50 protein-coding genes and 1 tRNA gene are annotated in these 56,215 nt (G+C 69.3%); 38 read left to right on the top strand and 13 right to left on the bottom strand.

What is annotated here, in order from left to right; genetic code table 11:
• The 9 genes from QWY76_RS09230 to QWY76_RS09190 all read left to right on the top strand — a co-directional run.
• On the top strand, positions 1 to 462 hold a 462-nt coding region (locus tag QWY76_RS09230), incomplete at its 5' end, for an AIR synthase-related protein (protein WP_290310862.1).
• Complete coding sequence (locus QWY76_RS09225; RefSeq protein WP_290310861.1) at positions 459 to 932, top strand: phosphatidylglycerophosphatase A family protein; 474 nt, start codon at positions 459 to 461, stop codon at positions 930 to 932. The genes QWY76_RS09230 and QWY76_RS09225, both read left to right, overlap by 4 nt.
• A gap of 70 nt (positions 933 to 1,002) precedes the next feature.
• Positions 1,003 to 2,247 carry a DUF945 family protein gene (locus QWY76_RS09220; protein WP_290310860.1) on the top strand — a complete coding sequence of 415 codons (1,245 nt, stop codon included), beginning with the start codon at positions 1,003 to 1,005 and terminating at the stop codon, positions 2,245 to 2,247.
• 79 nt (positions 2,248 to 2,326) lie between these two features.
• The gene (gene lon, locus QWY76_RS09215; protein WP_290310859.1) at positions 2,327 to 4,762 is read left to right on the top strand and encodes an endopeptidase La; all 2,436 of its coding nucleotides are present in this window, start codon (positions 2,327 to 2,329) and stop codon (positions 4,760 to 4,762) included.
• A 109-nt stretch (positions 4,763 to 4,871) separates the two neighbouring features.
• A complete protein-coding gene (thiB, locus tag QWY76_RS09210) occupies positions 4,872 to 5,879 on the top strand; it encodes a thiamine ABC transporter substrate binding subunit (protein WP_290310858.1) in 1,008 nt (335 codons plus the stop codon).
• Positions 5,855 to 7,552, top strand: a complete 1,698-nt coding sequence (gene thiP, locus QWY76_RS09205; protein ID WP_290310857.1) for a thiamine/thiamine pyrophosphate ABC transporter permease — start codon at positions 5,855 to 5,857, stop codon at positions 7,550 to 7,552. The genes thiB and thiP overlap by 25 nt, the downstream gene beginning before the upstream one ends.
• Entirely contained in the window at positions 7,536 to 8,192 is a 657-nt protein-coding gene (locus QWY76_RS09200) for an ATP-binding cassette domain-containing protein (protein ID WP_290310856.1), read from the top strand. The genes thiP and QWY76_RS09200 overlap by 17 nt, the downstream gene beginning before the upstream one ends.
• Before the next feature lie 143 nt (positions 8,193 to 8,335).
• Positions 8,336 to 10,180 carry a dihydroxy-acid dehydratase gene (gene ilvD / locus QWY76_RS09195; RefSeq protein WP_290310855.1) on the top strand — a complete coding sequence of 615 codons (1,845 nt, stop codon included), beginning with the start codon at positions 8,336 to 8,338 and terminating at the stop codon, positions 10,178 to 10,180.
• Between the two features lie 66 nt (positions 10,181 to 10,246).
• Positions 10,247 to 11,344: an oxidoreductase gene (locus tag QWY76_RS09190; RefSeq protein WP_290310854.1), complete on the top strand. Its 1,098-nt coding sequence runs from the start codon at positions 10,247 to 10,249 to the stop codon at positions 11,342 to 11,344.
• Positions 11,345 to 11,405: 61 nt separating this feature from the next.
• Here the strand turns inward: QWY76_RS09190 and nudE are convergent, their stop codons facing one another.
• The gene (gene nudE, locus QWY76_RS09185; RefSeq protein WP_290310853.1) at positions 11,406 to 11,990 is read right to left on the bottom strand and encodes an ADP compounds hydrolase NudE; all 585 of its coding nucleotides are present in this window, start codon (positions 11,988 to 11,990) and stop codon (positions 11,406 to 11,408) included.
• Positions 11,991 to 12,100: 110 nt separating this feature from the next.
• Here nudE and yrfG point away from each other — a divergent pair, with 110 nt between their 5' ends.
• From yrfG to QWY76_RS09135, 10 genes are all read left to right on the top strand, one after another.
• Positions 12,101 to 12,781 carry a GMP/IMP nucleotidase gene (gene yrfG / locus QWY76_RS09180; RefSeq protein WP_290310852.1) on the top strand — a complete coding sequence of 227 codons (681 nt, stop codon included), beginning with the start codon at positions 12,101 to 12,103 and terminating at the stop codon, positions 12,779 to 12,781.
• On the top strand, positions 12,774 to 13,160 hold the full coding sequence (locus QWY76_RS09175) for an RNA-binding S4 domain-containing protein (protein ID WP_290310851.1): 387 nt from the start codon (positions 12,774 to 12,776) through the stop codon (positions 13,158 to 13,160). The genes yrfG and QWY76_RS09175 overlap by 8 nt, the downstream gene beginning before the upstream one ends.
• Before the next feature lie 120 nt (positions 13,161 to 13,280).
• Positions 13,281 to 14,156: an Hsp33 family molecular chaperone HslO gene (hslO, locus tag QWY76_RS09170; protein ID WP_290310850.1), complete on the top strand. Its 876-nt coding sequence runs from the start codon at positions 13,281 to 13,283 to the stop codon at positions 14,154 to 14,156.
• 253 nt (positions 14,157 to 14,409) lie between these two features.
• A complete protein-coding gene (locus QWY76_RS09165; protein ID WP_290310849.1) occupies positions 14,410 to 15,990 on the top strand; it encodes a phosphoenolpyruvate carboxykinase in 1,581 nt (526 codons plus the stop codon).
• Positions 15,991 to 16,147: 157 nt separating this feature from the next.
• On the top strand, positions 16,148 to 16,645 hold the full coding sequence (gene msrB, locus QWY76_RS09160) for a peptide-methionine (R)-S-oxide reductase MsrB (protein WP_290310848.1): 498 nt from the start codon (positions 16,148 to 16,150) through the stop codon (positions 16,643 to 16,645).
• Positions 16,646 to 16,734: 89 nt separating this feature from the next.
• A complete protein-coding gene (locus tag QWY76_RS09155; RefSeq protein WP_290310847.1) occupies positions 16,735 to 19,089 on the top strand; it encodes a Tex family protein in 2,355 nt (784 codons plus the stop codon).
• A gap of 180 nt (positions 19,090 to 19,269) precedes the next feature.
• Complete coding sequence (gshA, locus tag QWY76_RS09150; RefSeq protein ID WP_435388972.1) at positions 19,270 to 20,901, top strand: glutamate--cysteine ligase; 1,632 nt, start codon at positions 19,270 to 19,272, stop codon at positions 20,899 to 20,901.
• Positions 20,898 to 21,449 carry a disulfide bond formation protein B gene (locus tag QWY76_RS09145; protein WP_290310845.1) on the top strand — a complete coding sequence of 184 codons (552 nt, stop codon included), beginning with the start codon at positions 20,898 to 20,900 and terminating at the stop codon, positions 21,447 to 21,449. The genes gshA and QWY76_RS09145 overlap by 4 nt, the downstream gene beginning before the upstream one ends.
• An 86-nt stretch (positions 21,450 to 21,535) precedes the next feature.
• Positions 21,536 to 22,027: a sigma D regulator gene (gene rsd, locus QWY76_RS09140; protein ID WP_290310844.1), complete on the top strand. Its 492-nt coding sequence runs from the start codon at positions 21,536 to 21,538 to the stop codon at positions 22,025 to 22,027.
• Positions 22,028 to 22,180: 153 nt separating this feature from the next.
• Entirely contained in the window at positions 22,181 to 23,155 is a 975-nt protein-coding gene (locus QWY76_RS09135) for a malate dehydrogenase (RefSeq protein ID WP_290310843.1), read from the top strand.
• Between the two features lie 233 nt (positions 23,156 to 23,388).
• On the opposite strand, the gene QWY76_RS09130 is transcribed toward QWY76_RS09135, so the two are convergent.
• Positions 23,389 to 24,045 (bottom strand): histidinol-phosphatase, encoded by a 657-nt coding sequence (locus QWY76_RS09130; protein ID WP_290310841.1) that lies wholly within the window; start codon positions 24,043 to 24,045, stop codon positions 23,389 to 23,391.
• A gap of 150 nt (positions 24,046 to 24,195) precedes the next feature.
• Between QWY76_RS09130 and QWY76_RS09125 the strand changes: the two genes are divergently transcribed.
• On the top strand, positions 24,196 to 24,690 hold the full coding sequence (locus QWY76_RS09125) for an RNA pyrophosphohydrolase (protein ID WP_290310865.1): 495 nt from the start codon (positions 24,196 to 24,198) through the stop codon (positions 24,688 to 24,690).
• Between the two features lie 78 nt (positions 24,691 to 24,768).
• Positions 24,769 to 27,033 carry a phosphoenolpyruvate--protein phosphotransferase gene (gene ptsP / locus QWY76_RS09120; RefSeq protein WP_290310864.1) on the top strand — a complete coding sequence of 755 codons (2,265 nt, stop codon included), beginning with the start codon at positions 24,769 to 24,771 and terminating at the stop codon, positions 27,031 to 27,033.
• A 12-nt stretch (positions 27,034 to 27,045) separates the two neighbouring features.
• On the opposite strand, the gene QWY76_RS09115 is transcribed toward ptsP, so the two are convergent.
• Positions 27,046 to 27,825, bottom strand: coding sequence for an NRDE family protein (locus QWY76_RS09115; protein ID WP_290310840.1), 780 nt, complete (start codon positions 27,823 to 27,825; stop codon positions 27,046 to 27,048).
• Positions 27,826 to 27,935: 110 nt separating this feature from the next.
• Here QWY76_RS09115 and QWY76_RS09110 point away from each other — a divergent pair, with 110 nt between their 5' ends.
• The 8 genes from QWY76_RS09110 (at position 27,936) to QWY76_RS09075 (ending at position 36,106) form a co-directional block, all read left to right on the top strand.
• The gene (locus QWY76_RS09110; RefSeq protein WP_290310839.1) at positions 27,936 to 29,075 is read left to right on the top strand and encodes a response regulator; all 1,140 of its coding nucleotides are present in this window, start codon (positions 27,936 to 27,938) and stop codon (positions 29,073 to 29,075) included.
• Positions 29,072 to 29,866, top strand: a complete 795-nt coding sequence (locus QWY76_RS09105) for a sulfite exporter TauE/SafE family protein (protein ID WP_290310838.1) — start codon at positions 29,072 to 29,074, stop codon at positions 29,864 to 29,866. The genes QWY76_RS09110 and QWY76_RS09105 overlap by 4 nt, the downstream gene beginning before the upstream one ends.
• Positions 29,867 to 29,931: 65 nt before the next feature.
• Positions 29,932 to 30,729: a prolipoprotein diacylglyceryl transferase gene (gene lgt / locus QWY76_RS09100; RefSeq protein ID WP_290310837.1), complete on the top strand. Its 798-nt coding sequence runs from the start codon at positions 29,932 to 29,934 to the stop codon at positions 30,727 to 30,729.
• Positions 30,730 to 30,788: 59 nt separating this feature from the next.
• The gene (locus tag QWY76_RS09095; RefSeq protein ID WP_290310836.1) at positions 30,789 to 31,613 is read left to right on the top strand and encodes a thymidylate synthase; all 825 of its coding nucleotides are present in this window, start codon (positions 30,789 to 30,791) and stop codon (positions 31,611 to 31,613) included.
• A complete protein-coding gene (locus tag QWY76_RS09090; RefSeq protein WP_290310835.1) occupies positions 31,610 to 32,149 on the top strand; it encodes a dihydrofolate reductase in 540 nt (179 codons plus the stop codon). The genes QWY76_RS09095 and QWY76_RS09090 overlap by 4 nt, the downstream gene beginning before the upstream one ends.
• Positions 32,150 to 32,239: 90 nt before the next feature.
• A complete protein-coding gene (locus QWY76_RS09085) occupies positions 32,240 to 33,307 on the top strand; it encodes a ProQ/FINO family protein (RefSeq protein ID WP_290310834.1) in 1,068 nt (355 codons plus the stop codon).
• A 483-nt stretch (positions 33,308 to 33,790) separates the two neighbouring features.
• Positions 33,791 to 34,903, top strand: a complete 1,113-nt coding sequence (locus QWY76_RS09080; RefSeq protein ID WP_290310833.1) for a porin — start codon at positions 33,791 to 33,793, stop codon at positions 34,901 to 34,903.
• Between the two features lie 102 nt (positions 34,904 to 35,005).
• Positions 35,006 to 36,106, top strand: a complete 1,101-nt coding sequence (locus QWY76_RS09075; RefSeq protein WP_290310832.1) for a hypothetical protein — start codon at positions 35,006 to 35,008, stop codon at positions 36,104 to 36,106.
• 75 nt (positions 36,107 to 36,181) lie between these two features.
• Here the strand turns inward: QWY76_RS09075 and QWY76_RS09070 are convergent, their stop codons facing one another.
• Positions 36,182 to 36,400, bottom strand: coding sequence for a hypothetical protein (locus QWY76_RS09070; RefSeq protein WP_290310831.1), 219 nt, complete (start codon positions 36,398 to 36,400; stop codon positions 36,182 to 36,184).
• A gap of 401 nt (positions 36,401 to 36,801) precedes the next feature.
• Between QWY76_RS09070 and QWY76_RS09065 the strand changes: the two genes are divergently transcribed.
• A complete protein-coding gene (locus QWY76_RS09065) occupies positions 36,802 to 38,793 on the top strand; it encodes a sensor domain-containing diguanylate cyclase (protein ID WP_353960399.1) in 1,992 nt (663 codons plus the stop codon).
• A gap of 378 nt (positions 38,794 to 39,171) precedes the next feature.
• Here the strand turns inward: QWY76_RS09065 and QWY76_RS09060 are convergent, their stop codons facing one another.
• The 3 genes from QWY76_RS09060 to QWY76_RS09050 all read right to left on the bottom strand — a co-directional run bounded on the left by QWY76_RS09060 (position 39,172) and on the right by QWY76_RS09050 (position 41,616).
• A complete protein-coding gene (locus QWY76_RS09060; RefSeq protein WP_290310830.1) occupies positions 39,172 to 40,827 on the bottom strand; it encodes a putative bifunctional diguanylate cyclase/phosphodiesterase in 1,656 nt (551 codons plus the stop codon).
• Between the two features lie 192 nt (positions 40,828 to 41,019).
• On the bottom strand, positions 41,020 to 41,253 hold the full coding sequence (locus QWY76_RS09055; RefSeq protein WP_290310829.1) for an IclR family transcriptional regulator: 234 nt from the start codon (positions 41,251 to 41,253) through the stop codon (positions 41,020 to 41,022).
• 286 nt (positions 41,254 to 41,539) lie between these two features.
• A tRNA-Arg gene (locus QWY76_RS09050) sits at positions 41,540 to 41,616 on the bottom strand.
• Positions 41,617 to 41,733: 117 nt separating this feature from the next.
• Between QWY76_RS09050 and QWY76_RS09045 the strand changes: the two genes are divergently transcribed.
• Entirely contained in the window at positions 41,734 to 42,531 is a 798-nt protein-coding gene (locus QWY76_RS09045; RefSeq protein ID WP_290310828.1) for a methyltransferase domain-containing protein, read from the top strand.
• Positions 42,528 to 43,514, top strand: coding sequence for a methyltransferase (locus tag QWY76_RS09040; RefSeq protein ID WP_290310827.1), 987 nt, complete (start codon positions 42,528 to 42,530; stop codon positions 43,512 to 43,514). Before QWY76_RS09045 ends, QWY76_RS09040 begins: the two co-directional genes overlap by 4 nt.
• 94 nt (positions 43,515 to 43,608) lie before the next feature.
• On the opposite strand, the gene QWY76_RS09035 is transcribed toward QWY76_RS09040, so the two are convergent.
• Positions 43,609 to 43,935, bottom strand: a complete 327-nt coding sequence (locus QWY76_RS09035) for an EF-hand domain-containing protein (protein WP_290310826.1) — start codon at positions 43,933 to 43,935, stop codon at positions 43,609 to 43,611.
• A gap of 399 nt (positions 43,936 to 44,334) precedes the next feature.
• Between QWY76_RS09035 and QWY76_RS09030 the strand changes: the two genes are divergently transcribed.
• Positions 44,335 to 44,676, top strand: a complete 342-nt coding sequence (locus QWY76_RS09030) for a zinc ribbon domain-containing protein YjdM (protein WP_290310825.1) — start codon at positions 44,335 to 44,337, stop codon at positions 44,674 to 44,676.
• Between the two features lie 3 nt (positions 44,677 to 44,679).
• Here QWY76_RS09030 and QWY76_RS09025 read toward each other — a convergent pair whose 3' ends face one another.
• On the bottom strand, positions 44,680 to 45,582 hold the full coding sequence (locus QWY76_RS09025; protein ID WP_290310824.1) for a complex I NDUFA9 subunit family protein: 903 nt from the start codon (positions 45,580 to 45,582) through the stop codon (positions 44,680 to 44,682).
• A 188-nt stretch (positions 45,583 to 45,770) separates the two neighbouring features.
• Between QWY76_RS09025 and QWY76_RS09020 the strand changes: the two genes are divergently transcribed.
• Positions 45,771 to 46,385 carry a ubiquinone biosynthesis protein COQ9 gene (locus QWY76_RS09020; protein WP_290310823.1) on the top strand — a complete coding sequence of 205 codons (615 nt, stop codon included), beginning with the start codon at positions 45,771 to 45,773 and terminating at the stop codon, positions 46,383 to 46,385.
• Here the strand turns inward: QWY76_RS09020 and QWY76_RS09015 are convergent, their stop codons facing one another.
• From QWY76_RS09015 to QWY76_RS09005, 3 genes are all read right to left on the bottom strand, one after another.
• Positions 46,386 to 47,090, bottom strand: a complete 705-nt coding sequence (locus tag QWY76_RS09015) for a hypothetical protein (protein WP_290310822.1) — start codon at positions 47,088 to 47,090, stop codon at positions 46,386 to 46,388.
• Positions 47,091 to 47,156: 66 nt separating this feature from the next.
• The gene (locus QWY76_RS09010) at positions 47,157 to 47,399 is read right to left on the bottom strand and encodes a hypothetical protein (RefSeq protein WP_290310821.1); all 243 of its coding nucleotides are present in this window, start codon (positions 47,397 to 47,399) and stop codon (positions 47,157 to 47,159) included.
• Between the two features lie 60 nt (positions 47,400 to 47,459).
• On the bottom strand, positions 47,460 to 48,125 hold the full coding sequence (locus tag QWY76_RS09005; protein ID WP_290310820.1) for a hypothetical protein: 666 nt from the start codon (positions 48,123 to 48,125) through the stop codon (positions 47,460 to 47,462).
• Between the two features lie 330 nt (positions 48,126 to 48,455).
• On the opposite strand from QWY76_RS09005, the gene QWY76_RS09000 reads away from it, so the two are divergent.
• Complete coding sequence (locus QWY76_RS09000; RefSeq protein ID WP_290310819.1) at positions 48,456 to 50,111, top strand: FAD-dependent oxidoreductase; 1,656 nt, start codon at positions 48,456 to 48,458, stop codon at positions 50,109 to 50,111.
• A gap of 10 nt (positions 50,112 to 50,121) precedes the next feature.
• Here the strand turns inward: QWY76_RS09000 and QWY76_RS08995 are convergent, their stop codons facing one another.
• Positions 50,122 to 53,370, bottom strand: coding sequence for an ATP-binding protein (locus tag QWY76_RS08995; protein WP_290310818.1), 3,249 nt, complete (start codon positions 53,368 to 53,370; stop codon positions 50,122 to 50,124).
• Between the two features lie 283 nt (positions 53,371 to 53,653).
• Here QWY76_RS08995 and QWY76_RS08990 point away from each other — a divergent pair, with 283 nt between their 5' ends.
• From QWY76_RS08990 to QWY76_RS08980, 3 genes are all read left to right on the top strand, one after another.
• Positions 53,654 to 54,439 (top strand): FadR/GntR family transcriptional regulator, encoded by a 786-nt coding sequence (locus tag QWY76_RS08990; protein ID WP_290310817.1) that lies wholly within the window; start codon positions 53,654 to 53,656, stop codon positions 54,437 to 54,439.
• Entirely contained in the window at positions 54,436 to 55,455 is a 1,020-nt protein-coding gene (locus QWY76_RS08985; protein ID WP_290310816.1) for a TRAP transporter substrate-binding protein, read from the top strand. The genes QWY76_RS08990 and QWY76_RS08985 overlap by 4 nt, the downstream gene beginning before the upstream one ends.
• A gap of 88 nt (positions 55,456 to 55,543) precedes the next feature.
• A complete protein-coding gene (locus QWY76_RS08980) occupies positions 55,544 to 56,140 on the top strand; it encodes a TRAP transporter small permease subunit (protein ID WP_290310815.1) in 597 nt (198 codons plus the stop codon).
• Positions 56,141 to 56,215: the final 75 nt, after the last annotated feature.

Raw genomic sequence — 56,215 nt, 5'->3', positions numbered from 1 at the left:
GCCGGCGGCCTGCAGCGCTGGCAGGCCGGCGAGCGTGACCTCGACCACCCGCTGATCCGTCGCTACCTGCGGCCCCTGCCGCGCCTGGCGGCGGGCCTGGCCCTGCGCGGCCTGGCCGGCGCGGCCATCGACATCTCCGACGGCCTGCTGGCCGATCTCGGCCACCTGCGCGAGGCCTCCGGGGTCGGCGCCGAACTGTGGCCGGCCCGCCTGCCGCTTGCCGAGGGGCTGGTCGCCGCCCTCGGCGAGACCGGCGCGCGACGGGCCGCCCTGGGCGGCGGCGACGACTACGAGCTGCTGCTCAGCCTGCCTCCCGAGCACCTCGACGAGGCCCGGGCGAGGCTGGCGACCCTCGAACTGCCCCTGACGGTCATCGGCCGCGTCACCGCGGCCCTCGGGGTCACCGGCGTCGAGGCCGCGGGCGTGTCCGGCTGGCAGCACTTTCCAGGAGACACGCCATGAACCGTGCCCCCCAGAGCGTGTGGCACCGCCCCGTGCACTTCCTCGCCTTCGGCTTGGGCAGCGGGGCCGTGCCCTTCGCGCCCGGCACCGTCGGCACCCTGGCGGCGATTCCCTTCTACTGGCTGATGTCCGAGCTGCCCCTGGGCTGGTACCTGATGGTGGTGGCGATCACCTTCGTGTGGGGCGTGTGGCTGTGCGAGAAGAGTTCCCGGGACCTGGGGGTCCACGACCACTCGGGGATCGTCTGGGACGAGTTCGTCGGCTACTGGCTGACCATGACCGCCGTGCCCTTCTCCTGGGAGGCCGCCCTGTGGGGGTTCGTGGTCTTCCGGGTGTTCGATGTCTTCAAGCCCTGGCCGATCCGCTGGGCGGATCGGCGTGTCGCCGGCGGCTTCGGGATCATGATCGATGACGTGCTGGCCGCCGCCTACGGCTGGAGTACCATGCACCTGTGGTTCTGGCTGCACTGAGGCCGCGCCGGCGGGCCGGGAGCGCGACAGGCGCGACAGGACGTCGCGTCCTCGGGACTAGGAGAGAACGATGCGCAAGGAGCGCCTGATCGCGCCGGTGCTGGCGGTGCTGGCCCTGGCCTGGGCCGTGGCCCAGACCGTGGCGGGCCTGCTCTTCGAGCGTGAACTGGCCCGTGCCGTCGAGGACCTGCAGGCCAGGGGCGAGCTGTCGATCCGCCGCAGCGACATCGAGCGCGGCTGGCTCGCCTCCCATGGGGTGCTGCACCTCTCTCCCTTGTTCGGTGACGCCTGGCACGTCGATGTCGTCTACCGGGCCCGCCATGGGGTGCTCGGTACCCGCCTGGACGGCACCCTCACGCCCCACCTGGCGCCGACGGGCGAGACCCTCTTCGGCGCCGTGGCGGCCTCGCCGCCCCGCTGGGAGGCCCGCTACCACGTGCTCTCGGGGACCTTCGACGGCGCCCTGGCGCTGTCGCCGCTGGTCTTCCATCAGCAGGGCCGAACCCTGTCCCTGGAGGGCACCCGCATCGCCTTCCAGGGAGGCTTCGGCGACTGGCGGCTGCGCGCGCGGCTGCCCTCGCTGCGCCTCGACGACGGCGAGGCGCAGCTGCAGGCGGGGCCGGTGACCCTGGAGAGCCGCTACGCCTATACCCAAGGCGCCTATCACTTCACCCAGCAGGACCTGCTCAAGGCCGAGGGGCTGAGCTGGCGCTCGCCGGGCCTGAAGCTCGACGCCGACGAGATCATGCTGCACAGCAAGGCCATGCTCGACGAGCGCGAGCTGCGGATTCGCAGCAGGCTGGCCCTCGGCGAGGTGCATTCCGGCGACCAGGTGCTGCTCACCGGCGGGATGACCGCCGAGCTGTCGCGGATCGACGCCGACGCCCTGCGCGAGCTGCTCGACGGCTTGCGGCGCGAGGCGGGGCGGGGCTCCGCCGACGCCACGGGGCGGGAGGTGCTGGCCGCTCTCGTGCCGTCGCTGCGCGGCCTGCTCGCCGACTCGCCGCGGCTCGACCTGCTCGAGGCGGACCTGGACAGCCCGATGCTGGGGCTGGCCCTGGACGGCGAGGGCACGCTGATCTTCGATGCCCGCGACCTGGCGGCGCTGGACCCCCTGGCGCTGGATTCACCGGCGGAGCGGGCCGAATGGCGGACCCGCCTCGACGGCGACTTCCTGTGGCGCCGGGTGCCGCCCGTGGTGGCGCTGTGGCTGGGGCTGCCCCTGGACACGCGGGAACTGCAGATCGACGTGGTGCGCGGCGAGCTGCGACTCAACGGCCGGCCCCTGCCGCCGGTCCTCGAACGCCTGCTATGACTTGAAGTTCGGCCTCGGTGCCCGCATCCCGGAGACATCACCGGGCGAGATGTCCCGTCCCTTCAGGATTGAGGTACGCATGAGCGAAGACGATCAGCGCTTTGAACAGGGTGGCCTGGACTGGATCCAGTCCGACACCGAGGACGATAACGAGCTCGAGCTCGATGAGCGGGGCGGCCATGCGGTGGTGCCGGCCAGCGACACGCTGCCCGAGCGGGTCTACCTGCTGCCGATCCACAATCGACCCTTCTTTCCCGCCCAGGTGCAGCCGCTGGTGATCAACCGCGAGCGCTGGGAGGAGACCATCCGCCGGGTCGGCAACACCCCGCACCAGATGGTGGGGCTGGCCTTCGTCGGTGAGGCCGGGGTCGACGAGCTTGGCTACGACGACTTCCCGGAAGTCGGCACCGCGGTCAAGGTGCACAAGCTGCAGGGCGAGGACGCCCAGCTGCAGTTCATCGCCCAGGGCATGCGGCGCTTCCGCATCCAGCGCTGGCTGTCGCGCACGCCGCCCTACCTGGTGGAGGTGAGCTATCCCCGCGAGCCGGTCGACGCCGAGGACGACGAGACGCGGGCCTATGCCATGGCGATGATCAACGGCATCAAGGAACTGCTGCCGATCAACCCGCTCTACGGCGAGGAGCTCAAGCACTATCTCAACCGCTTCAGCCCCCATGAGCCGGGGCCGCTGACCGACTTCGCCGCGGCCATCACCTCGGCCAAGGGCCCCGAGCTGCAGGACGTGCTGGCGACCCTGCCGGTCATGGAGCGCATGCAGAAGGTGCTGCCGCTGCTGCGCAAGGAGATCGACGTCGCCCAGTTGCAGAGCGAGATCAGCGAGCAGGTCAACGCCCAGATGCAGGAGCGCCAGCGGGAGTTCTTCCTGCGCGAGCAACTCAAGGTCATCCAGCGCGAGCTGGGCATCTCCAAGGACGACCGCGAGAACGACGTCGACACCTTCCGTGCCCGCCTCGAGGACAAGGTGGTGCCGGAGCGGGTCATGGAGCGCATCGACGACGAGCTCGACAAGCTCTCGGTGCTGGAGACCGGCTCGCCGGAGTACGGCACCACGCGTCACTACCTGGACTGGCTGACCGCGCTGCCCTGGGGCGTGACCAGCGACGACCAGCTCGACCTGGGCCATGCCCGGAAGGTCCTCGACCGCGACCATGACGGCCTCAAGGACGTCAAGGAGCGCATCATCGAGTTCCTTGCCGAGGGCACCTTCAAGGGCGACGTGGGGGGCTCCATCCTGCTGCTGGTGGGGCCGCCGGGCGTCGGCAAGACCTCGGTGGGGCGTTCCATCGCCGAGGCCCTGGGCCGCCAGTTCTACCGCTTCTCGGTGGGCGGCATGCGCGACGAGGCCGAGATCAAGGGCCACCGCCGCACCTACGTCGGGGCCATGCCCGGCAAGCTGGTCCAGGCCATCAAGGAGGTGGACGTCGAGAACCCGGTGATCATGCTCGACGAGATCGACAAGATGGGCCAGTCCTTCCAGGGCGACCCGGCCTCGGCGCTGCTCGAGGTGCTCGACCCGGAACAGAACGTCGATTTCCTCGACCACTACCTGGACGTGCGGCTGGACCTCTCCAAGGTGCTGTTCGTGTGCACCGCCAACACCCTGGACTCGATTCCTGCGGCGCTGCTCGACCGCATGGAGCAGATCCGCCTGTCCGGCTACATCGCCGAGGAGAAGGTCGCCATCGCCAAGCACCACCTGTGGCCCAAGCTGCTCGAGCGCGACCGCATCCCCAGGAAGCGCATCAACCTCACCGAGGCGGCGCTGCGCCAGGTCATCGAGGGCTACGCGCGGGAGGCCGGGGTGCGCCAGCTCGAGAAGCAGCTGCACCGCATCGTGCGCAAGGCCGCGGTCAAGCTGCTGGAGAATGGCCAGCAGGCGGTCAAGGTCTCGGTGAAGAACCTGGAGGACTTCCTCGGCGCGCCCACCTTCCGCAAGGAGAAGGTGATGAAGGGCGAGGGCGTGGTCACCGGCCTGGCCTGGACGGCCATGGGCGGGGCAACCCTGTCGGTGGAGGCCGGCAAGGTCCATGCCCTGGACCGCGGCTTCAAGCTCACCGGCCAGCTCGGCGAGGTCATGAAGGAATCGGCCAACATCGCCTACAGCTACGTGCTGGGGCATCTCGGCGAGTATGGCGCCGATGCGGACTTCTTCGACTCGGCCTTCGTGCACCTGCACGTGCCGGAGGGGGCGACGCCCAAGGACGGCCCTTCCGCCGGGGTGACCATGACCACGGCGCTGCTGTCGCTGGCCAAGCACCGGCCCATCGACCGGCCGCTGGCCATGACCGGCGAGCTGACCCTGACCGGCCAGGTGCTGCCGGTGGGTGGCATCCGCGAGAAGGTGATCGCCGCCCGGCGCAGCGAGATCTTCGAGGTGATCCTGCCCGAGGCCAACCGCCGCGACTACGAGGAGCTGCCCGACTACCTCCGCGAGGGCATGACCGTGCATTTCGCCGGGCGCTATCGGGACGTGGCGAAGGTGGTCTTCGGCTAGCGATCCCTTTTCCCGGTCCGTGTCTCCCGAGCGCACCCGCCGATGGCATAATGGCGGGTGCGCCGCTTTGATGCCCGAACAACGCTTCCCCGAACAACAAGGAATGCCCATGGCTCCCAAGGTCCACGCCGCCGGTGCGTCGCTCGCGGCGCTGCTGGCCGCCGGCACGGCCCAGGCCGGCGAGACCCTCACCGTCTATACCTACGACTCCTTCGTCTCCGAGTGGGGCCCCGGCCCCGGCATCGAGGAGGCCTTCGAGGCCCGCTGCGGCGACTGCGACCTCGAGTTCGTGGCCCTGCCCGGCGGCGTCGACATCCTCCAGCGCCTGCGCCTGGAAGGGCAGGGCACCGCCGCCGACGTGGTGCTGGGCCTCGACATGAACCTGATGGCCGAGGCCCGGGCGCTGGACCTGCTGGCGCCCCATGGCGTCGACACGGCGCCTCTCGCGCTGCCCATCGACTGGGACGACGACACCTTCCTGCCCTACGACTGGGGGCACTTCGCCTTCGTCTACGACACCGAGCAGCTCGAGACGCCGCCCGGCAGCTTCGAGGCGCTGCTCGCGGCCCCCGAGGACCTCCGGGTCATCCTCCAGGACCCGCGCACCAGCGTCACCGGCCAGGGCCTGATGCTGTGGATCAAGAAGCTCTATGGCGAGCGGGCCCCGGAGGTCTGGGCCAAGCTCGACGAGCGGGTACTGACCGTGACCAACGGCTGGAGCCAGGCCTACTTCTCGCTGTTCATGAACGGCGAGGCGCCCATGGTGCTGTCCTACGCGACCTCGCCGGCCTACCACATGGGCGTGGAGGGCAGCGACCGCTACCAGGCGGCCGAGTTCGAGGAGGGGCACTACCTGCAGGTCGAGACCGCGGCCATGGTGGCGAACACCGAGGCGCCCGCACTCGCCCGGGACTTCCTGGCCTTCGTGCTGACCCCGGACTTCCAGCGGCATATCCCGCTGGGCAACGTCATGAACCCGGCCATCGACCTGGGCGAGGATCTGCCGGCGGTGTTCGACCGGCTTATCGCGCCGGAGAGCCTGACCTTCGCCCCGGAGGAGGTGCGCGAGCATCGTCGCGAGTGGATCCGTGAGTGGCTGAACGCCGTCGCCCGGTGAGTCCGCTGTCGCCCTGGGCGACGCTGTCGCGCTGGCCGCTGGGCGGGGGGCTCGTCGCCCTCGTCGCGGTGGTCGGCCTGGGGGCCGGCAGCCTGGGCGCGCTGCTGTGGCAGGCCCGCGAGCTGCACCCGGCGCTGCTCTGGCAGGAGCCCTGGCTCGCCGCCGTGCTGCGCTTCACCCTGTGGCAGGCGAGCCTGTCGACGCTGCTGGCCATCGGCCTGGCGGTGCCGGTGGCCCTGGCCCTGGCCCGGCGTCCCCGCTTCCCGGGGCGGCGCCTGCTGCTGCGGGCCATGGAGCTGTCGCTGGTGCTGCCCAGCCTGATCGCGCTGTTCGGCCTGGTCGCCGTGCATGGCCGCCGGGGCTGGCTGGCGCCGCTCAACGACTGGCTGGGCGGCCTGCCGGAGGACTACCTGTACGGGCTGTCCGGCATCGTGCTGGCCCATGTGTTCTACAACCTGCCGCTGGCGGCCCGGCTGATGCTGCAGGCCCTGGAGGAGGCGCCGGCGGTCCAGTGGCGCCTCGCCGGCCAGCTGGGACTGACGCGGGGCGCCCTGTGGCGCGCCCTGGAATGGCCGCGCCTCGCGCCCCTGCTGCCGCGGCTGGCGGCCCTGGTGTTCACGCTGTGCTTCACCAGCTTCGCCATCGTCATGACCCTGGGCGGCGGCCCGCGCTCCTCGACCCTCGAGGTCGCCCTCTACCAGGCCATGAAGTTCGACCACGACCTGGCCCTGGCCGCGCTGCTGGCCCTGACCCAGCTGGCCATCTGCCTGACGCTGTGGCTGCTGGCGCTGTCCCGCGGCGGCCCCCCGTCGCTGGCGGTGGGCGCCGCGCCGGGCCAGGCATGCGGCCGCTGGTGGCGGCGCGATGCCCGGGGGCTGTCGCGACTCACCGATGCTCTCTGGCTCACCGGACTCGCCGCGCTGCTGCTGCCGCCGCTGGCGGCGGTGCTGGTGGCCGGGGTCGGCGGCCTGCCCGACCTGCCCCGGGGCACCAGCCTCGCGCCCGCCGCCCTGCGCAGCCTGGTGATGGCCCTGGGCGCCGGCCTCGGCGCCCTGGCCCTGGCCGTGGCGCTGCTCTCGGGCAGCCACTGGCTGCGGCTGCGTCGCCATCCCCTCGGCGCCGCGGCCATGGAGGGCGGCGGCCAGCTGATCCTGGTGATTCCGGCGCTGGTGCTCGGCACCGGCCTGTTCCTGCTGCTGCGTCCCCGGCTCGGCAGCGGCTGGGAGGGCTACGGCCTGGTGGTGCTGGTCAATGCCTTCATGGCGCTGCCCTTCGCCATGCAGGTGGTGCGTGGGGCCATCCCCGGCCTGTCCGCCCCGGAGCAGCGCCTGGCCGACCAGTTCGGCGTGCGCGGCCGGGCCCGGCTGCGCTGGCTGGCCTGGCCGCGGCTGCGCCGGCCGCTGGCCCTGGCCCTGGCCTATGCCATGACCCTGTCGCTCGGCGACTTCAGCGTGATCGCGCTGTTCGGCAGCCCCTCGGCGCCGACCCTGCCGATGCTGCTGTTCCAGCAGCTGAGCGGTTACCGCTGGCAGGGCGCGGCCGCCACCGCCATGCTGCTGCTCGCCCTGGTGGTGGGGGTCTTCGCCCTGCTGGATCGCCTGACCCGGCGGCTCCCGCGCCACCCCTGGCCCCCTTCCGTGTCCCGCGAGATCCACGATGCTCGACTGCCGTGACCTGACCTTCCACTACACGCGCTGCGATCCCGGGGAGATCCCCGACTTCTGCTTCAGCTTCCGGCTGGCGCCGGGCGAGTGCCTGGCCGTGGAGGGCCCCTCGGGGTCGGGCAAGAGCACCCTGCTCGGCCTGCTGGCGGGGTTCCTCGAGCCCGGTGGCGGCCGGCTGACCTGGCGGGGTCGCGACCTGCTGGCGAGCCCGCCCTGGGAGCGGGGCATCACCACGGTCTTCCAGGATCACAACCTCTTCGACCACCTGCCGGTATGGGTCAATGTGGGGCTCGGCCTGGCCCCGGACATGAGGCTCTCCCGGGCCCAGCGGGCGCGCATCCACGACGGGCTCGCCGAGGTGGGCCTCGAGGGGCTCCAGGACCGGCTGCCCGGGGAGCTGTCCGGCGGCCAGCGCCAGCGGGTGGCCCTGCTGCGGGCGCTGCTGCGGGGGGCGCCGCTGCTGCTGCTCGACGAGCCCTTCACCGGCCTCGACGCGGCCACCCGCCAGGGCCTCTGGGCGCTGGTGCGCCGCCAGAAGGCCGCGGGCGTGGCGGTGCTGCTGGTCAGCCACGATCGTGACGACATCGAGGCGCTGGCCGATCGGCGCTGCCGGCTGGCCGACGGGCGGCTGGTCGCCGAGGGCCGCTAGCCGACGTCGGGCCGCGCACGGTGGGGCTCACGGGTCCGCGGCGCTGGCCTGGCGGCCGGGGCCATGACAGAATCGAGCGCACTGGACACCAAGGATCGCCCGGGCCCGGCCCAGGGCGGCATGCAGCATTTCAAGAGGACACCATGCCCGAGTATCGCTCCCGCACCACCACCGCCGGCCGCAACATGGCCGGTGCCCGCGCCCTGTGGCGCGCCACCGGCATGAAGGACGACGACTTCCACAAGCCGATCATCGCCGTGGCCAACTCCTTCACCCAGTTCGTGCCGGGCCATGTGCACTTGAAGGACATGGGCCAGCTGGTGGCCCGGGAGATCGAGAAGGCCGGCGGGGTGGCCAAGGAGTTCAACACCATCGCCGTGGATGACGGCATCGCCATGGGCCACGACGGCATGCTCTATTCGCTGCCGAGCCGCGACATCATCGCCGACAGCGTCGAGTACATGGTCAACGCCCACTGCGCCGACGCCCTGGTGTGCATCTCCAACTGCGACAAGATCACCCCGGGGATGCTGATGGCCGCCATGCGCCTCAACGTGCCGGTGATCTTCGTCTCCGGCGGCCCCATGGAAGCCGGCAAGACCAAGCTCCTCGACCACGGCCTCGACCTGGTGGATGCCATGGTCATGGCCGCCGACGACAGCGTCGACGAGGCGACCCTCAACGAGGTGGAGCGCAGCGCCTGCCCGACCTGCGGCAGCTGCTCCGGCATGTTCACCGCCAACTCCATGAACTGCCTCACCGAGGCCCTGGGCCTGGCGCTGCCCGGCAATGGCACGGCGCTGGCGACTCACGCCGATCGTCGCCGGCTGTTCGAGACCGCCGGCCATCGCATCGTCGAACTGGCCAAGCGCTACTACGAGGGGGAGGAGGCGCACCTGCTGCCCCGGGCCATCGGCTCGAAGGCCGCCTTCAAGAATGCCATGACCCTGGACATCGCCATGGGCGGCTCCACCAACACCATCCTGCACCTGCTGGCGGCGGCCCAGGAGGCCGAGGTCGACTTCACCATGGCCGATATCGACCGGCTGTCCCGGGAGGTGCCGCAGCTGTGCAAGGTCGCCCCCAACACCCAGAAGTACCATATCGAGGACGTGCACCGGGCCGGCGGCATCATGGCGATTCTCGGCGAGCTCGACCGCGCCGGGGTGCTCGACACCCGGGTGCCCACGGTCTACGGCGACAGCCTGGCCGAGGCGCTGGAGGAGTGGGACATCATGCGCTCGCCGAGTGCCGAGGTGGTGGAGTTCTTCAAGGCGGGCCCCGGCGGCATTCCCACCCAGGAGGCGTTCTCCCAGAGCGCCCGCTGGCCGAGCCTCGACGGCGACCGCGCCACCGGCTGCATCCGTGACCTCGAGCATGCCTTCTCGCGGGAGGGCGGCCTGGCCGTGCTCCAGGGCAATATCGCCGTGGACGGCTGCGTGGTGAAGACCGCCGGGGTCGACGACTCCATCCTGGTGTTCGAGGGGCCGGCCCATGTGGTGGAGTCCCAGGACCAGGCCGTGGAGCACATCCTCGACGGCAAGGTCAGCGAAGGCGAGGTGGTGATCATCCGCTACGAGGGCCCCAAGGGCGGACCGGGCATGCAGGAGATGCTCTACCCGACCAGCTACCTCAAGTCCAAGGGCCTGGGCAAGGCCTGCGCGCTGCTCACCGACGGGCGCTTCTCCGGCGGCACCTCGGGGCTGTCGATCGGCCACGTCTCGCCGGAGGCCGCCGCGGGCGGGGCCATAGGCCTGGTGGAGAGCGGCGACATCATCCGCATCGACATCCCCAACCGGACCATCGACGTCAAGCTCTCCGACGCGGCGCTCGCGGAGCGTCGCCGGGCCGAGGAGGCCCGCGGCCGTGACGCCTGGAAGCCGAGTATCCAGCGTGACCGCAAGGTCTCGGCGGCGCTCAAGGCCTATGCGCTGCTGGCCACTTCCGCCGACAAGGGCGCGGTGCGCGACCTGTCCAAGCTCGATTGATGCCTACGGCCGCCCCGGGTCGCCGGGGCGGATGATTCGCTTCGCTGCAGTTGGGAAGCCGCCTAGATGAAGACCCAGACCCTCAACGTCGGCCTGATCGGCTTCGGCATGGCCGGCAGGACCTTTCACGCGCCGCTGATCCAGGCCGCCCCGGGGCTCGAGCTGTCCGCCATCGTCTCCAGCGATACGGCCGGGGTGCAGGCGGCCTATCCGGAGGTGACGGCGCATGCCAAGGCGACGTCGCTGTTCGCCGATCGCGATATCGACCTGGTGGTGATCGCCACGCCGAACGAGACCCACTTTCCGCTGGCCAAGGCGGCGCTGGCCAAGGGCATGCACGTGGTGCTGGACAAGCCCTTCACGGTCTCGCTGGCCGAGGCCCGGCAGCTCAAGTCCCAGGCCGAGGGGGCGGACCGGCTGCTCAGCGTCTTCCACAATCGTCGCTGGGACAGTGACTTCCTGACCCTGAAGGCCCTGCTCGACGAGCAGCGCCTGGGGCGGGTGGTCGAGGTGGAGTCGCGCTTCGATCGTTTCCGACCGGCAGTCCCCGATCGCTGGCGGGAGCAGCATCGTCCCGGGAGCGGCATCTGGTACGACCTGGGGCCGCACCTGCTGGACCAGGCCAGGGCGCTGTTCGGCATGCCGCGGGCGATCCATCTGGAGCTGGCCTCGCTGCGCGACGGCGCCGAGATCGATGACGACTTCCTGGCGGTGCTGGAGTACGACCGGCTGCGCGTGACCCTCAGGGCCAGCACCCTGGTGGCCGAGCCCACGCCGCGTCTGCGGGTGAACGGCACCCGGGGAAGCTTCGTCAAGTACGGCCTCGACCCCCAGGAGGCCTGGCTCAAGGAGGGCGAGTGCCCCCAGCCGGCCTGGGGCGTCGATCCGTCCCCGGGACGCCTGACCATCAACGAGGGGGAGGGCGACGAGGTGGTGCTGGCCCATCACGAGGTCGAGAGTGTCCCCGGCGATTACCGGGCCTATTACGACGGCATCGCCCGGACCCTGCTGCGCGGCACCCCGCCGCCGGTCACCGCCGAGCAGGCGCTGGAGGTGATGACCCTGCTCGAGGCCGGGCTGGACAGCTATCGCCAGGGGCGCTGGGTCAAGCTCAAGGAGGGGGGTAGCCTGCCGCGCCGGCTCCACGCCAAGGGCCAGGGGTAGCAGCGGGTCGCCTCGAGGATCGCCAGGCCCGGGAACGGCTGCCGATGGCCCGCGGGAAGCGCTACCAGAGGGTGGGCTCGCTGGCCTCGCTGCGCAGCTTGTCGCGGGCGATGAACAGCGCCGCGATGGCCCGGCCCTCGTGGAAGTCCTCCCGGGCCAGCAGGGCGGAAAGCTCGTCCAGGGCATGGGTCTCGACGATCAACGGCTCGGGCTCGTCTCCCGGCAGCCGCTTGGGGTAGAGGTCGCTGGCCAGCATCACCTGCATGCGGTGGCGCATGTAGTTGGGCGCCAGGGTCAGCTCCACCAGCGGCTCGATGCGATGGGCCCCGAAGCCGCATTCCTCCATCAGTTCGCGGTTGGCCGCGGTGACGAGGTCCTCCCCCGGGTCCACCAGCCCCTTGGGCAGCGTCAGCGCATAGTCCTCGACCCCCGCGGCATACTCGCGGATCAGCAGCACGTGCTTCGGGTCGGGCATGGCCACGATCATCACCGCCCCGACGCCCCGGCCGGTGCCCCCCAGTCGCTCGAAGGTCCGCTCGGCGCCATTGGCGAAGCGCAGCTCCATTTCCTCGACATGGAACAAGCGGCTGCGGGCCACGCTGCGGCGTGACAGGACCTGGGGCTTGCGCGGGTGATGGTCGGACATGGGCTCTCCGGTGGGGCAGGGCGGCGAAATGCGCCATCGGCGTCGATTGGTTACACTATCACGTCTTCCCCTTCATAGACGTCACTGGCCTGCCCTGACGAGGAGCCACGATGATCGATTGGCGCGCCATCGACACCGTCCTGCTGGACATGGACGGCACCCTGCTGGACCTGCATTTCGACAGCCACTTCTGGCTGGAGCACCTGCCGCGGCGCTACGTGGAACTGCACCGCCTCGACGAGGCCACCCAGGAGGAGGTCCGCGCGCGGATCATCCGCGAGCAGGGCACCCTCAACTGGTACAGCCTGGCCTACTGGAGCCGGGAGCTGGGCGTCGATATCCTGGCCCTCAAGCGAGAGGTGCAGCACCTGATCGGCCTGCGCAGCGACGCCCTGGACTTCCTGCGCTGGCTCAAGCAGGCGCACCCGCGGGTGGTGCTGGCCACCAACGCCGACCGCGAGAGCCTGGCCCTGAAGCTGCCGCTGACCGGCCTCGAGGACTTCGTCGACGCCATCGTCTCCTCGGCCGACCTGGGCGTGCCCAAGGAGGCCCAGGAGTTCTGGTTCGCCCTCCAGGAGGTGGAGGCCTTCGACCCGGCCCGGACGCTGTTCATCGACGACAATCCGGCGGTGCTGGAGAGTGCCCGGGAGTTCGGCATCCGCCACCTGCTGGGCATCAAGCAGCCCGACAGCCAGCGCCCCGAGAAGGAACTCGAGGAGTTCATCGCCCTCGAGCGTTTCGCCGCCATCCTGCCCGACAACCTGCCCCCCGGAGGCCCCGGGGATGTCTAGCGTCAGGCTCGACAAGTGGCTGTGGGCGGCACGCTTCTTCAAGACCCGGGCGCTGGCCAAGAAGGCCATCGAGGGTGGCAAGGTCCACTACAACGGCGCCCGGGCCAAGACCAGCAAGGCCGTCGAGGTCGGCGCGCTGATTCGCCTTCCCCAGGGCTGGGACGTCTGGGAGGTCGAGGTGCTGGCCCTCTCCGAGCAGCGCCGTGGGGCCCCCGAGGCCCGCGAGCTGTATCGCGAGACGCCGGAGAGCGAGGTCCGCCGGACCCGGGAAGCCGAGAGCCGCCGCCAGGCCAACCAGGCCATGCAGCATCCCCTGAAGCGGCCGGACAAGAAGCAGCGTCGCGAGATCAAGCGCTTCATGCGGGGGGATGACGCCTGAGGGGAGGGGCAAGACGTGAGGGGGATAGCGAAAGGGGTTCCCCGCTCTTGACTCCTCACACTTCTCCCCTCACTCCAGACCCTTCGCCCCTCACTCCTTACCCAATATCAGGCAAGTATCATGAGTGACCAGATCCAGCGTTTTCTCTTCGAGCGCACCAACGTGCGTGGCGAGATCGTCACCCTCGAGCAGGCCCATGCCGAGGTGATGCAGCGCCATGACTACCCGCCGGCGGTGACCCGCCAACTGGGCGAGCTGCTGGCCGCCGTGGCCCTGCTGACCGAGACCGTCAAGCTCGATGGCACCATGAGCATCGAGGTGCGCGGCAAGGGGCCGCTGTCGATGCTGATGGCCGAGTCCAACCCGGGCGGCGAGCTGCGCGCCATCGCCCGGCTCGACGAGGAGGCGCCGCTGCCGGCCGAGGACGCCGGTTTCGCCGAGCTGCTCGGCGAGGGGCGCATCACCATCACCCTGGACCCCAGGGAAGGGCGACGCTACCAGGGGGTCGTCGCCCTGCAGCGGGACAGCCTGGCGGGCTGTCTCGAGGACTACTTCAGCCAGTCGGAGCAGCTGCCGACCCGGCTGTGGCTGGCCGACGACGGCCGGCGCGCCGGCGGCCTGCTGCTGCAGCGCCTGCCCGACGAGTCGCTGAACCAGGACGACGATGCCTGGGACCGCACCGTCCAGCTGGCCGCCACCCTCACCCCCGTGGAGCTGCTGGAGGTCGACCAGCGGGAGCTGCTGCACCGGCTCTACCACGAGGAGACGGTGCGGGTCTTCGCGCCCAAGGCCCTGCGCTTCGCCTGCAGCTGCTCCCGGGAGCGGATCGCCGGTGCGCTGCTGACCCTGGGCGACGAGGAGCTGCGCGACATCCTGGTCGACCAGGGTGGCATCGCGACCCAGTGCCACTTCTGCCATACCCGCTACGAGTTCAGCGTTGCCGAGGTGGAGGCCATGCTCGATGATCCCGAGGGCCCGCCGCCGACCCTGCACTGAGCCAGTGGTGGGTGGCGAAGGGGGCCCTTCGTGTAGTCAATGGCGCTGATGTAGTAGTAAAACTACAAGAACGTCCGCCAACGTTAGCGTTTCCTGACGCTCGGGTTTTTGTCATAATGCGCGCGTCTCATCCGTGACCGGGCGCCGCCGCCGAGACGGGTAACCGCATGCGGCGTGCCGGGGATGAACGACCACTGCGTCAAGGACGCCCGGCAAACGAGAGAGAATCGGCCCTCGAGGCCCAGGAATCGACATGACCACGACTCAAGCTGCTTCCCAGGCGGCCAGCCCGCAGTCCGCCACCGCCCACGTCAACCTCAGTAGCGCCGAGCTGATCGAGCGCGCCGTGGCCAATGGCGAGGGGCGCCTGGCGGCCCAGGGCGCCCTGGTGGTGAACACCGGCCAGCGCACCGGTCGCTCCCCCAAGGACCGCTTCATCGTCGACGAGCCGTCCACCCGCGACGCCATCGACTGGGGCAGCGTCAACCAGCCGTTCGATGCCACCCGATTCGATGCCCTCTGGGCCCGCGTCGAGGCCTATCTGACCGGCGGCGAGCACTATGTCTCCGAGCTGCACGTGGGCAGCGACCCGACCCATTACCAGCCGGTGCGCGTCCACACCGAGACGGCCTGGCACAACCTGTTCGGTCGGACCATGTTCGTGCGTCCCGAGGCCTACAACCCCTCGGCCAAGGACGAGTGGACCATTCTCAACGCCCCCCATTTCGCCTGTGACCCGGCCCGCGACGGCACGAACTCCGATGGCTGCGTGATCCTCGACTTCGCCCAGCGCCGGGTGCTGATCGCCGGCATGCGCTACGCCGGCGAGATGAAGAAGGCGATGTTCTCGGTGCAGAACTTCCTGCTGCCGGCCGCCGACGTGCTGCCCATGCACTGCAGTGCCAACGTCGGCGAGGATGGCGAGACCACCCTGTTCTTCGGCCTGTCCGGCACCGGCAAGACCACCCTGTCCGCCGACCCGTCACGCTTCCTGATCGGCGACGACGAGCACGGCTGGGGGCCGGGCACCGTCTTCAACATCGAGGGCGGCTGCTACGCCAAATGCATCGACCTCTCCGCGAAGAACGAGCCGGTGATCTGGAAGGCCATCAAGTTCGGCACCGTGCTGGAGAACGTGGTCCTCGACGAGCGTCGCGAGCCCGACTACGCCGACGACAGCCTGACCCAGAACTCCCGGGCGGCCTACCCGCTGGAGCACGTCGACAAGCGCGTCCCCGAGAACCGTGCCGGCGAGCCCAACGCCATCGTCTTCCTGACCTGCGACATGAGCGGCGTGCTGCCGCCGGTGTCGGTGCTCTCCAAGGAGGCCGCGGCCTACCATTTCCTGTCGGGCTACACCGCCAAGGTGGGCTCCACCGAGATGGGCTCCTCCAGTGGCCTGGAAGCGACCTTCTCCACCTGCTTCGGGGCGCCCTTCTTCCCGCGCCCGGCCCGTGAGTATGCCGACCTGCTGATCAAGCGCGTGGCCGCGCAGGATGCCCAGGTCTACCTGGTCAACACCGGCTGGACCGGTGGCGCCTATGGCGAGGGCGGGGAGCGTTTCTCCATTCCCACCACCCGCGCCATCATCAGCGCCATCCAGACCGGCGTGCTGCGTGACGTCGAGACCCGCCATGTCGAGGGCCTCAACCTGGACGTGCCGACCGCCGTGCCGGGCGTCGACGCGCGCCTGCTCGATCCCCGCGAGACCTGGCAGGACAAGGCCGCCTACGACCGTCACCTGGGTGAGCTGGCCGGCAAGTTCGTCGACAACTTCAGGAAGTTCGACGGCGTCAGCGAGGCCATCGTCGAGGCCGGGCCCCGCCTGGGCTGAGGCCCGTCGGGGAGAACCCCCGCGCCCGAGTCCTGTCCGAGAAGGGGAAGCCGAGGCTTCCCCTCTCTTGTGCGCGCCTGGCTCGATTCGATTCTGTCGGTGTAAGGAGTTCGGGGTGAGCACGACACAGGAGCACTCCAAAGACGGGAGAGCGACCATGAAGCGACGCAATTTCCTGGGTCTGCTGGGGGCCGGGGGGTTGGCCGGCCTGCTGCCCGGCCTGGCCAGTGCCCGTCCCAAGCTGGACCTGGCCCCGGCCCCCGGGCTCGAGCCCCTCGAGCTGAGCGAGGCCGAATGGCGCGAGCGTCTCGGCGAGGCGCGTTTCGAGATCCTGCGCGAGAATGGCACCGAGCCGGCGTATTCCAGTCCCCTGGACAAGGAGACCCGGGAGGGGGAGTACCGCTGCGCCGGCTGCGACCTCGTGCTGTTCACCAGCGCCATGAAGTATGACTCCGGCACCGGCTGGCCGAGCTTCTTCGAGCATGTCGAGGGGCATCTGCTCACCGAGCTGGACCTGGTCATGCTGATCCCGCGCACCGAGTATCACTGCGCCCGCTGCGGCGGCCACCAGGGCCATGTGTTCGAGGATGGGCCCCAGCCCACCGGCCTGCGCTGGTGCAACAACGGCCTGGCGCTCACCTTCGTCCCCGCCTGAGGCCGCCGGGGCGGTTCAGCTTTGTGCCCGCCCGGGGCGCGTTTGTGATACCTTGACGCGACTTCTGCCCCCTGAACGTCAAGGATTTCATGGACGCACAAGCCAAGATCATCGATCGTCTCGCCGAGGAACTCGGCGTTCGCGCCCCCCAGGTGGCGGCCACCGTGGAGCTGCTCGATGGCGGCGCCACCGTTCCCTTCATTGCCCGCTACCGCAAGGAAGTCACCGGCGGGCTGGATGACACCCAGCTTCGCACCCTCCACGAGCGCCTGGGCTATCTGCGCGAGCTGGAGGAGCGCCGCGAGGCGGTGCTGGCCAGCATCGACGAGCAGGGCAAGCTGACCCCCGAGCTGACCGCCAGCATCGGCGCCGCCGACACCAAGCAGCGCCTGGAAGACCTCTACCTGCCCTTCAAGAAGAAGCGTCGCACCAAGGCCCAGATCGCCCGCGAGGCCGGCCTCGAGCCGCTGGCCGAGGCGCTGCTCGCCGATCCGTCCCTGGATCCCGAGACCGAGGCGCCCGAGTATTTCCGCGCCGCCGAGGGCGATGTCCCGGCCATCGAGGATGCCAAGGCGGCCCTGGACGGCGCCAAGCAGATCCTCATGGAGCGCTTCGCCGAGGATCCGGAACTGGTCGGGCGGCTGCGCGAGCGGCTGTGGAGCGAGGGCGAGCTCAGTGCCCGGGTGATCGGCGGCAAGGAGCAGGAGGGGGCCAAGTTCTCCGACTACTTCGAGCACGACGAGAAGCTCGCCAAGACGCCCTCCCACCGCGCGCTGGCCATGTTCCGCGGCCGCAACGAGGGCGTGCTGGCACTGACCATCCGCCTGCCCGGCGAGGACGAGGTCAAGGTGCATCCGGCACAGGTGGCGATCGCCAGGCATTTCGACATCGAGGACCGTGGCCGGCCCGCCGACCGCTGGCTGGCGGAGGTGGTGCGCTGGACCTGGCGGGTCAAGCTCTACACCCACCTCGAGACCGAGCTGATGGGCCGGCTGCGCGAGCGCGCCGAGCTCGAGGCCATCGAGGTCTTCGCCGCCAACCTCAAGGACCTGCTGCTGGCCGCGCCGGCGGGGCCCCAGGCCACCCTGGCCATCGACCCGGGCCTGCGCACCGGCTGCAAGGTGGCGGTGGTGGATGCCACCGGCCAGTTCCTCGCCCAGTCCACCATCTATCCCCATGCGCCGCGCAACCAGTGGCGAGAGGCGCTGGCCGAGCTCGCCCGCCTGGTGGACAAGCACGCGGTGACGCTGATCGCCGTCGGCAACGGCACCGCCAGCCGCGAGACCGACAAGCTGGCCGGCGAACTGGTCAAGGCCATGACGGACAGGCGACTGTCCAAGGTGATGGTCAGCGAGGCGGGGGCCTCGGTCTACTCGGCCTCGGAATACGCCGCCCGCGAGCTGCCGGACCTGGACGTGACGATCCGCGGGGCGGTGTCCATCGCACGGCGCCTGCAGGACCCGCTGGCCGAGCTGGTCAAGATCGAACCCAAGTCCATCGGCGTCGGCCAATACCAGCACGACGTCTCCCAGGTCCAGCTGTCGCGCAGCCTGGAGGCGGTGATCGAGGACTGCGTCAATGCCGTGGGGGTGGACCTCAATACCGCCTCCTCGGCGCTGCTGTCCCGGGTGGCCGGGCTCAACGCCGGGCTCGCCGAGAACATCGTCGCCCGCCGTGACGCCGAGGGCGCCTTCGTCAGCCGCCGCCAGCTGCTCGACGTCAGCCGCCTGGGGCCCAAGACCTACGAGCAGTGCGCCGGCTTCCTGCGCATCATGGGCGGCGACAACCCGCTGGATGCCAGCGCCGTGCACCCCGAGGCCTACCCGCTGGTGGAGCGCATCGCCGCCCGCAGCGGCCGCCCGCTGGCCGGGTTGATCGGCGACAGCGCCACCCTCAAGGCGCTCAAGCCGGCGGAGTTCGCCGACGAGCGCTTCGGCGTGCCCACCGTCAGCGACATCCTCAAGGAGCTCGACAAGCCCGGCCGGGACCCGCGTCCCGAGTTCCGCGCCGCCGAGTTCCGCGAGGGTGTCGAGACGCTCAAGGACCTGGAGCCGGGCATGGTGCTCGAGGGCAGCGTCACCAACGTCACCCACTTCGGCGCCTTCGTCGACATCGGCGTCCACCAGGACGGCCTGGTGCATATCTCGGCGCTGTCCGACAAGTTCGTCGAGGACCCGCGCTCGGTGGTCAAGGCCGGCGATATCGTCAAGGTCAAGGTGATGAGCGTGGACCTCGCGCGGGCTCGCATCGGCCTGTCAATGCGTCTCCACGACCAGCCGGGCGAGCAGGACGGCGACCGGCCGCGCCGGGGCGGCGGCGAGTCGCGGGGCGGCCAGGGCAAGCCCGCCCGTCGCGGCGGGCCGGCGAAGGCGGGCGGCGGCCAGGGCGACGGCCAGCTCGGCGCCCTCGGGGCGGCCCTGCTCAAGGCCAGGAAGGATCGATGAGCGTTGGCCTGGCTGCGGGCGGCGAGCCCGAGGCTCGAGGCTCGACGCGCGAAGCTCTTGGCCGACTCATCTTGAATCGCCGGCTTCGGGCACCATAATCTGAGGGTTTGCGGGCGCCGTGGCGCCCGAACCGCCAACCGGGAAGCCGGTCCCTCTTCCGGCCGGCTTCCACGACATGGGGTGTTCACCTTGTCCGAATCGCTTTCCCCCCTTATCGCACGCCTCGGTCGCCTGGCCGGTCAGGGGCGTCTCGGCCGCCTGCGCCGCGGCATCGAGAAGGAAGGGCTGCGCGTCGATGCCGCGGGACGTATCGCCCAGACCCGGCATCCTGCCGAGCTGGGCTCCAAGCTGACGCATCCGCATATCACCACGGACTATTCCGAGGCGCTGCTCGAGTACATCACGCCGGTCTACTGCCGCCCGGAGGATGCCCTGGACTTCCTCGCCGACCTGCACCGCTTCAGCTACCGCCACCTGGGCGAGGAGCTGATCTGGCCGGCCAGCATGCCGTCCCGGCTCGACGGCAACGACAGCGTGCCGATCGCCGATTACGGGGGCTCCAACGTGGGGCGGATGAAGCACGTCTATCGGCGTGGCCTCGACGTGCGCTATGGCCGGATCATGCAGGCCATCGCCGGGGTGCACTACAACGTCTCGCTGCCCGACGGCTTCTTCGCGCTGCTGCGCGAACTCGACGGCGAGGGCGAGACCGCCATGCAGGACTATCGCTCCTCGCGCTACTTCGGGCTGATCCGCAACTTCCGCCGTCACAGCTGGCTGCTGCTCTACCTGTTCGGCGCCTCGCCGGCGGTCGATCGCAGCTTCCTGTCCGATGGCCGGGTCCCCGAGGGGCTGCGCCCCCATGGCCGGGACACCCTGGTCGCGCCCCATGCCACCAGCCTGCGCATGTCCGACCTGGGCTACCAGAACAAGGTGCAGTCGCAACTGAAGATCTGCTTCAACTCGCTGTCGAACTACGTCAACACCCTGCGGCATGCCATCTCGACGCCCTGGCCCGACTACCAGGCCAGGGGCGTGCGGGACGGCGATACCTGGCATCAGCTCAACGCCAATATCCTGCAGATCGAGAACGAGTACTACAGCGATATCCGGCCCAAGCGGGTGGCGCGTCACGACGAGACGCCGAGCCAGGCCCTGGAGGCGCGAGGCGTCGAGTACATCGAGGTGCGCTGCCTCGACCTCGACCCCTTCGATGCCCTGGGCATCGACGCCATCCAGAGCCGCTTCATCGATACCTTCCTGATGTGGTGCCTGCTGGCGGAGAGTCCCTGGATCTCCGACGAGGAATGCGAGCACCTGGACGACAACCGGCGCCTGGTGGTGTCCCGCGGCCGCGACCCCGAACTGCGCCTGGACCATCACGGCCGCAAGCGCGGCATCGCCGACTGGGGCGGCGAGATCTTCGCCGAGCTCGAGGACGTTGCCGGATTGCTCGACCGCCTGGAGGAGGGCGCGCCCCATGCCGAGGCCATCGCCGCGCTGGCGCCGCGCCTCGAGGACCCGTCGCTGACCCCCTCCGGCCGCCTGCTGGCGCGCATGGAGTCGAGCGGCGAGGAGTTCGTCGAGGTGGTGCTGGAGCTGGCCCGGAGCCAGGCCGCCCGGCTGCGCGAGGAGCCCATCGGTCGGGCCCGGGAGGCCCTGTTCGACCAGTTGGTGGAGACCTCCCACCAGCAGCAGGGCGACATCGAGGACGCCGATATCGACGGCTTCGGCGACTTCCTGGCCCATTATTTCGAGCAGGCCCGGGAATCCCGGGCCCTGTCGCCGCTGCGCGTGGGAGGCCGGCCATGATCGAGGAGCTGCGTGACTGGAGCGTGCGGCGCTGGAGCCTGCTGGGCCTAGGCGCCTGCGTGCTGATGATGGCCGTGGCCCTGGGCCTCGAGCACCTGGCGGGCCTCGAGCCCTGTCCGCTGTGCATCTTCCAGCGCATGGCGGTGATCGCCGCCGGCCTGGTGTTCGCCGTGGCGGCCCTGCACAACCCGAAGGGTCGCCTCGGCGCGGCGCTCTATGGGCTGGCCTCGCTGCTCGCGGTGGGCACCGGCATCGGCCTGGCGGGACGCCATCTGTGGCTGCAGTCGCTGCCGGCGGACCAGGTGCCGTCCTGCGGGCCCGGGCTCGACTACATGATGGAGATCCTGCCCCTGCAGCAGGTGGTCGCCACGGTGCTGACCGGCTCCGGCGAGTGTGCCGAGATCGGCGCGACCCTGCTGGGGCTGTCCCTGCCGGGCTGGACCCTGATCGGCTTCCTGGGGCTCGGCCTGGTGCCGCTGGGCCTGCTGGCCCGCGCCCTGCGGCGACGGCGGGGCTATCGTTGGCCGGGACTGACCGAGCGGGATTGACAGCGACCCCGCCAGGGAGGAGTCTGAGTCTCCAGGCCGGGTCGTCGGAGTGCCCGAGGCGGGGGTCAACGAGCGAGGGAGGCATCATGCTGGAAGACTGCAAGAATGCACAGGAACGCTGGGGTGGCGTGCATCAGCTGATCGACCGCTGGCTCGACGAGCGCCGCGAGCTGCTGGTCCGCTTCATCGAGCTCAAGGAGGCCTGCGACGCCGACCTCGAGGCGGTGACCAAGGCGCGCATCGATGGCTTCAGCGAACTGCTGATGGACTACATCAGCGCCGGGCATTTCGAGGTCTACCCGCAGCTCAAGGCCGAGGCCGAGGCCTTCGACGACGACGATGCCCTGATCCTCGCCGAGCGTCTGCTGGAACGCCTCGGCATGTCCACCGAGCTGGTGCTGGCCTTCGACGAGGACTACGCGAGCCCGGTCCGCTGCCAGCACTACCTCAAGCGCCTGCCGGCCTGGCTCGACCGCCTGGCCAAGGGGCTGACCGAGCGCTTCTCCCTGGAAGACCAGCTGATCGCCCGGCTGCATGCCGCCCATGCCCCCCAGCATCGGGCGCCCAGCGAGGCCTGACCCGCCGTCGGGCCCCGCCTCCTTCGGGGGGAGTCGCAGGTCGAATTGAGTTTTGTGCACTGCAGGCATACCATTTCGGCGGTTCGACACCCGGCCGCGGCGGGCACTCCGCCCGCCAGGCCCATCCTCACGGCGACAACCGAAGGAGCCACGATGAAAGACCCCGTCCGTATTGCCATTACCGGCGCCGCCGGCCAGATCAGCTACTCTCTGGCCTTCCGCATCGCCTCCGGCGACATGCTGGGCAAGGACCAGCCGGTCATCCTGCAGCTGCTCGAGATTCCGCCGGCCATGGACGCCCTCAACGGCGTGGTCATGGAGCTCAACGACTGCGCCTTCCCGCTGGTGCAGGACATCGTCGCCTCCGACGATCCCAACGTCGCCTTCAAGGACGCCGACTTCGCCCTGCTGGTCGGTGCCCGTCCGCGCGGTCCGGGCATGGAGCGCAAGGACCTGCTCGAGGCCAACGCGGCGATCTTCTCCGTGCAGGGCAAGGCGCTGAACGACAACGCCAGCCGCGACGTGCGCGTGCTGGTGGTCGGCAACCCGGCCAACACCAACGCCCTGATCGCCTCCTGCAACGCGCCGGACCTGGATCCGGGCCAGTTCACCGCGATGATGCGGCTGGACCACAACCGCGCCAAGACCCAGCTGGCCCAGAAGACCGGCAAGCACGTCACCGATGTGGAGTCGATGATCGTCTGGGGCAACCACAGCGCGACCCAGTACCCGGACCTGGCCCACTGCCAGGTGGCCGGCCAGCCGGCCCTGGAGCTGGTCGAGCGCGACTGGTACGAGAACGACTTCATCCCCACCGTGCAGCAGCGCGGCGCCGCCATCATCAAGGCGCGTGGGGCCTCCTCCGCGGCCTCCGCGGCCTCCGCGGCCATCGACCATATGCGCGACTGGGCGCTGGGCAGCGACGGCATCGTCAGCATGGGCATCCCCGCCGACGGCAGCTACGGCGTCGAGCCGGGCATCATGTATTCCTACCCGGTGGTCTGCCAGAACGGCAAGTACGAGATCGTCCAGGACCTGGAGATCGACGACTTCAGCCGCGAGCGGATGAATGCCACCGAGACCGAGCTGCGCGAGGAGCGGGCCGCCGTCGAGCACCTGCTCGGCTGATCGCCTTCGAAGCTTCGGGCTGCGCGTCCCGAGCTTCGAGCTCAACAAGGCCCCGGCCAGGCAATGCCTGGCCGGGGCTTTTTCGCTGGGACACTATCCGGCATATCCTGGGTGCCGTAGCCCGTAGCCCGTAGCCCGTAGCCCGTAGCCCGTAGCCCGTAGCCCGTAGCCCGTAGCCCGTAGCCCGTAGCCCGTAGCCCGTAGCCCGTAGCCCTCCGCGAAGCCGGGCCGGATCAGTCCCGCAGGCTGATGATGCGCCAGCCGCGCTCCTCGGCCGCCTCGCGCAGCGTCGCGTCGGGATCCACTGCGACGGGGTGATCGACCCGCTCGAGCAGCGGCAGGTCGTTGTGGGAGTCGCTGTAGAACCAGGCGTCGGCCAGCGTCAGCTCGCGACCGTCGAGCCATTGCGCGAGGCGGGTGACCTTGCCTTCCCGGTAGCTGGGCACGCCGCTGACCCGGCCGGTGTAGCGGCCCTCGGCCATCTCCGGTTCCACGGCGATCAGCTCCTCCACCCCCAGGCGCTCGGCGATGGGGCCGGTGATGAAGCGATTGGTGGCGGTGATGATCAGCAGGGTGTCCCCCCGGGCGCGATGCCGGGCGATCAGTTCCTCGCCCCGCGGCAGGATGTTCGGCTCGATCTTGCTGGCCATGAACTGCTGGTGCCAGGCGGCCAGCTGTTCCGGCGTGTTCTCGGCCAGCGGCCTCAGTGCCACGGCCAGGAACTCGGCCATGTCGAGGGTGCCGGCCTCGTAGTCCGCCATGAAGCGGTCGTTGGCCGCCTTGTAGGCCACCGGATCCACGGCGCCCTGCTCGAGCAGGAACTCGCCCCAGGCATGGTCGCTGTCGATCGAGAGCAGGGTATTGTCCAGGTCGAAGATGGCGAGGCTCACGGCATTCCTCTTGGTGATGGGCATGGTATTCGAGGCGGCGATTATGGCAGAAGCCCGCCATGGCTTCGAGCGTGGCGCCAATGGCGTATTGATACGTTTCACGGCCTTGTGGAAGAATGAATCCAATACTGGATTCATAAGGTGAAGTCCGTGATCGACGCTGACGGCTTTCGCCCCAATGTTGGCATCATCATCGCCAACGACCAGGGGCAGCTGCTTTGGGCGCGTCGGGTTGGGCAGAATGCGTGGCAGTTTCCCCAGGGAGGCATCAAGGCGAACGAGACACCGCAACAGGCACTGTTTCGCGAATTGCACGAGGAAATCGGCCTGACGGCCGAGGACGTCGAGGTGCTTGCCTGTACCCGGGGCTGGTTGCGTTACCGTCTGCCGCGACGCATGGTACGAACACACTCTCGGCCGGTGTGTATCGGTCAGAAACAGAAATGGTTCCTGCTCAGGATCCGCTGCGGCGAGACCCGGATCTGCATGGATGGCGGTCCGGCCAAACCGGAGTTCGATGGCTGGCGCTGGGTCAGCTACTGGTACCCCCTCGGCCAGGTGGTGCCCTTCAAGCGCGAGGTCTATCGCCGCGCCTTGCGCGAACTGTCGCCGAGGGCGCAGCGCCTGGCCCTGGGGCATGATTGACGCCCCGAGACGTGTCGGAGGACGACTCCTCCGGCGACATCCTCAGCGAGGCAAACAATAATGGACAGCAAGACGCCGATGCTCGAGGTGTTGCGACGCATCATCCTGGAGGTCAACGGGGCCCGCAATCTGGACGCGGCCCTGTCGACCATGGTGCGCCGCATTCGCAAGGCCATGCGCACCGACGTATGTTCCTTCTACCTCTTCGACCCCGAGCTCGATCAGCTGATGCTGATGGAGACCATCGGCCTGCGCACCCAGGCGGTCGGCCACGTGGCCCTGCCGGTGGGGGAGGGGCTGGTGGGGCTGGTGGCCCAGCGCGAGGAACCGATCAATCTCGAGAATGCCCAGTCCCATCCGCGCTTCCGCTACTTCGAGGCGACCGGCGAGGAACGCTATTCGAGCTTCCTGGGCGTGCCGATCATCCACCAGCGCCGCATGCTCGGCGTGCTGGTGGTCCAGCAGTCCGATAAGCGACGCTACGACGAGTCCGACGAGGCCTTCCTGGTCACCATGGCCGCCCAGCTGGCCGGCGTGCTGGCGCATGCCCTGGCCACCGGCAACCTGACCCGGCCGACCATGCCCGGCGGGCAGGCGACCTTCACCGGGGTGGCGGCCTCGCCGGGCATGGCCATCGGCGAGGCGGTGGTGATCGCGCCGCCGGCGGACCTGGACAGCGTGCCGGACCTGATTCCCACCGACGAGGACTACGAGGTGGCGCGCCTCAGGGAGGCCATCGGCCGGGTCCGCGACGAGATCCGCTCGGCCGGCGAGCGCCTGGCCAATCGCATCTCGGCCCAGGAGCTGGCGCTGTTCGATGTCTACCAGCAGATGCTCGGCGAGGCGGCGCTGTCCCAGGAGGTGGTCAAGCGCATCCGCGAGGGTCAGTGGGCCCCCGGGGCCTTGGCCGACGTGGTGCGTCGCCACGTCCAGTACCTGGAGCGGGTCGACGACAACTACCTGCGCGAGCGGGCCGCCGATATCCGCGACCTGGGCCGGCGCGTGCTGGCCCACCTCCAGGAGGAGGCGTCGTCGCAGCCCAGCGTCTACCCGGAAAGCACCATCCTGGTGGGCGACGAGATCAGCGTGGCCATGCTCGGCGAGGTCCCCCGCGAGCGACTCGCCGGGCTCGTCTCGGTGCGTGGTTCCAGCACCTCCCATGTGGCCATCGTGGCCCGGGCCATGGGCATCCCCACCGTGCTGGGCATGGTCGATCTGCCGTTGCCCCGGCTCAACGGGGCGCGGGTGGTGCTGGATGGCCATCGCGGCCGGCTCTTCGTGCGGCCCGGCGAGGAGCTCGAGAGCCACTACCAGAGCCTGATCGACGAGGAACGGGCGCTGGCCGAGGTCCTCGAGCACGAGCAGGACCTGCCCAGCCGCACCCCCGACGGCCACGACATGCCGCTGATGGTCAACACCGGCCTGGCGGTGGAAGCGGTGGCCTCGCTCAAGTCGCGCATCGGCGGGGTGGGGCTCTATCGCACCGAAGTGCCCTTCATGATCACCGAGCGCTTCCCCGGCGAGCAGGAACAGACCCGGCTGTATCGCGAGCAGCTGGAGGGCTTCGCGCCCCTGCCGGTGGTGATGCGGACCCTGGATATCGGCGGCGACAAGGACCTGCCCTACTTTCCCATCGAGGAGGCCAACCCCTTCCTCGGCTGGCGGGGCATCCGGGTGACTCTGGACCATCCCGAGGTGCTGATGGTGCAGCTGCGGGCCATGCTGCGTGCCTCCCAGGGGCTCGACAACCTGCAGGTGCTGTGGCCGATGGTCACCAACGTCGACGAGGTCGACGACGCCCTGCGCCTGCTCGACCGGGCCATCCGCGAGCTGGGCGAGGACGGCATCGAGGTATCGCGTCCGCGGGTGGGCGTGATGCTGGAGGTGCCGGCGACGCTCTACCAGCTGGAGGCCCTGTCGCAGCGGGTGGACTTCTTCTCGGTGGGCAGCAACGACCTCACCCAGTACCTGCTGGCGGTGGACCGCAACAATCCCCGGGTGTCCGAACTCTATGACGCCTGCCATCCCGCCGTGCTCTCGGCCATGGCGCGCCTCGCGGGCGAGGCGCGGGCGCTGGGGGTGCCGACCTCGGTGTGCGGCGAGCTGGCCGGCGACCCGGCCGGGGCGCTGCTGCTGATGGGCATGGGCTTCGATTCGCTGTCGATGAACGCGCCCAGCCTGCCCAAGGTGCGCGCGGCGATCCGTCGCGTCTCCCAGGCGGCGGCCCGGGAGCTGGTGGAGCAGACCCTGAAGCTCGACTCCCCGGCGGCGGTGGGGCGTCACCTCAAGGCCCGCATGGGAGAGTGGCAACTGAGTCACCTGCTGCCGCCCAAGGACGACTGAACTCGCGCGGGGTCAGGCCGGCGGAGGGGTGTCGAGCTCGATGACGGTCTCGCCGAGGCGGGCCCCCCGGGGAGCGAAGCGTCGCTCGCCGATCGTCAGGTGCCCGTCGGCCTGCCAGGCCAGCCAGCTGCTGGCCCGGGTGCCGTAGTCCTCGCCGCGGATGAAGGCGGCCGAGAGGCGACGCTCCCCTTCCAGGCCGACCCCGGTATCGGGCAGCTGGCGGTCATCGGCGGGGTAGGGGTCGGCGAGGGCACGCAGGGCGTCCTCGGGAAAATGGCCGTGGTGCAGGCTGGCCGCCAGTCCCTGGCGGGCCAGGATCAGCTTCGGCCAGGGGGTGTCCAGCTCGGCGTTGGACAGGCCGTGCAGGCCGGCGGGCACGAGTCGCAACACGACGCGGTCGCGCCCGCGGTGCAGGTGCCAGAGACGCCGGCCATCCCCGGCGAGCAGGTTGAAGCCGGCATAGTCGCGGGCTTCGCCGTCGGCGAGGCGAGCCAGCCAGGCCGGCAGGTCCGGGCACCGCAGGGCCTCGCGCACCAGTTCTCCGCGACTCGGCGCGCCGCGTGGCACGCCCAGCCCGGGATCGCGCACGTTGGTGACCGCGGCGAAGCGACCGCGGCGATGCACGGCCAACCAGGTGCCGCCGGCCTCCAGGTCGCGACCGCCCACGATTCCGGGGTCGTCGTCCCAGGGCGCCAGCGCCGCCGACGGGCGGGCATGGAACTCGTCACGGTTGGCGACCAGGCGCAGCGGGATGGCCTCGCCGGGCCGGTGGTCGAAGGCGATCAGGCACATGGTCGCCAGCCTAGCCTGCCCCCGAGCCCGAGGAAAGGGCCCGCCATGACAGCGCCCCCTCCCGCCGCGTACACTCCCTGACTCATGATCGACCCGGCACAGGGATGACAATGCGAGTCGAGACGCCCAAGGAGCTCTACTGGAACAGGCTGGTCCGGCCGATCCTCTGGCCGGTCCTCACGGCGCAGGCGGCGCTGGTCGCGCTGTGCCTGGTCATCGGCCTGAGCGGCTGGTGGCTGGTGCCGTCCCAGGCCACCTGGAGCACCACCTTCTGGCTGCTGTTGGCGTTGCTGGTGGGCAGCGGCCTCAACGTGGCGGTGTTTCTCACCCTGCTGAGGCAGCGTCTGCGCACCGGTGAGGCTCGTGTCGAGGCCGCGCTGGGCCGCGTGGCGAGTGCCCTGACTGCCGGGGAGGGCGATGCGCTGGACGCGGCGCAACCCCTCGACGATCCCCACGCCACCCTGGTCGAGCGGCTGGACGCCCTGGCCAGCCGCCTCCAGGGCCAGGTCGATCGCTGGCGCCGCGAGCTGGATGCCCGGCGCGGGGCCGAGCGTCGGCTCGCCGATGACCTCGAGGCCCAGCGGGGGCGGCTGGCTCGCCTGGCCACGGGGCGCGAGCGGGCGCGCGAGGAATCCCGGCTGAAGTCCGACTACCTGAACCACCTGCAGCAGGTGCTGACACCGTTGATGGCTTCCGTCGGTGAGGTCCTGGACAGCGACCTGTTCCGGCGCGATGCCAGCGAGGCCGAGCGGGCGGCGGTCCAGGGGCTGCACGAGCGCCTGGCCGATACCGCGGTGCTGCTCGAGAACCTCGTCGGGGCGCCGGCGCTCGGCAGCGAGCCGGTATCCCCGGGGCGGGTGCTGATCGTCGACGATGGCCCCGTGAACCTGATGCTCGCCCAGCAGGTGCTGGAGCGCCAGGGACTGCAGGTCTCCACCGCCACCAGCGGGGCCGATGCCTTGACCCGCCTGGACAAGCAGGCCTACGACCTGGTGTTCATGGATATCTACATGACCGACATGGATGGCGTGGAGACCTGCCGGACCTGGCGGACCCGCGAGGTCGACCATCCGGATCGCCCGCGCAGCGTGGTGGTGGCCCTGACCGCCAATGCCGGGGATGCCGACCGCCGACGGTTCCGGGCGGCGGGCATGGACGACTACCTGGCCAAGCCCTATCGTCCCCACGACCTGCTCGAGGTGGTCAAGCGCTGGCTGCCCGGTGTCATCGGCACGGGGGAGGGGGCGTGAGCGGGGCATCGCTGCTGCTCGGCTATCTGCTGCTGGGCGGGGTGGCCGGCACCCTGGCGGGGCTCTTCGGCATCGGCGGCGGGCTGGTCATCGTACCGGCCCTGGTGATGGCCTTCGGCCTGCAGGGCGTGATTCCCGAGGTCAGCATGCACCTGGCAGTCGGGACCTCCCTGGCGACCATCGTCGTCACCGGGGCCTCTTCCGCCTGGGGGCACTATCGCCGCGGCAGCATCCATCGGGACTGGTTCCTGGCCCTGCTGCCGGGGCTGTTGCTGGGCGCCATCGCCGGGGTCTTCGTCGCCGGTCGCCTCTCCGGCGGGCTGCTCGGCCTGCTGTTCGGGGGCTTTGTCCTGCTGGTCGCCGCCCGGATGGCGCTGGGGCGCGGCCCCAGACCCGGTGGCCTGCAGCCGGGGCGCGGCGCCATGGGGCTGGCCGGCGCGGTGATCGGCGGCGTCTCGGCACTGTTCGGCATCGGCGGCGGCACCCTGAGCGTGCCCTGGCTGACTCGCTGCGGGGCCTCGATGACCCAGGCGGTGGGCACGTCCTCGGCCTGCGGCCTGCCCATCGCCCTGTGCGGCGCCCTGACCTTCATCGCCGTGGGGTGGGGCGAGCCGCGTCTGCCTCCGGGGGCGCTCGGCTACGTGATGTGGCCCGCCTTCCTGGGCATCGCGCTCGCCAGTGTGCCCTGCGCGCGCCTGGGGGTGCGCCTGGCCCACTGGCTCCCGGCCCGGGTGCTGCGCCTGGCCTTCGCCGCCCTGCTGGCGGCGGTGGGGCTTACCTTCCTGATATGATCCGGGCCGCTGGCCTGTTTTTACCCCTTGCCCCTGACCCCTTTCCAGCTTCGTTTGAGGATTCCATGCTGACCTATCCGACCATCGACCCCGTGGCCATCTCCCTGGGCCCCCTCCAGGTGCACTGGTACGGGCTGATGTACGTCATCGGCTTCATCGCCGCCTGGTTCCTGGGGCGTCGACGCGCCCCGCGCATCGGCCTCGACGGCGACGATGTGGGCGACCTGATCTTCTATGCCGCCCTCGGGGTGGTGCTGGGGGGGCGCCTGGGCTTTGCGCTCTTCTACGGCATGGAGCAGTGGCTGGCCGATCCGCTGTGGATCTTCCGGGTCTGGGACGGGGGCATGAGCTTCCATGGCGGCCTGGTCGGCGTGCTGCTGGCGGCGCTGTATTTCGCCCGTCGCAAGCGCCTGGCCTTCTTCACCCTCACCGACTTCGTCGCGCCGCTGGTGCCGATCGGCCTGGGCGCCGGGCGGATCGGCAACTTCATCAACCATGAGCTGCCCGGGCGGGTCACCGAGCTGCCCTGGGGGCTGGTGTTCCCCGGCCAGGGGCCGGCGCCGCGCCACCCCTCGTCGCTCTACGAGGCCCTGCTCGAGGGCGTGGTGCTGTTCGTGGTGCTGTGGTGGGTCTCGTCCCGGCCGCGGCGCCGGGGCCTGGTCTCGGGGCTCTTCCTGACGCTCTATGGCGTCTTCCGCTTCGCCGTGGAGTTCGTCCGCCGGCCGGACCCCCAGCTCGGCTTCATCGCCTTCGACTGGCTGACCATGGGCATGCTGCTGACGCTGCCGATGATCGTCGCCGGGCTGGCGCTGATCGCCTGGTCCCGTCGCCAGCCGATCGATGCCGACCGCGCCGCCCCCTGACGGGCCGGGCATGTTAGACTGGCGCGCCCATTCATCCGTGACCCAGGCTCAGCTCGACCATGCCCATCGACGAATCCCAGCCGGCGCTGGAGCAACCCTATCTCGATCTCATGCGCGCCGTGCTCGAGCACGGCGTGGAGCGCGATGACCGCACCGGTGTCGGCACCCGCTCGCTGTTCGGCCACCAGATGCGTTTCGATCTTTCTCGGGGCTTCCCGCTGGTCACCACCAAGAAGCTCCATCTGCGCTCGATCATCCACGAGCTGCTGTGGTTCCTGGCCGGTGACACCAACATCGCCTATCTCAAGGCCAACGGCGTGCGGATCTGGGACGAGTGGGCCGACCAGGACGGCGAGCTGGGCCCGGTCTATGGCTACCAGTGGCGCAGCTGGCCTGCCCCCGGCGGCGGCCAGGTGGACCAGATTGCCAACCTGCTGGAGCAGCTGCGCACCAATCCCCGCTCGCGGCGGCTGATCGTCTCGGCCTGGAACCCGGCGCTGGTGGACGAGATGGCCCTGCCGCCCTGTCACTGCCTGTTCCAGTTCTACGTGGCCGAGGGGCGGCTGTCCTGCCAGCTCTACCAGCGCAGCGCCGACATCTTCCTCGGCGTGCCCTTCAACATCGCCAGCTATGCGCTGCTGACGCGGATGATCGCCCAGGTGGCGGGGCTCGAGCCCGGCGACTTCGTGCACACCCTCGGCGACGCCCATCTCTACCTGAACCACCTGGCGCAGGCCGAGGAGCAGCTGGCGCGCACGCCCCGCACCGCGCCGCGCCTGGTGCTCGACCCGACGGTCGAGGATCTCTTCGCCTTCCGCTTCGAGCACATCGCCATCGAGGGTTACGATCCCCACCCCCATATCAAGGCGGAGGTCGCCGTATGAGCGATGACACCCTGATCCCCGTGGCGATGATCGCGGCCCTGTCCGCCAACCGCGTGATCGGCGTCGACAACCAGCTGCCCTGGTACCTGCCGGAGGACCTCAAGTTCTTCAAGCGCATGACCCAGGCCAAGCCACTGGTCATGGGACGCAAGACCTACCAGTCCATCGGGCGGCCGCTCCCCGGCCGGCTCAACATCGTGGTGACCCGCGATCCCGACTTCCGGCCCGAGGGGGTGCGCGTCTGCCATGACCTGGCCTCGGCCCTGGCGCTGGCCGACCGGCAGGCGACCATCGATGGCGTCGACGAGATCATGGTGATGGGCGGCGGTCAGCTCTATGCCCAGGCCCTGCCCCATGCCAGTCGTCTCTATCTCACCGAGGTGGCGGTCGAGATCGAGGGAGATACGCGATTTCCCGAGCTCGAGCGGGACGAATGGCAGGAGTGTCAGCGCGTCCCCGGTACGCCCGCCGAGGGCCAGCCGGCCTACGACTTCGTGCAGTATCGCCGGCGGGGTTTGCCAGACACCGCGTCGTGACACAGACTGACGGTGGGTGGAGCGGCGCCATGGGCGACTCCCTGGCCGCTGCCATCCCCCTTCGGCAAGGTGCACTTGGAGGATCAGGAGTTGATCGACGAACGCCCATTTCGCCTGATGGCGGCGCTCGAGGGGCGCGCCGATGCCCTGCTGGGCGCGCTGCGTGATACCCGCGTGCAGCAGGACGCGCTGCGCTCCCGGCTGGTCGAGCTGGAGCAGCGCCGTGTCAGTCTCGAGGCGCGCAATGCGGAGCTGGCGGCCGAGGCGCGCGAGGAGGCGGCGCAGCGCCAGGCCCTGGTGAGCCGACTGGAAGCGCTCGAGCAGCGTCTGGTCGATGCGGAGGCCGCACGACTCGAGCTGGAGGAAGAGAACCGCGAGCTCGACGAGCAGAACCGCGAGCTGGATGACCACAATCACCACCTGCAGGAACGCCTGGCCGGCGGAAAGCCGGCAGCGGTCTTCCAGCGCCAGGGACGCCAGGCCAAGGGGCTCTCCGCGCTGATCGGCCATCATCGTGCCACGCCGGCGACGGCGTCCGACGAGCGCCACGACACGGCCGATGCCGCGCCCCCGCCCGCCGCGGCGCCCGACGCGTCGGCCACGGACGCCGGCGCCTCCGCGGCGGCGCCCCAGGCCGACCTGCCCATCGCGGAGGCACCGTCTCCCCAGGCCCTGCTGGGCCAGTGGTATCGACGCTACGACGCCGCCTTCTTCAAGGGCCACACGCGGCCCCTCAAGGTCGGCATCCACGAGGACCTGGCCGCCCTGGAGCCCTGGCCGGAGAAGCTGGTGAGGCGTGCCCTGGCCTGTTACGTCAACCTGCCTCGCTACCTCAAGTCGGTCCGTGACGGGGCCGAGCGCATCGATCTCGACGGCGCACCGGCCGGCCGGGTCGATGCCGGCGCCGCCGAGCACGCCCACAAGAAGCTCGAGCGCCTCCAGGCCGACCGCCGTCCCGGGGGCAAGGCCGGCAAGCGTCGTGCCGCCAAGCCACGCGCCCGCGCCAACGAGGCGACCCCATCCCCCGGCGCTGCGTCCTCGACCGCGGCGCATCCCGAGCCGCCGGCCCCCGGCGCCGACCCGGCCGTCGACGAGCCCGACGACCACCGCCTGCAGCGCAAGCTGGGCGAGCTGATGGCCCGCCACAACGCCCGCTGACGCGGGCGCCTGCCGAGCGTTGAGGGCCGTCGGCGGCTTTCAGCGCCAGCTGACTTGAAAGCGTCATATCAGCGGGGCATGATGAACCCGCTCATCGCTACCATGCGTTTCGGTCTGTGGTATCGCCGGAGGCGCCTCGGGCTGCCCAGGGCGTGCCACATCCCGGGCCGGTAGCGGCGGTCGGTCCGCCGGGAGGGCGCCCTGGCCGTCATCGCAGGGGAAATCGCCGCCATCGGGGAATGTGACGAAGGAAAACAGTGTTTTTTTCTTGTTGCGCTCCCGCGAATCACGGTATAGAGTTCCTCGTGCGAGCATTGGACTATAACAAGGCGTTGCCGAGGTCAGGCTCGCTGACTGCCACCTCCCGTGAGGGACAGGGCAGCAACGAGAACCGGCACCAAGACCGGCATGCCAACTGCACTGACTCACCAAAGAGCAGGCAGCAACGATCGAAACAGCAAGCTAGTCAAAAGGATTATCGCAATGAAAAAGACACTGTTAGCGACTGCCATCGCCGGTGCCATGGCTGCCTCCGGCGCCCAGGCCGCCACCGTCTACAACCAGGACGGCACCAAGCTCGACCTCTACGGCAACATCCAGATCGCCTACTACAACGTCGACACCGGCGCCGGCGACAATGACGACGCCGACGAGATTGCCGACAACGGTTCCACCTTCGGTTTCGCCGCCGAGCACGTCATCTACGACGGCCTGACCGGCTACCTGAAGCTCGAGTTCGACGACTTCCAGGCCGACGAGATGAAAGTCGCTGGCCGCGACTCCGGCGACCAGGCCTATGTCGGCCTGAAGGGCAACTTCGGTGACGCGCGCATCGGTTCCTACGATCCGCTGATCGACGACTGGATCCAGGACCCGCTGACCAACAACGAGTTCTTCGACGCGTCCGACTCCAACAGCAGCATCGAAGACTTCTACGGCACCGGCGACCGCGAAGGCGACAAGGTGACCTACACCTCTCCGTCCTTCGGTGGCCTGCAGTTTGCCGTGGGTACCCAGTACAAGGGTGAGGCCGAAGAGATCTCCACCAATGAAGCTGGTGTCGAGCTCGTCGAAAACGAGAGCCGTGCCTCCTTCTTCGGTGGTGCCAAGTACACCGTCGGCGGCTTCTCCGTTGCCGCAGTCTACGACGACCTGGGCATCTACGACGCCACCGCTGCCGAGACCGGCGAAGAGTTCGATGCCGGCGACCAGTACGGCATCACCGGCCAGTACACCTGGAACACCCTGCGCGTGGCCCTGAAGCTCGAGCGCTTCGAAGCCGAAGACGAGGCCTTCGACGACGTCAACTTCTACGGCCTGGGCGCTCGCTACGGCTACGGCATGGGCGACATCTACGCCGCCTACCAGTACGTCGACGTGGGCGGTGACGACTTCGGCAGCACCTTCGAGGACGCCGGCCTGAGCGGCGACTTCCCGACCGAAGCCGAGGACGAGGAAGACAGCTACAACGAAGTCATCGTCGGTGCCACCTACAACATCTCCGACGCCATGTACACCTGGGCCGAGCTGGCCTTCTACGATCGCAACGACGACGAAGGTGACGGCGGCGCCGTGGGTGTGACCTACCTGTTCTAAGCCCGAGCGCGGGTGTATCCTGCGACAAGGGTAGAACAACGAAAGCCGATCCCCCGGGATCGGCTTTTTTCATTGGGCATGAACGAACGCAAGCGAGGTTCCATGAAACAGCCGATAGTGACGGCCGGCCTGCTGGCGCTGAGCCTGGCGGCCGCGCCGGTCGCCGCCGACAGCGTGATGGAGGAGCGATTCCGCGAGGAGGGGCGTCAGCTCGACCTGACCGGCTTCTTCCAGTCCGAGACCGATGCCCACAGCCGCAGTTTCCTGTTCGGCGGTGCCAACGCCCACGACTTCTCGGTGACCGAGGCCGGCACCTACCTCTTCGAGAGCGAGGTCACCGCCGGCTACTCCGAGGACTACCGCATCGCCGCCGTCCTCGAGGATGCCCAGGGACGGGTGATCGCCCGCAGCGAGGCATTGGGCCAGAACGGCGGCCTGGCGCTGCGCCAGCGCCTCGAGCCCGGGGACTATGTGCTGCGCGTCGAGGCCCAGCGCTTCGGCACCCGCGGCAAGGCCGGGGACGGCTATTCCATCGACATCGTGGGCCTCGACGCGCAGGGCAATCGCCTGGCGGAAGGCGTCAGCGACGGCGAGGGCATCTTCTTCACCGGCGACAAGCGCGAGGGGGCCCGCTCGGTGTTCGTGAGGGGCGATAATGCCGTGGCCACCCTGGGTGGCTCGGCGGAGACGGCCACGGAGGCCGGCGATGCCGCCACCACGGCGACCTCGACCGCTGCCGGCGATGCCGCCACCACGGCGACCTCGACCTCGACCTCGACCGCTGCCGGGGCGTCGGCCACGGCGACCGGCGCCGCGGCCACGCAGGCATCCCGGGATCAGGAGCAGGATGCGCCGTCGACCGGGCCCGCCTCACGGTCGGGCTACGAGACCATCGTCACCGACGTGAAGATCCGCGCCCGGGGCGAGGTCCTGACCTTCGAGATGGCCGAGCAGGGCAGCGTGGCGATCACCACCTCCACCTATCCGACGGGCTACGAGGACACCTACCGCATCGCCCTCGAGGTGCTGGACGCCTCCGGCCGGGTCGTGGCGGAAGGCGCCGGCCAGGGCTTCGATGGCGACGTGGACCTCGAGACCACCTTGTCGCCGGGGCGCTACCGGATCCGCGTCCAGGGCCAGAAGTTCGGTTCGGCCCACTCCGGGGTCAACAACTACGAGCTGCGCGTCGAACGCAGCCGCTGACCGACAGCTGCGGACGTCAGAGAAGCGGGGCCCGCCCGAGCGGGCCCCGCCGATGGCCGTACCACCAGAGCCGGCTCAGCTGGCCTGCTCTTCCTCCAGCATCATATGGATCAGCTCCTGCAGGTCCTGGACCTGCTGCTCCAGGGCCTGGACGCGATCCTCGTCGGCGGCGGCGTCGGCCTTCTGGTTGATCTCCTCCATGTGTTTCTCGATGGCTTCGGAGTCCATGGCATAAGCGGCTCCGCCCATCATCAGCATGGCCAGGAAGCCGGCTGTCAGAGTCTTGATGTTCATGAGGCACCTCTCGGTCGGTGGGTTGAACTCGAAACCTCCGTCGGGTCTTGTTCGCTTAGTGCCTCCGCCATCGCATTCCTTACAGCTGATTCAGCAGAGACGTATTCGTGGTATAGCAGAGTCTCCTGCTGGCTGCTTCTGATCTTCGCCGACCGATCGGGGGCTATCCCTACGCCCTGCAGGCGCGGCGTCTCTCGCCGTCGCCCCGCCATACGGCCTGACCCGCCAGGCTCTCGGCCGGCCCCTGCGGGGCAGGGCACGGGGGATTGGCGGGCACGAAACGGCCCTGGCCGACCGGCCGGGGCATGGGTTCGAAACCTCGGCCATGCGACACCCGGATCAAAAAATTAGCAAAGACTGATATAATGCAGTCACGGTACCCCCTGGCTCCAAGGTGACGCGTGCCCTTACACCCCGCCACCTACCTGAACAGGCTGCTTTCACTGAAGGGGCGCCTGCTGTCGGGACTGGTCATGACCTGGCTGGTGGTCCTCGCCCTGTTGCTCGGCTTCGGCTGGCGGTCGGGGGAGTCTCTGCTCGAGGCGTCCAACCGGGCCCATCTGCGTTATGAGGCTCGCTTGATCGCCGATGAGCTGACGGACCAGGTCGAGACCCGTCTGCAGGCCCTGCAACGCCTGGCGGGGAGCCTCCAGACACAGCAGCGGGGGCAAGGGGCGTCCCGGCTCGGCGACGCGCTGCGCGGCAACGAGGCCCTGCTGGAATGGTTCGATGGCTTGTTGGTGGCCGACGCCGAGGGTCACATCCAGGCCGCCTGGCCCGATCGTCGCCGGCTCCAGGGGGGGAAGATCGCCGACCGCGACTATTTCCGTAGCGTGCGTGCCTTCAAGCGCCCGCATGTCAGTGAACCCATTATTGGCAGGGCCAGTGGGACGCCGCTGGTGCTGTTCGCGGTGCCACGGCTGGATCGGGCCGGGCGCTTCCAGGGGCTGGTGGGCGGGATCGTCAGGTTGGACAGCGGCCTCTTCGGGCGGCTGGATCGACTGCGACTGGGGCAGGAGGGCTTCGCGGCGGTGATGAGCGCCTCCGGCACCTTCCTCTTCCATCCCGATCGGGATCGCATCTTCGAGGCTGTGCCGGATGCGGCGTTCAACCCCTGGCTCGACCTGGCACTGGACGGCTGGGAAGGAGAGGGCGAGGGGCCGTTGCTGTCGGGTGACGTCGCCTACCAGGCCTTCCGCCAGATCTGGCCCGCCGACTGGATCGTCGGCGTCGCCCTGCCTCGGGACCAGGTGATGGCCCCGATCCAGCGCTGGTTGGAGCGCCTGGGCGGGAAGGTCCTGCTGGTCGCGGTCCTGATGCTGCCGCTGATGAGCTGGCTGCTGTGGCTGGTGTTGCGTCCGCTCTTCCAGCTCGAGCGCCAGATCGAGGCCGTGGGAGAGGGCCGGCGAAACCGGGTGGCGCTGACCACGCGGATGCAGGAGCTTCGCCAGGTCGCCGATACCTTCAACCGCGTCGAGGTGGAACGCGGCAAGGCCCTGGCCCAGCTCAGGGATCGCCAGGCCTTCCTCGATGCCATCCTGGCCTCGTCGCCCGTGGGCATGTTCGTGACCGACACCGCGGGTAACATCGCCTACCAGAACCCGGCGCTGGTCGAATTGACCGGCCATGCCAGGGCCCAGCAGCGTCAGCGCGAATGGCTGGGGCATATCCATCCCGACGATCGCCAGTCCGCCCTGGACCTGTGGCACTACAGCATGGTGAGCGGCGAGGACTTTCTCCAGCAGTTCCGCTGCTACCGCCAGGGCGGGGATCTGCTGTGGCTGGAGGTTCATGCCAGCCGGGTGGCGACCGAGGGGGGAACCCTCGGCTTCGTGGGCACGGTGAAGGATATCACCGAACGCCGCGAGGAAGAGGCCCTGCGCCAGTGGGAGGCCGAGCACGACCCGCTGACCGGCCTGCTCAACCGTCGCGGTTTCGAGCGCCGGCTCGATGAAGCCCTGGCCGACTGCCGCAAGACCGGCGCGCCCTCGGCGCTGATCCTCTTCGACCTGGACCACTTCAAGCCCATCAACGACCAGGGCGGGCATGCCCTGGGCGACGAGATGCTGTGTCGCATCGCCCAGGTGGTGGTGCGGGAGGTGCGGCGCAGCGACCACGTGGCGCGCCAGGGGGGCGACGAGTTCGCCGTGCTGCTGCCCAGCTGCACCCAGTCCCAGGCGTCAAGGATCGCCGAGTCGCTGCGCGACGCGGTGCGCGATGTCGCCGTCAGTCACCAGGAAAAAGACTATCGGGTCACCTTGAGCCTCGGGGTGGCCAGCCTCAGGGAGACGGATCAGCGCATCGCCGAGGTGATCGGGCGTGCCGACGCCGCCAGCTATGCGGCCAAGCGCCAGGGCCGGGATCGGGTGGTGGTCCATCCGGCGCTGGCCTGATTGGACCATGCGTGAAGCCGCATCCGTTGGGGGGACCTTGTCCACTTGCCGGCTGTCTTTGTCCCGCCGTTCAGGCTCCAACTGGCTCATTTGCCCGGATGGCGTTATGGGCGAGCGCCGCTCTCCGAGGCGGTTGCTCCCTCCCGAGGGTGGCGAGCACCAGCCTAGTCTTGAAGTCGGCACGGTACTCCCAGCGTAACCTGTCCATGATCGTGTAATCCGCCGTGCTGCTCAATGCGTGGCGTTTGCTTCGCATGTCGGGGGATCGTTCAAGCTTTGATCGCTGCCCTTCCTGCTGCGGCTGCAGAGCCTAAGCCGCGGGAACCAACCGGGGCACTTCGCATCGTGTGATGGTTTCCTGGCCTGCTGGGCCAGCCATTACAGGCGTCTTTCTGAATAGCGCTGGCACCAAGTGCGATAGTCGGCAGCGGGAAGGGCCGGTGAGAACAGGAAGCCCTGTGCCTGGTCGCAGCCGAGATGGCGCAGGATATCCGCCTGAGCCGCTGTCTCCACGCCTTCGGCGGTCACCACCAGGTCAAGGGCGTGGCCCATGTCGATCATGCAGGCCATCAGCTTGCGTGCTCGCTCGTCTCGTTCCAGGGGGGAGACAAAGGAACGATCGATCTTGAGCCCAGTGATCGGCAGGTGCTGCAAGTACTCGAACGAGGCAAAGCCCGTGCCGAAGTCATCGATACTCACGCCGATGCCGATATCGCGAATGCGCTGGATATCGCGGCGTGCCGCGTCGAGGTCACCGATCAAGGCGCTTTCGGTGATTTCCACTTCCAGGTGCTCGGGGCGCACGCCAGTGTCTTCAACAAGCTTCAGGAGGAGGTCATGCAGGTCTTCGTCATGCAGGTTATGCACGGAGATATTGATTCCGATCGCGCCCTCGCTCCCGTCAGTCACGGCAAAGGCACCGGCGGTTTGAGCCACGAAGGTGGTGACAGGGCCGATCAGCGAGGTGTTCTCCACCTTGGGCATGAACTGGCCGGGCGGAATCAGCTTGTCATTGTCACCTCGCCAACGGATCAGCCCCTCGCAACCACAGACTTTCCCGTCGCCCAGTCGAATCTTGGGCTGGTAATGCAGTTCGAACTCCCCCGCGACCAACCCGTCTCGCACCCGAGCGATCAGCTTGAGCGATTGCAGGGTGCGCTGATCGAAGGTGGGACTGAAATGTGTGTGGCTGCGCCGTTGCCGGATCGCCGCGAGTAGCGCGATGCGGGCCTCTCGGAGTAGTTCTGTCGCCCTCGTCATGCCGTCCCGCGCGATGGCGCTGCCCATGGCTAACTGGACGCGAACAGGTACCTGCTGAATCAACAGACTGTCCTCGCCGACATCCATCAATCGCTGGCTGATGGGGTCGAGATCACCCGGCTCGATGTCCTTCAAGATCAGCGCAAGCTCATCGAGGCTGATCCGGTACGCCCTGCCTCCATCGCGGATCGCCTGACTCAGCCGTGTGCCCATTGCCACGAGAAGCTCATCTGCGGCTTCCATGCCCAGGGCTTCGACCACCTCCGTCATATCGGTGATCTTGATTTTTATCACCCCGGTGTTCGTGACTCGCCAAACCGGTTGCGATAGGCAGTGGCGAAGATCCTCGTTGAGGGCGACCTGGTTGGGGAGGCCCGACGGGGGATCGGTGCGGGCGATGACCCGATGTTCGTTGGCCGAGCGGCGGCGCAGATGGAACAGCCAGCCTGCCACCCCGCCCAAGATCAGATAGAAGACAAACCGCGCGAGGTAGTTGGCGGTGCTTTGCTCGACGTTGAGGTGGGCATCCTGAGGCATGATTGCCATCAAGGCGCCGGCGAGGAAGGCGGCGATCAGTCCCCCGGGCAGGCTGTACCAGGAGGCTGCGGCCAGTACCGGGACCAGCATCAAATAGGGGTAGGCATAGGCCGTCCCCCCGGTGACATAGACGATTGCCGCGCCCGCGACCAGGAGTAGTGCCACGACACTGCAGCGCGTGGCATGGCGACTGTCGATGAGCTGCACGACGCGTTGCGGCCATGCTGTGGACTTCACGAACCTGCTTGTCCCCATCTCCGGTCCTCCGGGTCGATCACCGCGACTCTGTACCAGATTAGAGGATTATGAATGACCCACCACTCGCTTGGGCGACAAGGTTCAACGCACGATGGGAAGGTCGACGTTTACGCCTTATCCGAGGCTGGGGGGCTCCAGAGAATCCTGGATCTGGTCCACGGCCTCCTTGAGTCAGGGCCCGAGGTTTTCAACCAGGATGCGATGGTTCAATCGCAGTGACGACCCGCCGCAGTTGATCGCCATCACTTCGGCATCTTCCTCCAGAATGAGCGGAATGGCGACGGCACTGGCTTTCAGCTCCCAGTCCTCCTCGGAGAGACAGAAGCCGACGTTGGCGTATTCATCGAGGGATTTCCGGATAGGCTTCTCGATGGCTGGCCAGTTGTCGGAGCCTTGCCGAGGCATGTGGTGGTGTCGTTCATCGGGGATGCCTCTCAACCAGGTCTCACATCTAGGGAGTCGGGACCGATTCGTGCGGTGGGTTCGCCTCACGGTCGGGGACATCGGTCACATCGGTGGTCGAAGAGCGGGGCTCGCTGGCGAAAGGTGGGCGCGTACCTTGCCGGGCGTACGGGTGACGGAAAGCCGCTTGGTCATGGTGTCCAGGCAAGGGCCAGAGAGAGCGAATGGGGCCTGATCGCCTGGTACTCCGATGCAGAGCTTGCGCAGGACCACCGAGTGCGGGGCGTAATGGCGCCCTCTGCAGGATTCGAACCTGCGACCTGCCGCTTAGGAGGCGGCTGCTCTATCCTGCTGAGCTAAGAGGGCGAAGCGAGCGATAGTATAAGCGTCTGAACCGGCGAGATAAACCCGCAGGCGTTGCGGCCCGTGAGCCGGCAGCGCTTAGCGGGTAGAATGGCCGCCAGCCCTTGTCCGGATGCCCCCATGCCCGAGCTATCCCCCTACCTGTCCCCGGCGGGCGACCGCCATTTCGACGGCCTCGCCGACAAGTTCGCCGGCAGCCTGTATGGCGGGCTGCGTGGCGAGCTGCGCCTGGCCCTGCTCGACCGGCTGCTGCCCGAGATGCTCGACCTGCAGGCCCAGCCGGTGCTGGAGGTGGGCGGTGGCCTGGGGCAACTGGCCGCCTGGCTGAGTGAACGTGGCCATGCCGTGACCCTCACCGAGCCCGCCGGCGAGATGCTGGAGCGGGCCGTCGAGCATCTCGGCGACCGGCCGGTGGTCTGCCACCGGCTGGCGCTCCAGTCTCTCCAGGCAGCACTGCCGGGCCCCTGGCCGTTGATCACCTGCCATGCCGTGCTCGAGTGGCTGGCGGATCCGCGGTCGGCCCTGGCGACCCTGGCCGGGCTGCTCGCGCCGGGCGGGCAGCTCTCGTTGATGGTCTTCAACCGCGACGCCCTGCGCCTGTCCAACGTGGTCAAGGGCAACCTGCAGAAGGCCCTGGCCGACCGACTGGAGGGCCAGGGCCGCCGCCGGCGCCTGACCCCCATCGCGCCGCTGACCCATGGGCAGGTCGTCGCCTGGGCCGAGGAGCTGGGCCTGTGCGTGGCGCGGGTGGCCGGGGTGCGCGTCTTCCATGATTACCTGCGCACCCCGCCCGAGGCGTCGGCGGACCGCCAGGCGCTGCTCGAACTGGAATGGCGCTACAGCCGTGTCGACCCCCACTGGCGGTTGGGCCGCTACCTGCTCTATACCCTGATTCGCCCCGAGGAGCCCGCATCATGAGTGCCGAGACCCCCGTCTGCCAGCTGCTGGAACGCCAGGACGCCGACTATCGCGGCTGGCTGTGGGTCGCCCCGCCCCGGGACGGCTGGCTGGAGGGCGGCGAGGGACGCCTGCTCGCCGCCGACCAGGCGCTGCTGGATGCCTGGCGCAGCCGGGGGCGGCCGGCCGGCTCGCCCTTCGAGGCGGAGGTGCCGCCCCCGCCGGGCGTGGTGCTGTTCTGGCCCAAGGCCCATGCCCTGGGCGAGTGGTGGTTGCTGTGGCTGTGCGCCCACCTGCCGGTGGGCACCCCGCTGCAGGTGGTGGGGGAGCACCAGGGCGGCATCAAGCGGGTGCTCAAGGTCCTGGCGGCCCTGGGACTGGGCTGTCGCAAGGTCGACAGCGCCCGGCGCTGCACGCTCTTCGCCTCGCGCCTCGATCGGGTCGGGCTCGACCCGGAGGCGGCCTGGACGTCCTTCGAGGCCGAGGGGCTGCAACTGGCCAGCCATCCAGGCGTCTTCGGCCATGGCAAGCTCGATGCGGGGACCCGGCTGTTGCTGTCCCGGTTGCCGGACGTGCTCCCCGAGACGGGGCAGGTGCTGGACATGGGCTGCGGGGACGGCATCCTGGCCACCTGGCTGGCCCGGCGAGGGCTCGCGACCACCGCGGTGGACGTCAACGGCTTCGCCGTGGAGGCGACGCGGCGCAGCCTGGCGGCCAATGCCCTGGACGGTGAGGTGAGGGCGGGGGATGTCTTCGCGGGGCTCGAGGGGCGCCGCTTCGACGCCATCGTCAGCAACCCGCCCTTCCACCAGGAGCGCGCGGTGGACTACGGCCCCGCCGGCCGGCTGATCCGCGAGGCGCCCGAGCACCTGGTGCCGGGCGGCCGGCTGGTGCTGGTGGCCAACGCCTTCCTGCCCTATCCGGACCTGCTGGCGCGGGCCTTCGGCGGCTTCGAGATCCTCGCCGACGACCGCCGCTTCCGGGTCTATAGCGCCAGGACCTGAGGCGTCTCGTCGGCCGGCAACGAAAAGGGGGCATGCCGACCGGGCCGGCATGCCCCGCGGCAGCCGGAGGAACCGGCCGCCGAGCGAGTGCCGATTATTCGGCCATCGTCTCGCCTTCCATGGAGCCTTCGCCTTCCATGGAACTTTCGCCTTCCATGGAGCTTTCGCCTTCCATCGAGCCTTCGCCTTCCATGCCCATGCCGGACTTGGCGGCCTCGAATTCCTCCTCGCTGATGGCGCCATCCCCATCGGTATCCGCGGTCGCGACGTCCATGCCGGCTGCGGCGGCCTCCTCGGCGCTCAGGGTGCCATCGCCGTCGGCATCCAGGTCGCTGAACTTGGCATCGCTGCCCGCCACGGCGCCGGCGCCGAAGAGCAGGGCGACGGCCACCAACGTCGATTTCAGCAGGGTCTTGTTCATGATGCACCTCCAGAGTGTCCGGTGAACACGCGGTTCGTGCTGCCACGAGCCGGGCGGCTCGCTTATCCAGTATTAGGCCATTTCCGTGCCATCCAAGAATTAATTTCTTGGATCACAATGACTTATTTTGCCTAACAGGCGCCGGGTGTCGCGGGGCGGCGGCACAGGATCTCGGCAGTGCGCCTCCTTTTGGAGACACAAATGCTCGCCTGGCGCCAAGCACTTGATTGGGCTGGCAGGGGAGTGTCGCCGAATCGCGGCAGGCCGGATGGCGGCCTCGGCGCCGAGGGCAGGGGTTCCCGCCCAAGCAGCCCTCCGCCGACGGGAACGCCGGCGGTGGTGCCGTCGCCTCCCAGGGTGTAGGCTTGCCGGCTTCCCCGACCCCTCAGGACCCGACCGATGAGCGAGATGCCCCAGTGCCCCGCCTGTGCCTCCGGCTTCACCTACGATGACGGCCTCCAGTTCGTGTGCCCGGAATGCGGCCACGAGTGGTCCCGGGATGCCGCCCCGGCGCCGGGAGAGGACGAGGCGACGATCCGCGACGCCAACGGCAACGTCCTGGCCGATGGCGACACCGTCACCGTCATCAAGGACCTCAAGGTCAAGGGCGCTTCCTCGGTGGTCAAGGTCGGCACCAAGGTCAAGAACATCCGGCTGGTCGACGGTGACCATGATATCGACTGCAGGATCGACGGCATCGGCGCCATGAAGCTGAAGTCGGCATTCGTCAAGAAGGCCTGAGGCTCAGTCCGTCGGCAGGCAGGCCGGCAGGGCCTCGCGCAGTGAACGGGCGGCGAGGCCCAGGTCGGCGAAGGTGCCCACGCCGTCGCCGACCAGGTTGTCGCGCTGCATCAGCAGGACCTGGTCGCGGGTCAGCGGCGGGCTCGGCAGTGGCGAGGCGAGCAGCGCCAGCGCCCGCCAGGCGAGGAAGGGCATCGGGACCAGGGGGCGCTCCCGATGCAGGTGGCTCATCACCAGCGCCAGGATCTCGCGGTAGCGCAGCACATCGGCCCCGCCCAGCTCGAACAGCCGCCGCCGCGGCGCCTCGGCACCGGTCAAGTGGACGATGGCCCGCGCCACATCCACCACGTGTACCGGTTGCAGGCGCGTCTCGCCGCTGCCGAACAGGGGAATCGCCGGCAGCCGCGTGAGCCGGGCCAGGGTGGCGAGGAAGGCGTCCTCGCGCCCGTACATCACGCTGGGCCGCAGGATGATGGCCTTGGGCATGGCGTCGAGCACCGCGGCCTCGCCCCGTGCCCGGGCCCGCACATAGGCCGAGGGCGAGCGGTCGTCGGCGCCGATGCCCGAGAGCTGCACCAGCCGGGTCACGCCGGCCTCCCGGGCCAGCCGTGCCAGGCGTCCGGCCCCCTCCACATGGATGGTCTCGAAGCGCAGCCGACGGGTCTCGACATACAGGCTGACCGCATTGACCACCGCGCCGGCGCCCGCCACTGCCGCGGCCACCGCGTCGTCGTCGCGGATATCGGCGGCGACGGTCTCGAGGGGATCGCCGGGCTCGACCCCGTCCGGCCTCTCCGGTCGCCGGGCGACCAGGCGCACCGGCCGGCCGAACTCCACCAGCTCGCGCACCAGGGTGGCGCCGAGGAAGCCGGTGCCACCGAACACCGTGATCGGTTTGTCGGCCATGAAGATCTCCCGCCGGACTGGACATGGGCGTGTCGGGTGTCGACACCCGGCAAACGCCCCCGAGGATACCCCTTGCCGGAGGGCCTGCCCACCGGCACGCCGGGCCAGCCGCGCCGCCCCATGCTCGCGACGATAAGCGCCTATGGTAGTAATCAGGCACGTCCGAATGCGCCAGGGGAGGGAGGGCCATGACCATGACACCCGTGCATGCCCGGCGGGACGATGACCCGGACCGCCAGCTGGCCGACCGCCTGCTGAGCACGGCGCTGCAGATCGCCGAGGCGGTGGGCTGGCCGGCCGTCACCTTGAGCGAGGTCGCCGCCCGTCTGGGAATTCCCGCCGCCCGCGTCCTCGATCACTACCGCGACCTGGACGAGGTGGCCAATGCCTGGTTCCTGCGGGGCTGGCGGGCCATGCTCGCCGACACGCCCGGCGGCTTCGACGATTGGCCGCCCCGCGAGCGTCTCGAGCACTGCCTGCTGGCCTGGCTCGATGCCCTGGCCGAGCACCGTCGGGTCACCATCCAGATGCTGTGCACCAAGGCCCATCCGCCGCATCCCCACACCTGGCTGCCGATGGTCTTCGACCTGTCGCGCACCATCCAGTGGTGGCGCCAGGCCGCCCACCTGGCGGCGCCCTACGGCAGTCGCCGCGCGCGGTTCGAGGAACTCGCCCTGAGCGCGCTGTTCCTCGCCACCCTGCGCCACTGGGCTCGGGATGACACGCCCGGCCAGTACGCCACCCGTCAGTACCTGCATCGCCGGCTGGCGTGTGGCAAGGCGCTGATGCCCTGGCTCGACTAGCTAGCGGCCGGGCAGGGACCGGGACAGCGGGACGTCGGGGGGAGGGCGCTCGATCAGCCGTTCCGCCAGGGGCGTGCCGCTCGGCACCTGGCTCGCCTTGGCCCCGGCGTCGGCCTGCCAGCCGTCGCCGGTGTCGTAGCCGACTCGGGTGGTGGTTCCTGGCGGGGTGGGCAGGTAGAGGCCCGCGCCGAGTGACGCCTCGAGATAGGTGCCCGGGCGGTAACGGGAGGTGGCGAAGAAGGCGAGGATGGCCGGGGAGGGGGCGAGCGAGACGGTGAGATCGGGATAGAGGTCGAAGGCGCAGTAGGGGGCCGGCTCCCCGTCGCCCCGCCTGGCCAGCCCGCAAGTATAGCGCGGCGCCCCCGAGGCGCTGTCGAAGTAGATGCCCGGCAATTCGCCGGTGGTGGTCGAGAGCGTTCCCGAGGCACCGACGTCGACCCGCTGGTGGCAGGCGACCGGTGTCTGGCTGCCGATGGCGATGGTCCGGTCGGCGGCAATGGACGCGGTGGCGATATAGCCGAGGTTGGTCTCGGGAATCACCACCCGGATAGTGGCCAGGTAATTCTCGCGGCACAGCCACACCAGGGGCACGCCGCTTTGGTTGGAACTCACGACCGGCAACAGGACGAACAGCGCATAGCCCCCGGTCCTGAGGGAGTCGAGGGTCGCGTTCGACAGCTGAATTTCCAGGCAGGTCTCCGACATGGGCGGCTCCCGGCGATGAGACGGGCGCCCCGGAGGGCGCCCGTGGTGGCGAGGCGTCTGCCTGGTTCAGTCCCAGCGGCAGTAGAGGCTGTTGGGCAGGCCGTTGCTGACGGTCAGTTGCTGGCCGTTGATGCCCTGGACCCGGTACTCCTGGTCGGGCGTCATGTCGATACTCACCTGGGAGCGAGCGGCGATCTGGTAGCGCACCGGCCCGCCGACGTTGTGGCGATTCTCGAGTTCCAGGCTCTCGGCCAGCTGGCCCTCGGGGAAGACGTGCTGCGCCCCCGGGGCGATGCGGACTTCCGGCATCGTGTGTCCTCCTCTGTTCTGTGATGGGTCGGTCGACGGTGCCGACCCGGGGTGGATGGCCTATGAGGTGATCAGCAGCGGGACCAGGGATTCCTGGGCCTCCACGGACTGCCCCCAGGACTTGCCGCCCCAGTCCCAGCCCTGGTTGATGTCGTAGGACACCGAGCGCGACTGGTCCGAGGTCAGGTCGAGCAGTACCCCGGAGCTGTAGGCCTTGTAGATCACCGTGCCGGTGTTGACGGTGTTGCTGGCGAACATCAGCAGCACCTTCTCGATCGGCGCGATCACGTCGAGGTTCTTGCCGTACAGCGGGAAGGCACACATCGGCTTGGTGCTGCCACCGGTCTGCTGGGAGATGCCGCAGGTCCACTGGCTGGTGCCCAGGTTGCTGATCGAGATGGCGCTCGGCGTCCCCTCCTGCATCACCTCGACGGTGCCCTGCTGGCTGACCATCATGGTCTGCTCCAGGTCGATGTCGGCGCTGGAGCTTGCATGGATCTTGCCGTTGGCGATGATCTCGTCGGTCGAGATGTAGGCCTGGTACTGCTCGTCCCAGGTGATCACGGTGTTGTCGAGAAAGGACGTGGACTGGAACCACACCAGCGGGGCCCCGCCCTGGTTCGCGGTCTTGACCGCCTTGAAGCCGTAGAGGGCGAAGCCGCCGTTCTTGAGCTTCTCGATGGTGTCGCTGTCCATGGAAATGCTGACTTGGTATTGCGTGGCCATGATGGCTGTCTCCTGATCGGTCGCCCCTGGGAGCGGTTGAGGTCTGCCGCCGGATTTGCTGCCCGGCCTTCATACTTCAGCATTAGCCACAGCTTCCTTCCGCATCATGCGGGGATCAGCTGTGCCCGTGCCTTCGGTATCAGATCGGTCTGCACCACGCCGTCCAGGCCCCCGCCGAGGGCGCGCAGCGCGATTCGGCGACGGGATGCAGGGATGCTCGGTGGAATCAGGATCAGTTCGGGATCAGTTGCCGGTCATGCCTTGCGGGGCGGGTAGTGATGACAAACGCTCATCCTTGTGTATGACGTCTCAATCACAGGGAGAATGAACATGAGTAATGCGATCGTGAAGCTCGCCATCATCGGCGGCGGCGTCTCGGGGCTGTCGCTGGCCTATTACCTGCAGCGCCGGGTCGTGCAGGCCTCCGGGCCGGGAACGGCACTCGATATCACGCTGTTCGAGCGCAAGGCGTCCCTGGGGGGCAACGCCGAGACCGTGGTCGTCGACCTGGGAGTCCGGCGCCACGCGTCGGGAGAAGACCGGCGCTACCTGCGCTGGGCGGACCTGGGGGTCAACGATGTCAATCTGGCGACCTACAGGCGACTCGAGGCGATCATGGGCGAGATCGACTACCTCGACCACCTGAAGCCGCTGCAGGACACCGAGAGCTATTTCACCCGCGATGGACGCCTCTCGCTGACCGACGACACCTACCTGCACCGCGGGGTCTCCGATCCGGCCTTCGCGCTGGATGCCGCCGACCACGGCCGCCTGGCGCCCCTGATCCGCGTCGTGCATCGTGCGGCCCTGGATCTGCTCGACAGCATCACGCCCGCCTATACCGTCGCCGCCTATTTCGACGACTGCGAAGCGCGGCCGCGCGAGATGCTCGAGACGGCGGCCCATGAGCTGGACGTCGACATCGACTGGCAGGATCCCGAGCTGCCGCGCCGGCTGGCCTCGGTCCGCACGCTGATCTACTACCCGCGTATCGCGGCGATGTATTTCACCGACGACCGGGGCCCGGGCGAGATGCCGCTGGCCTCACCCTTCGAGTACTACCGGGTACAGGAAGGGGGCGGGGAGCCCCGGCGGCGCTATTTCGACTATGGGGCCCAAGGCTGGCTCGATGCGCTGGCGGCCTACCTGGTGGCGCCGGAGCGGTCGGGGCCGCGAGTCACCATCCGCCGCCATGCCGAGGTCGGCGTACGCCTCGAGCCCGAGCGGGCGGTGGTGCATGACGAGCATGGCTGGTCGGCGGCCTTCGACCTGGCCATCGTCGCCACCCACGCCGACGATGCGCATCGCCTGGTGTCGCTCAGCGACCGGCTGGCGCCGATCCGCGAGCGGCTGGATGCCATCCTCGGGGCGGTGCGCTACACGCGCAGCTATGCCGTCTGCCATACCGCCTCCGGCCGCCTGCCACCCAACAAGAACGTCTGGCGCACCTACAACATCGAGATCCGGGATCCCGGCGACACGCGCTTTCCCTACCGCATCGACTACCTGACCAACCTGCACCAGAACGATCCCGCCAATCCGGACTACGACGAGGCCGGGCTGCCTCAGTACTTCGTATCGCTGGTCGACGACCTCAACCGCATCCCGCGCCAGGAGATGCTCGACAAGGTGCTGGACCCCGGGCGCGTCCCCGAGGCGATGCGGGGACGGCTGCCCGACGCGACCCGCACGCAGATGGCGGAGGGCCTGCACGATTCGGGCTACAGGCACGAGTTGCCGACGCCCGACGAGGCGCTGCAGCGCAAGGCCTGGACCTACTTCAAGCACAATGTGCTCGACGCCGCCTGTCTCCAGGCCCAGCGAGACATCGACGCCTACAACGCCGAGACGGCGATGGCCTGGCGGGAGGGGAAGGGGGCCTGCCCACTGCTGTTTGCGGGGGGCTGGACGCGTGGCGCCGGCCTGCAGGAGCAGTGCCTGGAGCAGTCCGAGCGACTGGTCGGCTGGCTGCTGGGGAGCGAATGACAGGTCGCGATCAGACGGGGCTTGCGCCCGGGTAGTCGCGCAGCGCCAGGCGCGGCATCACCAGGGCCAGTCCCTGGTCGACGCCCCGCCGCCAGTGCTCGAGCAGGCGGCGATGGGCGGCTTCCGAGCCGTCGTCCAGCCAGGCGGCATGGCGCTCGATCAGTTCGATATGGTGCCCTGCCCAGGCGCAGGGCTCGTCGGCGACGAAGGCGCGCAGTCGTCCGCCGTAGCGTCGAGCGGCCGCGGCCTCGCCATGCAGCAGGCAGGTCTCGGCCGCGGCGACCAGGAAGCGGTAGGCGTTGTGCCCGACACAGCCCCGTTCGAGCAGCGCCATCCCCTTGTCGAGGGCGTCGCGTCGGGCCTCGTCGTCTGCCTCGAGCAGCGCCAGGGTGCCCAGCACCCAGGGGCCGATGAACTGCTCCAGGCGATGACGTTCGACCATCCGCCAGGCGGTGCGAATCAGGTTGCGCGCCAGCTCCGGCTCCCCGCCGACGAACCTGAGCCGCGCCTCGCTCTCGAGCAGGAAGGCCTCGAAGCGCCCGGCGCCCATGCCCCTGGCCAGGGCCAGGCCGGTCTCGACATGCGCCAATGCCGGCTGCGGCTGGCCCTGTGACAGCAGGATCCAGCTCGCCGTCAGGCGGGCGACGATCTCGGCGCGGCGATTGCCGACCCGCTCGCCCAGCTCGGTGGCCGCCAGGCTGTCCTCCAGGGCGGCCTGGGTCGCGTTGGTGTAGATGCGTACCGTGCCGAGCATGAACAGGTTGGAGGCTTCCAGGTCGGCGTGACCATGCTCGCGGCACAGGCGCACGCAACGCTCGAATACCCGGTGCGCGCTGAGCATGTGCCCCTGGGCGTAATGGGCGTCTCCCAGGCCGCTGAGGGCCTGGATCTCGGTCGTCGCCAGGCCGCAGGTCCGTGCCTCGTCCAGTGCGCGCTCGTGGCAGGCCCGGCCACCGGCGAAGTCGCCACGCGGAAAGTGGATGTTGCCCCTGAGGTAATGGATGTCGGCGAGGGCGGCGTGGGCCTCGAGGGGCTCGGCCACCGCCAGTACCCGGTCGAGCAGGCGCTCCTCGGCATCCAGTTCGTCGAGCAGGTTGAGGGTCCGCGCCAGCCCGATGCCGGCGTCGAGCCAGGCGGTGTCGTTGTCGGCCAGTTCCTGGGCACGCAGGAAATGGGTATGGGCTTCCTGGCTGAGCCCCATGGCGCCGCTGATCCGGGCCTGCAGCATCGCCAGGCGATAGTCGTCGCGTGGCGCGTAGTCGATGGCCTGGCATTGTTGCACCAGTTCCAGCGCCGGGGCATGCAGGTGCTGGCGCAGCTGTGCCTCGATGGCCTCGAGGAAGGCCCCGGGGGCCGCCAGGGCCCGGGCCTTGTGCAGGTGACGAGCCCGCAGGGTGGGATCGCGGTCGGCGTAGTGCCGGGCCAGGCGCAGGTGCATGCGGTCGCGCTGCTCCCGGGGGGTGGCCTCGTAGATGCCCTGCATGATCAGGTCGTGCACGAACCGGTAGCTGCCGTCGGGCAGTTCGCGGACCAGGTAGTGGCGCTGCGGCAGGCCGGGACGATAGTCCCGCGACGGGAGCAGCGCCTGCAGCTCCTCGAGGCCGAACCGCTGGCCGATGGTGGCGGCCGCACGCAGCGCCTGGCGGTCCACCGTGGCCAGCTGGTCGAGCTTGGTCTGCACCAGGTGCTTGAGGCTGGCGGGCAGGTCGCCCCCCTGGCGGAACAGCAGCAGCTGGGTCAGGAACAGCGGGTTGCCCTGGGCTCGCGTCACGCACTGCGCGACGAAGGCGGGATCGGCGTTGCCGAAGCGCGCGGCCAGCGCCTCGGTCTCGGGCTGGCGCAAGGGGGCGAGGTCGATCAGGGTCAGGGGCAGGTCGGCCAGGCGGGGCCGTAGTCGGGTGTCCAGGGGATCCTGCTCGAGGCGTGACGTCAGCATCCAGATCACCGGGGCGTCGCGGACCTCCTGCAGCAAGGTGGCGAGCAGCGTGAAGAGCGCATCGTCGGCCCAGTGCAGGTCCTCGATCACCAGCACCTGGAGCCGCTCGATGGACCGGCGGCGGATCAGCTCGCGTAACGCCTCGCCCTGCCGCGACAGTCGCGTGTCGTGGGTCATGGCCGCGAACAGGCGCTCGTCCGCCATGGGCTGCGATAGCCCCAGCAGGGGGCGGAAGAGCATGGCGTGGTCACCGGCCAGCCGCAGCCGGCCAAGCCGTTCCTGGAGCTGGCGTTCCGCGGCCTCGGGGGCATCGGGCAGGGCGAGCAGCGAGCGCAGCAGTTGGGCGAGGGGGCCCGCGTCGCTGCGGCTGCCGAAGTCGAGCACGGCGGCTCCGTGCAGGTCGGCGTCCCGCTGCTGGGCCATGTCGGTGAATTCGTCGACCAGCCGGGTCTTGCCGATGCCCGCCACGCCACGGACATACAGCACGTGCCCTATCTGGTAGTCCCGGGTGGTCTCGAGTACCGCCTTGAGCTGGCTGACCTCGAGGTGGCGGCCGATCAGGTCGAAGTGAGCGCCCTGCCGATCGTCCCGGGGGTGGAGAAAGCGCCACCAGTCTCGCGAGGCCGCCTCGCTGAAGGCGAAGCGCTCGCCAAGCGGCACCGCCAGCCCGCGTTCGACCCAGATCGGCGGCAGCTCGGCGTCGGCCGCGGGGAGCCGGGGATCGCCCTCGGTGGCGGATGCCCGGGACGCCGGCCATTGCCGGGTGTCGCAGCACAGCCCCGCTCCCGTGATGCCGGCTTCGGCGACCCGCTGGGCGATGGCAATGGCGCACTGCAGGCAGCGCAGGGCGTCACTGCGATAGGCGCGCGGCAACCCGAAGCTGGCCTCCAGGTCCCTGCCATCCCTGGGCTCTCGCGTGCCTCCGAACTGGTCGATGAGGTGGGCGATCGTCGTCACGACCCCGTCGGGAAACGCCTCTGCCCAGACGCTCAGGCGGATGACCGTACGGCTCTCGTCGTCGTCCGGCAACGCCGCCACGTCGCTGGAGGGCGTCGCCGTCGAGGGCGTCGCAGGAACAGCCACCGTACGGGCGGCGAGGCGTTCGACCTCGGTGCCGTGGACGGTGGCGAGGTGTCGGGCGGTGCGGTAAAGCACCGGCTTGCCGCTCTCGGCACGCTTGATCGAGGCGATGGACACGCACAGCCGCTGCTCGAAGCAGCGCTGGGCAAGGGCCTCCTGGCTCAAGCCCAGGCGCTTGCGCAGCCGCTTGAGGCATTGGCCATCCAGCACCAGGCGGCCGTCCTGCCGCGTTGTCCCTGCCACGAGCCCCCTCCTTTTCCCTGCTGAGACCCGCACCGAGTGTCATGAGATTTCTCATGCTGTCAGGAAGATCATAGCCCAGCCGCTGGGTCATGACGGTCGTCCTGTCCCTCGCCGGGCCACACTTCGCCGCGCCGCCGGGGGAGGCGCGGGCCATGGCCGGCTCGTGAAAGGCGCGAGAGGGTGACCAAAGTCTAAAGGCATTAAGTCCGAATTTGTTCGACCCTATGTCCGACATAGACAACATAGAGTCCGACAAGGACCGCGATCCGCGATAAGGCACCCCATGTCCCAAGCACCCGACAGCTCCCGTCGCACGACGCGACCCGATATCGCCGACTTCCTGGCCGAGGCCATCTTCAGCGGGGAATACGCGCCGGGGGCGTTCGTGCCCAAGGAGCTGGATCTCTGCGAGCGCTTCGGCGTCAGCCGCAGCACGGTGCGCAGCGCCCTGCAGACCCTGGTGGCGGCGGGGCTGCTGACCCGGATCTCGGGGCAGGGCACCCGGGTGCGCCCCCTGCAGGAGTGGCACCTGCTCGATCCGCGGGTCAGTGGCTGGATGGCGCGCTTCGCCCAGCCCAACCCGCGCATCCAGCGGGAGATCTTCGCCTTCCGGGTCGCCGTGGAGCCCTTCGTCGCCCGCCTGGCCGCCGAGCACGCCACCGCGGCGGACCTGCTGGCCATCGAGTCCGCCTACGACGGCATGATCCGGGCCCTGGAGCAGGACGACCTGCGCTGGCAGGGCCTGTCCCACGACGAGCATGACGTGGCCTTCCACGAGGCCATCTTCGCGGCGTCGCACAACCTGGTCTGGGCGCAGATCAGCCATGTGCTCAAGCCCGCCATCGCGCTGCTGGTGGAACGCTCCAACCACAGCGCCGACGAGCTTAACGACAGCATGGAACGCCATCGCCGGGTGATGGAGGCGATCCGCCTGCGTCAGCCGGAGCAGGCCGCCGCGGCGGCCCTCACGGTGCTGGAACGCACCGGCCGGGATCTGGGCCTGGAAGGCCTGATGCCCTCCCTTTCCACCCTCGATGACCCAACAACAAGCGATAAGGAAGCCTCATGATGTTCAACACGCCTCTCAAGACCCTGACCGTCGCCGTGCTCGGCGCCATGGCCTTCAATGCCCAGGCCGCCGAGTACGAGTGGACCTTCCAGACCTCCGAGACCGCCGGGGAGCCACAGTTCGAGATGAAGAAGGCCTGGGCGGACAACGTCGAGCAGATGTCCGATGGCCGCATCGCCATCGAGATCCTGCCGGTGGGCGCCGTGGTCCAGGCCAACCAGACCCTGCAGGCCGTCGAGTCCGGCATCCTGCAGGGCCACATGACCGATCCCAGCTACTTCACCGGACGCGATCCGGCCTTCGGCATGATCGGCAACCTGGTCGGCGCCTGGAGCGACCCCTACGACTTCCTCGACTACATGAACAACGCCGGGGGCGAGACGCTCTACAACAAGCTGGTCGAGCCCTATGGCCTGCACCTGATCGGCGCCGCCGCCACCGGCCTGGAGTCGCTGCCGTCCACCAAGCCGATTCGCTCGGTCGAGGACATGCAGGGCCTCAAGCTGCGTGCCCCGGAAGGCATGGTCTACAACATCTTCGAGGCGGCCGGCGCCACCCCGGTCAACCTGCCGGGCTCCGAGGTCTACACCGGCCTGGAGAAGGGCGTGATCGACGCCGCCGACTACACGGTGTTCGCCACCAACCAGTCCCAGGGCCTGCACGAGTTCGCGCCCTATCCGCTGTATCCCGGCTTCCACTCCCTGCCGATGGTCTCGGTCTCCCTGAACAAGGAGATCTGGGACGGCCTGCCGGCGGACCTCCAGGCGATTCTCGAGACCTCCGTGGACGACCTGGCCTACGAGATGGTCGCCGAGCTCAAGACCCGTGACCTGGAGGCCGTGCGTGAGGCGCGCCAGAACCCGGACATCGAGATCATCGACCTGCCGGCGGAGGAGCGCACCAAGTTCCGCAATATCGCCAAGGAAGAGTGGGCGACCTGGGCCGAGAAGAACGAGATCACCGCCGAGTTCTACGAGTCGGTGGTGGCCTACCTGGAAAACCACAACCTGCTGTAAGCCGTCCGGCCGGCGGATGCCGCCGGCCGGCTGTCACGCCCCGGGCCATCCGCGCGGATGGCCCACCCCCTTTCGTTGAGGAAGTCTCATGACTCGAGAGTCTCGTCGCCCGGAGGGCGGCTCGGCCGCTGACGAGGTTGCCCCCGCCGACCCGGTGCGCAATGCCTTCGATCGCGGCGTCATGGCCTGTGGCCGCCTGGCGGCCTGGCTGGTGTTCGTCGCCATGGTCATCAGTGTCCTCGAGGTCATCATGCGCTACGCCTTCGGCTCGCCGACCTCCTGGGTGCATGAAAGCGTGGTCATGCTGGTAGGGGTGAGCTTCGCCCTGGGCGGCCCCGCGGCCCTGGCCTGCAACCGGCATATCCGGGTGCGGGTGCTCTACGACAGCGTCGGGCCCAAGGCCAAGCTGTGGCTGGACCGCTTCAATGACCTGGTGACCTTCCTGTTCTGCCTGGGCATGACCTACGCGGCCACGGTGATGTTCTGGGACGCCTCCCACAACCCGCTGGGCGAGTGGCAGCTGGAGCGCTCCGGCACCGCCTGGAACCCGCCCATCCCGGCGCTGGTGAAGGGCATGATCCTGCTGGCCCTGGCGATCATGTGCGTGCAGGCGCTGCTGCACCTGGTGCAGTCGCTGCGCGGCGAGCCGGCCCCCGAGCCCGATGACATGGAGGGCACCGCCTGATGGATATCGCAACCGGAACCCTGCTGCTGGTGGGGCTGATCTTCGCGCTGCTGGTCACCGGCCTGCCGCTGGCCT

The organism is Halomonas maura (assembly GCF_030409305.1).
In the GTDB taxonomy this organism is placed as follows: domain Bacteria; phylum Pseudomonadota; class Gammaproteobacteria; order Pseudomonadales; family Halomonadaceae; genus Halomonas; species Halomonas maura.
The sequence above is the reverse complement of the archived record's forward strand: the minus strand, read 5'-3'. Positions and strand labels throughout refer to the sequence as shown.

Excerpts from the sequence above, each read along its gene's own strand:
- QWY76_RS09225 (WP_290310861.1), top strand. The coding sequence starts at position 459 with ATGAACCGTGCCCCCCAGAGCGTGTGGCACCGCCCCGTGCACTTCCTC.
- QWY76_RS09220 (WP_290310860.1), top strand. The coding sequence starts at position 1,003 with ATGCGCAAGGAGCGCCTGATCGCGCCGGTGCTGGCGGTGCTGGCCCTG.
- lon (WP_290310859.1), top strand. The coding sequence starts at position 2,327 with ATGAGCGAAGACGATCAGCGCTTTGAACAGGGTGGCCTGGACTGGATC.
- thiB (WP_290310858.1), top strand. The coding sequence starts at position 4,872 with ATGGCTCCCAAGGTCCACGCCGCCGGTGCGTCGCTCGCGGCGCTGCTG.
- QWY76_RS09200 (WP_290310856.1), top strand. The coding sequence starts at position 7,536 with ATGCTCGACTGCCGTGACCTGACCTTCCACTACACGCGCTGCGATCCC.
- ilvD (WP_290310855.1), top strand. The coding sequence starts at position 8,336 with ATGCCCGAGTATCGCTCCCGCACCACCACCGCCGGCCGCAACATGGCC.
- QWY76_RS09190 (WP_290310854.1), top strand. The coding sequence starts at position 10,247 with ATGAAGACCCAGACCCTCAACGTCGGCCTGATCGGCTTCGGCATGGCC.
- nudE (WP_290310853.1), bottom strand. The coding sequence starts at position 11,990 with ATGTCCGACCATCACCCGCGCAAGCCCCAGGTCCTGTCACGCCGCAGC.
- yrfG (WP_290310852.1), top strand. The coding sequence starts at position 12,101 with ATGATCGATTGGCGCGCCATCGACACCGTCCTGCTGGACATGGACGGC.
- QWY76_RS09175 (WP_290310851.1), top strand. The coding sequence starts at position 12,774 with ATGTCTAGCGTCAGGCTCGACAAGTGGCTGTGGGCGGCACGCTTCTTC.
- hslO (WP_290310850.1), top strand. The coding sequence starts at position 13,281 with ATGAGTGACCAGATCCAGCGTTTTCTCTTCGAGCGCACCAACGTGCGT.
- QWY76_RS09165 (WP_290310849.1), top strand. The coding sequence starts at position 14,410 with ATGACCACGACTCAAGCTGCTTCCCAGGCGGCCAGCCCGCAGTCCGCC.
- msrB (WP_290310848.1), top strand. The coding sequence starts at position 16,148 with ATGAAGCGACGCAATTTCCTGGGTCTGCTGGGGGCCGGGGGGTTGGCC.
- QWY76_RS09155 (WP_290310847.1), top strand. The coding sequence starts at position 16,735 with ATGGACGCACAAGCCAAGATCATCGATCGTCTCGCCGAGGAACTCGGC.
- QWY76_RS09145 (WP_290310845.1), top strand. The coding sequence starts at position 20,898 with ATGATCGAGGAGCTGCGTGACTGGAGCGTGCGGCGCTGGAGCCTGCTG.
- rsd (WP_290310844.1), top strand. The coding sequence starts at position 21,536 with ATGCTGGAAGACTGCAAGAATGCACAGGAACGCTGGGGTGGCGTGCAT.
- QWY76_RS09135 (WP_290310843.1), top strand. The coding sequence starts at position 22,181 with ATGAAAGACCCCGTCCGTATTGCCATTACCGGCGCCGCCGGCCAGATC.
- ptsP (WP_290310864.1), top strand. The coding sequence starts at position 24,769 with ATGCTCGAGGTGTTGCGACGCATCATCCTGGAGGTCAACGGGGCCCGC.
- QWY76_RS09115 (WP_290310840.1), bottom strand. The coding sequence starts at position 27,825 with ATGTGCCTGATCGCCTTCGACCACCGGCCCGGCGAGGCCATCCCGCTG.
- QWY76_RS09110 (WP_290310839.1), top strand. The coding sequence starts at position 27,936 with ATGCGAGTCGAGACGCCCAAGGAGCTCTACTGGAACAGGCTGGTCCGG.
- lgt (WP_290310837.1), top strand. The coding sequence starts at position 29,932 with ATGCTGACCTATCCGACCATCGACCCCGTGGCCATCTCCCTGGGCCCC.
- QWY76_RS09095 (WP_290310836.1), top strand. The coding sequence starts at position 30,789 with ATGCCCATCGACGAATCCCAGCCGGCGCTGGAGCAACCCTATCTCGAT.
- QWY76_RS09090 (WP_290310835.1), top strand. The coding sequence starts at position 31,610 with ATGAGCGATGACACCCTGATCCCCGTGGCGATGATCGCGGCCCTGTCC.
- QWY76_RS09080 (WP_290310833.1), top strand. The coding sequence starts at position 33,791 with ATGAAAAAGACACTGTTAGCGACTGCCATCGCCGGTGCCATGGCTGCC.
- QWY76_RS09075 (WP_290310832.1), top strand. The coding sequence starts at position 35,006 with ATGAAACAGCCGATAGTGACGGCCGGCCTGCTGGCGCTGAGCCTGGCG.
- QWY76_RS09070 (WP_290310831.1), bottom strand. The coding sequence starts at position 36,400 with ATGAACATCAAGACTCTGACAGCCGGCTTCCTGGCCATGCTGATGATG.
- QWY76_RS09055 (WP_290310829.1), bottom strand. The coding sequence starts at position 41,253 with ATGCCTCGGCAAGGCTCCGACAACTGGCCAGCCATCGAGAAGCCTATC.
- QWY76_RS09045 (WP_290310828.1), top strand. The coding sequence starts at position 41,734 with ATGCCCGAGCTATCCCCCTACCTGTCCCCGGCGGGCGACCGCCATTTC.
- QWY76_RS09040 (WP_290310827.1), top strand. The coding sequence starts at position 42,528 with ATGAGTGCCGAGACCCCCGTCTGCCAGCTGCTGGAACGCCAGGACGCC.
- QWY76_RS09035 (WP_290310826.1), bottom strand. The coding sequence starts at position 43,935 with ATGAACAAGACCCTGCTGAAATCGACGTTGGTGGCCGTCGCCCTGCTC.
- QWY76_RS09030 (WP_290310825.1), top strand. The coding sequence starts at position 44,335 with ATGAGCGAGATGCCCCAGTGCCCCGCCTGTGCCTCCGGCTTCACCTAC.
- QWY76_RS09025 (WP_290310824.1), bottom strand. The coding sequence starts at position 45,582 with ATGGCCGACAAACCGATCACGGTGTTCGGTGGCACCGGCTTCCTCGGC.
- QWY76_RS09020 (WP_290310823.1), top strand. The coding sequence starts at position 45,771 with ATGACCATGACACCCGTGCATGCCCGGCGGGACGATGACCCGGACCGC.
- QWY76_RS09015 (WP_290310822.1), bottom strand. The coding sequence starts at position 47,090 with ATGTCGGAGACCTGCCTGGAAATTCAGCTGTCGAACGCGACCCTCGAC.
- QWY76_RS09010 (WP_290310821.1), bottom strand. The coding sequence starts at position 47,399 with ATGCCGGAAGTCCGCATCGCCCCGGGGGCGCAGCACGTCTTCCCCGAG.
- QWY76_RS09005 (WP_290310820.1), bottom strand. The coding sequence starts at position 48,125 with ATGGCCACGCAATACCAAGTCAGCATTTCCATGGACAGCGACACCATC.
- QWY76_RS09000 (WP_290310819.1), top strand. The coding sequence starts at position 48,456 with ATGAGTAATGCGATCGTGAAGCTCGCCATCATCGGCGGCGGCGTCTCG.
- QWY76_RS08990 (WP_290310817.1), top strand. The coding sequence starts at position 53,654 with ATGTCCCAAGCACCCGACAGCTCCCGTCGCACGACGCGACCCGATATC.
- QWY76_RS08985 (WP_290310816.1), top strand. The coding sequence starts at position 54,436 with ATGATGTTCAACACGCCTCTCAAGACCCTGACCGTCGCCGTGCTCGGC.
- QWY76_RS08980 (WP_290310815.1), top strand. The coding sequence starts at position 55,544 with ATGACTCGAGAGTCTCGTCGCCCGGAGGGCGGCTCGGCCGCTGACGAG.